The organism is Cedecea sp. Ae19-4 (genome assembly GCF_059801165.1).
On sequence record NZ_JBCHWG010000002.1, the window covers coordinates 285,933 to 343,603 of the forward strand.

At 53.5% G+C, this 57,671-nt stretch carries 49 protein-coding genes, 1 tRNA gene and 3 rRNA genes (2 of these 53 cut by a window edge); 29 read left to right on the forward strand and 24 right to left on the reverse strand.

What is annotated here, in order from left to right; all coding sequences use genetic code 11:
• From mnmG to asnC, 3 genes are all read right to left on the reverse strand, one after another.
• On the reverse strand, positions 1 to 331 hold the start of the coding sequence (gene mnmG / locus AAIE02_RS14115) for a tRNA uridine-5-carboxymethylaminomethyl(34) synthesis enzyme MnmG (RefSeq protein ID WP_498532799.1). Its footprint begins 1,559 nt before the window's first position; the window shows 331 of its 1,890 coding nt (coding positions 1–331); the start codon lies at positions 329 to 331; its stop codon lies off the left edge, out of view.
• A gap of 370 nt (positions 332 to 701) precedes the next feature.
• Positions 702 to 1,151, reverse strand: coding sequence for an FMN-binding protein MioC (gene mioC / locus AAIE02_RS14120; protein ID WP_008457762.1), 450 nt, complete (start codon positions 1,149 to 1,151; stop codon positions 702 to 704).
• Between the two features lie 89 nt (positions 1,152 to 1,240).
• Positions 1,241 to 1,699, reverse strand: coding sequence for a transcriptional regulator AsnC (asnC, locus tag AAIE02_RS14125; protein WP_008457765.1), 459 nt, complete (start codon positions 1,697 to 1,699; stop codon positions 1,241 to 1,243).
• A gap of 155 nt (positions 1,700 to 1,854) precedes the next feature.
• Between asnC and asnA the strand changes: the two genes are divergently transcribed.
• Positions 1,855 to 2,847: an aspartate--ammonia ligase gene (gene asnA, locus AAIE02_RS14130; protein WP_336983687.1), complete on the forward strand. Its 993-nt coding sequence runs from the start codon at positions 1,855 to 1,857 to the stop codon at positions 2,845 to 2,847.
• A gap of 3 nt (positions 2,848 to 2,850) precedes the next feature.
• On the opposite strand, the gene viaA is transcribed toward asnA, so the two are convergent.
• Together viaA and ravA are read right to left on the reverse strand one after the other, a co-directional pair.
• Positions 2,851 to 4,302 carry an ATPase RavA stimulator ViaA gene (gene viaA, locus AAIE02_RS14135; RefSeq protein ID WP_166994947.1) on the reverse strand — a complete coding sequence of 484 codons (1,452 nt, stop codon included), beginning with the start codon at positions 4,300 to 4,302 and terminating at the stop codon, positions 2,851 to 2,853.
• Positions 4,299 to 5,792 (reverse strand): ATPase RavA, encoded by a 1,494-nt coding sequence (gene ravA / locus AAIE02_RS14140; RefSeq protein ID WP_498532800.1) that lies wholly within the window; start codon positions 5,790 to 5,792, stop codon positions 4,299 to 4,301. Before ravA ends, viaA begins: the two co-directional genes overlap by 4 nt.
• A gap of 224 nt (positions 5,793 to 6,016) precedes the next feature.
• Between ravA and kup the strand changes: the two genes are divergently transcribed.
• The 7 genes from kup (at position 6,017) to rbsR (ending at position 13,912) form a co-directional block, all read left to right on the forward strand.
• Positions 6,017 to 7,885, forward strand: coding sequence for a low affinity potassium transporter Kup (kup, locus tag AAIE02_RS14145; RefSeq protein WP_008457772.1), 1,869 nt, complete (start codon positions 6,017 to 6,019; stop codon positions 7,883 to 7,885).
• Between the two features lie 214 nt (positions 7,886 to 8,099).
• Positions 8,100 to 8,519, forward strand: a complete 420-nt coding sequence (gene rbsD, locus AAIE02_RS14150; protein WP_008457773.1) for a D-ribose pyranase — start codon at positions 8,100 to 8,102, stop codon at positions 8,517 to 8,519.
• A 10-nt stretch (positions 8,520 to 8,529) separates the two neighbouring features.
• Positions 8,530 to 10,044 (forward strand): ribose ABC transporter ATP-binding protein RbsA, encoded by a 1,515-nt coding sequence (rbsA, locus tag AAIE02_RS14155; RefSeq protein WP_166994953.1) that lies wholly within the window; start codon positions 8,530 to 8,532, stop codon positions 10,042 to 10,044.
• Entirely contained in the window at positions 10,041 to 11,006 is a 966-nt protein-coding gene (rbsC, locus tag AAIE02_RS14160; protein ID WP_008457775.1) for a ribose ABC transporter permease, read from the forward strand. The genes rbsA and rbsC overlap by 4 nt, the downstream gene beginning before the upstream one ends.
• A 27-nt stretch (positions 11,007 to 11,033) precedes the next feature.
• Positions 11,034 to 11,921 (forward strand): ribose ABC transporter substrate-binding protein RbsB, encoded by an 888-nt coding sequence (gene rbsB, locus AAIE02_RS14165; RefSeq protein ID WP_008457776.1) that lies wholly within the window; start codon positions 11,034 to 11,036, stop codon positions 11,919 to 11,921.
• A gap of 68 nt (positions 11,922 to 11,989) precedes the next feature.
• Positions 11,990 to 12,916, forward strand: coding sequence for a ribokinase (gene rbsK / locus AAIE02_RS14170; RefSeq protein WP_336983685.1), 927 nt, complete (start codon positions 11,990 to 11,992; stop codon positions 12,914 to 12,916).
• 3 nt (positions 12,917 to 12,919) lie between these two features.
• Entirely contained in the window at positions 12,920 to 13,912 is a 993-nt protein-coding gene (gene rbsR / locus AAIE02_RS14175) for a ribose operon transcriptional repressor RbsR (protein WP_498532801.1), read from the forward strand.
• Here the strand turns inward: rbsR and mdtD are convergent.
• Positions 13,909 to 15,303, reverse strand: a complete 1,395-nt coding sequence (gene mdtD / locus AAIE02_RS14180; RefSeq protein WP_498532802.1) for a multidrug transporter subunit MdtD — start codon at positions 15,301 to 15,303, stop codon at positions 13,909 to 13,911. The two genes, rbsR and mdtD, sit on opposite strands and share 4 nt — an antisense overlap.
• 30 nt (positions 15,304 to 15,333) lie before the next feature.
• On the reverse strand, positions 15,334 to 16,032 hold the full coding sequence (locus tag AAIE02_RS14185) for a FadR/GntR family transcriptional regulator (protein WP_008457780.1): 699 nt from the start codon (positions 16,030 to 16,032) through the stop codon (positions 15,334 to 15,336).
• A gap of 473 nt (positions 16,033 to 16,505) precedes the next feature.
• On the opposite strand from AAIE02_RS14185, the gene AAIE02_RS14190 reads away from it, so the two are divergent.
• From AAIE02_RS14190 to rrf, 4 genes are all read left to right on the forward strand, one after another.
• Positions 16,506 to 18,045, forward strand: a 16S ribosomal RNA gene (locus tag AAIE02_RS14190).
• An 85-nt stretch (positions 18,046 to 18,130) separates the two neighbouring features.
• A tRNA-Glu gene (locus AAIE02_RS14195) sits at positions 18,131 to 18,206 on the forward strand.
• 221 nt (positions 18,207 to 18,427) lie between these two features.
• A 23S ribosomal RNA gene (locus tag AAIE02_RS14200) occupies positions 18,428 to 21,334 on the forward strand.
• 98 nt (positions 21,335 to 21,432) lie between these two features.
• Positions 21,433 to 21,548 (forward strand): 5S ribosomal RNA (rrf, locus tag AAIE02_RS14205).
• Together the 16S, 23S and 5S rRNA genes with 1 tRNA gene alongside form the textbook arrangement of a ribosomal RNA operon.
• A gap of 89 nt (positions 21,549 to 21,637) precedes the next feature.
• Here the strand turns inward: rrf and mobB are convergent.
• Both mobB and mobA read right to left on the reverse strand, forming a co-directional pair.
• Positions 21,638 to 22,162 (reverse strand): molybdopterin-guanine dinucleotide biosynthesis protein MobB, encoded by a 525-nt coding sequence (gene mobB, locus AAIE02_RS14210; protein ID WP_336709084.1) that lies wholly within the window; start codon positions 22,160 to 22,162, stop codon positions 21,638 to 21,640.
• The gene (gene mobA, locus AAIE02_RS14215) at positions 22,144 to 22,728 is read right to left on the reverse strand and encodes a molybdenum cofactor guanylyltransferase MobA (RefSeq protein ID WP_336983454.1); all 585 of its coding nucleotides are present in this window, start codon (positions 22,726 to 22,728) and stop codon (positions 22,144 to 22,146) included. Before mobA ends, mobB begins: the two co-directional genes overlap by 19 nt.
• 73 nt (positions 22,729 to 22,801) lie before the next feature.
• Between mobA and AAIE02_RS14220 the strand changes: the two genes are divergently transcribed.
• The 3 genes from AAIE02_RS14220 to dsbA all read left to right on the forward strand — a co-directional run bounded on the left by AAIE02_RS14220 (position 22,802) and on the right by dsbA (position 24,793).
• Entirely contained in the window at positions 22,802 to 23,071 is a 270-nt protein-coding gene (locus tag AAIE02_RS14220; RefSeq protein WP_008457378.1) for a YihD family protein, read from the forward strand.
• A gap of 84 nt (positions 23,072 to 23,155) precedes the next feature.
• Positions 23,156 to 24,142, forward strand: coding sequence for a serine/threonine protein kinase (locus AAIE02_RS14225; RefSeq protein WP_336983455.1), 987 nt, complete (start codon positions 23,156 to 23,158; stop codon positions 24,140 to 24,142).
• 27 nt (positions 24,143 to 24,169) lie between these two features.
• Positions 24,170 to 24,793, forward strand: a complete 624-nt coding sequence (dsbA, locus tag AAIE02_RS14230) for a thiol:disulfide interchange protein DsbA (protein WP_166995823.1) — start codon at positions 24,170 to 24,172, stop codon at positions 24,791 to 24,793.
• 15 nt (positions 24,794 to 24,808) lie between these two features.
• Here dsbA and yihG read toward each other — a convergent pair whose 3' ends face one another.
• Complete coding sequence (gene yihG / locus AAIE02_RS14235) at positions 24,809 to 25,717, reverse strand: 1-acylglycerol-3-phosphate O-acyltransferase, YihG family (RefSeq protein WP_166879432.1); 909 nt, start codon at positions 25,715 to 25,717, stop codon at positions 24,809 to 24,811.
• 446 nt (positions 25,718 to 26,163) lie between these two features.
• On the opposite strand from yihG, the gene polA reads away from it, so the two are divergent.
• Complete coding sequence (gene polA / locus AAIE02_RS14240) at positions 26,164 to 28,950, forward strand: DNA polymerase I (RefSeq protein WP_498532803.1); 2,787 nt, start codon at positions 26,164 to 26,166, stop codon at positions 28,948 to 28,950.
• Positions 28,951 to 29,115: 165 nt separating this feature from the next.
• Complete coding sequence (spfP, locus tag AAIE02_RS14245) at positions 29,116 to 29,163, forward strand: small protein SpfP (protein ID WP_071892919.1); 48 nt, start codon at positions 29,116 to 29,118, stop codon at positions 29,161 to 29,163.
• 120 nt (positions 29,164 to 29,283) lie between these two features.
• On the opposite strand, the gene yihA is transcribed toward spfP, so the two are convergent.
• Positions 29,284 to 29,919, reverse strand: coding sequence for a ribosome biogenesis GTP-binding protein YihA/YsxC (yihA, locus tag AAIE02_RS14250; protein WP_008457383.1), 636 nt, complete (start codon positions 29,917 to 29,919; stop codon positions 29,284 to 29,286).
• Between the two features lie 449 nt (positions 29,920 to 30,368).
• Between yihA and yihI the strand changes: the two genes are divergently transcribed.
• Positions 30,369 to 30,884: a Der GTPase-activating protein YihI gene (yihI, locus tag AAIE02_RS14255; RefSeq protein ID WP_008457385.1), complete on the forward strand. Its 516-nt coding sequence runs from the start codon at positions 30,369 to 30,371 to the stop codon at positions 30,882 to 30,884.
• Positions 30,885 to 31,074: 190 nt separating this feature from the next.
• Positions 31,075 to 32,448, forward strand: a complete 1,374-nt coding sequence (gene hemN, locus AAIE02_RS14260) for an oxygen-independent coproporphyrinogen III oxidase (RefSeq protein WP_498532804.1) — start codon at positions 31,075 to 31,077, stop codon at positions 32,446 to 32,448.
• A 28-nt stretch (positions 32,449 to 32,476) separates the two neighbouring features.
• Here the strand turns inward: hemN and AAIE02_RS14265 are convergent, their stop codons facing one another.
• The 4 genes from AAIE02_RS14265 to glnA form a co-directional block, all read right to left on the reverse strand.
• Positions 32,477 to 32,599 carry a YshB family small membrane protein gene (locus AAIE02_RS14265; RefSeq protein WP_008457389.1) on the reverse strand — a complete coding sequence of 41 codons (123 nt, stop codon included), beginning with the start codon at positions 32,597 to 32,599 and terminating at the stop codon, positions 32,477 to 32,479.
• Between the two features lie 112 nt (positions 32,600 to 32,711).
• A complete protein-coding gene (glnG, locus tag AAIE02_RS14270) occupies positions 32,712 to 34,127 on the reverse strand; it encodes a nitrogen regulation protein NR(I) (protein WP_008457391.1) in 1,416 nt (471 codons plus the stop codon).
• A gap of 8 nt (positions 34,128 to 34,135) precedes the next feature.
• The gene (gene glnL / locus AAIE02_RS14275; RefSeq protein ID WP_008457392.1) at positions 34,136 to 35,185 is read right to left on the reverse strand and encodes a nitrogen regulation protein NR(II); all 1,050 of its coding nucleotides are present in this window, start codon (positions 35,183 to 35,185) and stop codon (positions 34,136 to 34,138) included.
• 137 nt (positions 35,186 to 35,322) lie between these two features.
• On the reverse strand, positions 35,323 to 36,732 hold the full coding sequence (glnA, locus tag AAIE02_RS14280) for a glutamate--ammonia ligase (protein WP_008457394.1): 1,410 nt from the start codon (positions 36,730 to 36,732) through the stop codon (positions 35,323 to 35,325).
• A 376-nt stretch (positions 36,733 to 37,108) separates the two neighbouring features.
• Here glnA and typA point away from each other — a divergent pair, with 376 nt between their 5' ends.
• From typA to fabY, 5 genes are all read left to right on the forward strand, one after another.
• A complete protein-coding gene (gene typA / locus AAIE02_RS14285; protein WP_336983459.1) occupies positions 37,109 to 38,932 on the forward strand; it encodes a ribosome-dependent GTPase TypA in 1,824 nt (607 codons plus the stop codon).
• A gap of 148 nt (positions 38,933 to 39,080) precedes the next feature.
• The gene (yihX, locus tag AAIE02_RS14290) at positions 39,081 to 39,677 is read left to right on the forward strand and encodes a glucose-1-phosphatase (RefSeq protein WP_166995819.1); all 597 of its coding nucleotides are present in this window, start codon (positions 39,081 to 39,083) and stop codon (positions 39,675 to 39,677) included.
• Positions 39,674 to 40,546, forward strand: a complete 873-nt coding sequence (locus tag AAIE02_RS14295) for a virulence factor BrkB family protein (RefSeq protein ID WP_008457398.1) — start codon at positions 39,674 to 39,676, stop codon at positions 40,544 to 40,546. The genes yihX and AAIE02_RS14295 overlap by 4 nt, the downstream gene beginning before the upstream one ends.
• Positions 40,543 to 40,980 (forward strand): D-aminoacyl-tRNA deacylase, encoded by a 438-nt coding sequence (dtd, locus tag AAIE02_RS14300; RefSeq protein ID WP_336983460.1) that lies wholly within the window; start codon positions 40,543 to 40,545, stop codon positions 40,978 to 40,980. Before AAIE02_RS14295 ends, dtd begins: the two co-directional genes overlap by 4 nt.
• Before the next feature lie 37 nt (positions 40,981 to 41,017).
• Positions 41,018 to 41,959 (forward strand): fatty acid biosynthesis protein FabY, encoded by a 942-nt coding sequence (fabY, locus tag AAIE02_RS14305; protein WP_008457400.1) that lies wholly within the window; start codon positions 41,018 to 41,020, stop codon positions 41,957 to 41,959.
• Between the two features lie 13 nt (positions 41,960 to 41,972).
• Here the strand turns inward: fabY and AAIE02_RS14310 are convergent, their stop codons facing one another.
• Complete coding sequence (locus AAIE02_RS14310; RefSeq protein WP_498532805.1) at positions 41,973 to 43,655, reverse strand: AsmA family protein; 1,683 nt, start codon at positions 43,653 to 43,655, stop codon at positions 41,973 to 41,975.
• A 122-nt stretch (positions 43,656 to 43,777) separates the two neighbouring features.
• Entirely contained in the window at positions 43,778 to 45,169 is a 1,392-nt protein-coding gene (locus AAIE02_RS14315; RefSeq protein ID WP_008457403.1) for a nucleobase:cation symporter-2 family protein, read from the reverse strand.
• Positions 45,170 to 45,397: 228 nt separating this feature from the next.
• On the opposite strand from AAIE02_RS14315, the gene gltS reads away from it, so the two are divergent.
• Positions 45,398 to 46,600: a sodium/glutamate symporter gene (gltS, locus tag AAIE02_RS14320; RefSeq protein ID WP_213716157.1), complete on the forward strand. Its 1,203-nt coding sequence runs from the start codon at positions 45,398 to 45,400 to the stop codon at positions 46,598 to 46,600.
• On the opposite strand, the gene recG is transcribed toward gltS, so the two are convergent.
• From recG to gmk, 5 genes are read right to left on the reverse strand one after another with little or no spacing between them, the layout of a single operon-like run.
• Entirely contained in the window at positions 46,597 to 48,678 is a 2,082-nt protein-coding gene (recG, locus tag AAIE02_RS14325) for an ATP-dependent DNA helicase RecG (protein ID WP_498532806.1), read from the reverse strand. The two genes, gltS and recG, sit on opposite strands and share 4 nt — an antisense overlap.
• A gap of 3 nt (positions 48,679 to 48,681) precedes the next feature.
• Positions 48,682 to 49,371, reverse strand: coding sequence for a tRNA (guanosine(18)-2'-O)-methyltransferase TrmH (gene trmH / locus AAIE02_RS14330; protein WP_008457409.1), 690 nt, complete (start codon positions 49,369 to 49,371; stop codon positions 48,682 to 48,684).
• 4 nt (positions 49,372 to 49,375) lie between these two features.
• On the reverse strand, positions 49,376 to 51,496 hold the full coding sequence (spoT, locus tag AAIE02_RS14335; RefSeq protein ID WP_166995804.1) for a bifunctional GTP diphosphokinase/guanosine-3',5'-bis pyrophosphate 3'-pyrophosphohydrolase: 2,121 nt from the start codon (positions 51,494 to 51,496) through the stop codon (positions 49,376 to 49,378).
• An 18-nt stretch (positions 51,497 to 51,514) separates the two neighbouring features.
• Complete coding sequence (rpoZ, locus tag AAIE02_RS14340; protein ID WP_008457417.1) at positions 51,515 to 51,790, reverse strand: DNA-directed RNA polymerase subunit omega; 276 nt, start codon at positions 51,788 to 51,790, stop codon at positions 51,515 to 51,517.
• Positions 51,791 to 51,844: 54 nt separating this feature from the next.
• Positions 51,845 to 52,468, reverse strand: coding sequence for a guanylate kinase (gene gmk / locus AAIE02_RS14345; RefSeq protein WP_008457418.1), 624 nt, complete (start codon positions 52,466 to 52,468; stop codon positions 51,845 to 51,847).
• A 257-nt stretch (positions 52,469 to 52,725) separates the two neighbouring features.
• Here gmk and ligB point away from each other — a divergent pair, with 257 nt between their 5' ends.
• Positions 52,726 to 54,417 carry an NAD-dependent DNA ligase LigB gene (gene ligB, locus AAIE02_RS14350; protein ID WP_498532807.1) on the forward strand — a complete coding sequence of 564 codons (1,692 nt, stop codon included), beginning with the start codon at positions 52,726 to 52,728 and terminating at the stop codon, positions 54,415 to 54,417.
• On the opposite strand, the gene AAIE02_RS14355 is transcribed toward ligB, so the two are convergent.
• Complete coding sequence (locus AAIE02_RS14355; protein ID WP_008457422.1) at positions 54,411 to 55,028, reverse strand: trimeric intracellular cation channel family protein; 618 nt, start codon at positions 55,026 to 55,028, stop codon at positions 54,411 to 54,413. The two genes, ligB and AAIE02_RS14355, sit on opposite strands and share 7 nt — an antisense overlap.
• A 186-nt stretch (positions 55,029 to 55,214) precedes the next feature.
• Here AAIE02_RS14355 and AAIE02_RS14360 point away from each other — a divergent pair, with 186 nt between their 5' ends.
• Positions 55,215 to 55,604, forward strand: coding sequence for a hypothetical protein (locus AAIE02_RS14360; RefSeq protein WP_498532808.1), 390 nt, complete (start codon positions 55,215 to 55,217; stop codon positions 55,602 to 55,604).
• 45 nt (positions 55,605 to 55,649) lie between these two features.
• On the opposite strand, the gene AAIE02_RS14365 is transcribed toward AAIE02_RS14360, so the two are convergent.
• On the reverse strand, positions 55,650 to 56,513 hold the full coding sequence (locus AAIE02_RS14365) for a YicC/YloC family endoribonuclease (protein WP_498532809.1): 864 nt from the start codon (positions 56,511 to 56,513) through the stop codon (positions 55,650 to 55,652).
• 125 nt (positions 56,514 to 56,638) lie between these two features.
• Between AAIE02_RS14365 and rph the strand changes: the two genes are divergently transcribed.
• Together rph and pyrE are read left to right on the forward strand one after the other, a co-directional pair.
• The gene (gene rph / locus AAIE02_RS14370) at positions 56,639 to 57,355 is read left to right on the forward strand and encodes a ribonuclease PH (RefSeq protein WP_008457427.1); all 717 of its coding nucleotides are present in this window, start codon (positions 56,639 to 56,641) and stop codon (positions 57,353 to 57,355) included.
• A gap of 65 nt (positions 57,356 to 57,420) precedes the next feature.
• Positions 57,421 to 57,671, forward strand: the beginning of a protein-coding gene (gene pyrE, locus AAIE02_RS14375) for an orotate phosphoribosyltransferase (protein ID WP_008457428.1). The gene runs 391 nt beyond the window's last position; 251 of the gene's 642 nt are visible here — the first part of the coding sequence; it begins with the start codon at positions 57,421 to 57,423; its stop codon lies beyond the right edge, outside the window.

Genomic DNA, 57,671 nt, shown 5'->3' on the forward strand with positions numbered 1-57,671 from the left:
CGGTGCGCACGGCCTGACGGTAAAGCACGCGGTCTGCCTGAGCGCGAGTGGCGCGGACTGCCGGGCCTTTGCTGGCGTTTAGTATTCTAAACTGAATGCCTGCATGATCGATCGCGGTAGCCATCAGGCCACCGAGAGCATCCACTTCCTTAACCAAATGTCCCTTGCCAATACCGCCAATAGCCGGGTTACAGGACATCTGTCCCAGCGTGTCGATATTGTGTGTCAGAAGCAGGGTCTGCTGACCCATACGAGCTGCGGCCATTGCCGCCTCTGTGCCTGCATGACCCCCGCCGATGATAATGACGTCAAAAGGATCTGGATAAAACATGGTAACTGCCTCGGTTTCGCGAATGAGGGTTTGTGACTTCCCGGGCTGGGGATTCTACTCAACTTTAGTCTTTCGAGAAAGCATCGGGATCTTCGGTTATTAAAAGAAGATCTTTTTTATTTAAAGATCTCTTTATTGTGATCTCTTATTAGGATCGACCACCTCTGTGGATAAGCCATTTATCCATTTTAGGATCAACAACCTGGAAAGGATCTTTTGCTGTGTACTACCGGTGATCCCAGACCGTATAAGCTGGGATCAGAATTGAGGTTTATGCACAACTCAAAAAGTGAACAGCGGTTGTTATTGGGATAACTACGGGTTAATCCAAGCTTTTAACCAGAGTTATCCACATCTGATCGCGCAATCTTTACACTTCAGGGAGTAAATTAATCCAGGAACCAACCCAAATTTCGGCTGGATCCTCAGGAATGTCGTGATCGAGGATGTTAATTTTGAGCAAGGATCCTATGCGGGTTGCACCGCATTCGGTCAGAAGCAGATCGATCTTCTCTATAGCACCGCAAAACGTGTCGTATTCACGGCTGCCGATCCCGATCGCGCCATAGCTTACGTCGCTCAGATCCGGGCGCTGTTCATTTATAGCGTCATAGAAAGGCTGCAGGTTGTCCGGCAGATCGCCAGCACCATGTGTGGAAGAGACCACCAGCCAGATACCGCTGGCTTTAAGATCTTCTAAAAGAGGGCCATGCAGCATTTCAGTGCCGTGTCCCGCTTCTTCAAGCTTCTCTGCCAGATGTTCTGCTACATATTCGGCACTACCCAGAGTACTGCCGCTAATCAGAGTGATATCAGCCATTGTGTCCCGCCTTTTCAAATCGTCGCGTATTGTACGCTGTGAAAGAGCGGGGATCTACCTGTGGATAATATGGGTATTAAAATTAACGATCAGGGCCGGATAGTGCGCATGATCGGGTTCTGCAGCGAGATCAGCGTTTCAGTGGACTGAATTTCATCGATTGTTTGGATCTTGTTGATAAGTACCTGCTGGAGGGCATCAATGGATCGGCACATCACCTTAATAAAGATGCTGTAGTGGCCGGTGGTGTAGTAAGCCTCAGTGACCTCATCCAGGTTTTCCAGCTTGGTCAGGGCGGAGGGATAATCTTTGGCGCTTTTCAGAATGATGCCAATAAAGCAGCAGACATCGTAGCCGAGCTGCTTCGGGCTGATGTCGATACGCGCCCCGGTAATGATCCCCGCCTGCTTCATCTTTTCGACGCGGACGTGAATGGTGCCCGGGCTGACGCCAAACTGTTTGGCCAGTTCTGCATATGCGGTGCGGGCATTGGCCATTAATGCTTCGAGTATGCCGCGATCGAGATTGTCGATCTGATAATTATCCATCACTTTTTCCTATGATAAATGCCGATTTTCCATTTTTTATAGCCTTAAATTCGTTGATTAAAAAGAGGCTGGCCTTTTTTATTGTTGATTATTGAATACGGTGACGTTTCTGTTGCTTAATCGATGACAGAAACACCACAACAAAGAGAAAAGCCATGAAAACCGCCTGGATTGCTAAACAACGTCAGATCAGTTTTGTGAAAACCCATTTTTCCCGTCAGCTGGAAGAGAAGCTGGGCCTGATAGAAGTACAGGCACCGATCCTCAGCCGCGTAGGGGATGGCACACAGGACAACCTTTCTGGCAGCGAGAAAGCAGTGCAGGTGAAGGTGAAAACCTTGCCGCAGGCGCAGTTTGAAGTGGTGCATTCGCTGGCCAAATGGAAAAGAAAAACGCTCGGCCAGCACGACTTCAGCGCGGGCGAAGGGCTTTACACGCACATGAAAGCTCTTCGCCCCGATGAAGACCGTTTATCCCCGATTCACTCGGTCTATGTCGATCAGTGGGACTGGGAACGCGTGATGGGTGACGGCGAACGCCACACCGGCACGCTAAAACAAACCGTAGAGAGCATCTGGGCGGCAATTAAGGCTACCGAGGCTGAAGTGAGTGAACGGTTTGGCCTGGCTGCCTTGCTGCCGGAGAAAATCCATTTTGTTCACAGCGAAACGTTATTGCAGCGCTTCCCTGGTCTGGACGCAAAAGGCCGCGAGCGGGCTATCGCTAAAGAACTTGGCGCGGTCTTCTTAATCGGTATCGGGGGCAAGCTGTCGGACGGGAAACGTCACGACGTCCGCGCCCCGGATTATGATGACTGGTCAACCGGCGGGGAAGCGGGTTTACCGGGGCTGAACGGCGATATCCTGGTCTGGAACCCGGTGCTGGAAGATGCGCTGGAGCTTTCTTCTATGGGGATCCGCGTGGATGCGGACACCCTGAAGCGCCAGCTGGCGATCACCGGAGATGAAGACAGGCTCCAGCTCGAATGGCACCAGTCGTTGGTGAAAGGTGAAATGCCGCAAACCATCGGCGGCGGCATTGGCCAGTCTCGTCTGACGATGCTGCTGCTTCAGCTGCCGCATATTGGCCAGGTTCAGTGCGGCGTCTGGTCGCCAGAAGTGCAGGCTAAGGTTAGCGACCTGCTGTGAGTCTTAGCGCCGCCAGCGACGCAGCAGGCGGCTTCTCATCCCGGTGTCAAAGCGCCAGATATGGTCAAAGATGCGCATGATGCCGGGTTTTCCATGCCCCGACATGGCGACCGCGTGAAAGCGGTTCTGATACTGCCGCTGCAGTGCCTTCACGCTGCTGACGACATCGTCCGGTAGCCGCTGGGCGATAAAATCTGAGATCACCACCGCATCGGCATCGTGCCAGTCTCCGGTTTGCATTTTTTCCAGGATCGAGCGGAAACAGCTGGCAAGATCCGTCCCGCCGCTGAAGTGCTGGCTTAAAAAACGGATCGCCTGATCGATGCCGTCCCGCCCGCTGACCTCATAGCGCACCACTTCGCTGGAAAACAGCATAATAAAGCAGCGCCGGTTGTCGGCGAGGGCAATGCGCATCAGCGCCAGGCAAAAAGCCTTTGCGCATTGCTCGTTGAACCCGCCCATGGAGCCGGAAGTGTCCACGCAGACAATAAATGGCCCGCGAGGTTGTTCGTCAAAATCCTGATGGGCGACCGGGCGTTCGATGATTTTTTCACGCCATGCGTCACCGTGCAGACGGTAAGTGAGCAGTTGCTTCTCCACCAGGCGGCGGTAGAACTCAAATTCCAGTTCGGTAATCCCAAGGGTTGCCAGTTCGGGCGGCAGCAGGCGCAGGATATCGTCGCTGCGCTGTAGGCCGTCAACCTGTTCGGGCACGGTGGCAGGTTCCCGAACCAGCATACGCCAGGGCTCCGTGGGGGAATCTTTCCGCGGGACCGATTTTGCCTCGCGGGAGCGGCCCAGCTGTTCGGCAAGCTGCATCAGCTCGGGCTGGCCGGTGAGAAACTCGCCGTATTGCACAATCAGCTGATAGTCCCCGCGCTTGAGCGTGCCGCCGCTCATGTCCCACAGCTTGCCCGCTGCTTTATCGTTTTCGGCAAGTGCGGGGTCCAGTTGCCCGCTAAGTGCCAGCCGCTCCTGAATCTCCGCCAGCAGCTTGTCGCGCTCGTCTTCTAACAGCTGCTGGTTAAGCGACGTGGCCTGTACAACCAGGCTCAACCGCCAGCGCTGCAGAAACAGCGTATGCTGCGCCGGGGTGAAGTGCGGGTTATCAGCCACCAGCGTTTTGGCCTGTTCATAGAACGGCGAGCCGAGCTTATGCAGCAGCTGAATAATTTCCGGCAGCCGCATGATGAGCTGCCCGGTGGTGAGTAACTGACTCTGCTGGTAGCAAAGGACTTCCTGCGCCAGCTCATCCGGGACGTGTCCGTCCTTCAGTCGGCCTTTGAGCTGGTCTCGCCAGCGAGGTAAGTCTTCACTAACTGCTTTTTTCAAACGCGGGAATTTTTCGAAAAACACCGCCAGCTGCGGGGCAGCCAGCAGGGTAATAATGATCTCTTCTATCAGTTCGCCTTCACCAATAGTCAGGATCATATCCAGCGTTTCAACGCTTATCATTGCCGGGCCTGTTTCAGCTGTGCCGCAACGTCCTGCAGGCTGGCTTCAATTTTTCCCAGCCAGTCGCTTTCAATAAACAGGCATTTTTGCTGATCGTTAAAGCGCTCGTGCTGCTGGTATAACGCGGCGTCGAGATCGTCAAACTGCTTTTTGATCTCATCCGGTACGCCCTGTTGCTGGTGGCCCGGCAGCGCCAGCCGTGTGGCCTGGAGGCTAACATCGCGAATGGTCAGGTGCAGGCTGTTGTCCACTTCAAGGTTAAGCAACTGCGCAAAACCAATGCCGTTCAACTTGCCGCGGACCTCGCCTCCTTTATTAAGCCACTGCGCCAGCGCCTCACGCGCCAGGGTGATATGAATCACTTCGATATCGTGCAGTTTCAGCGGCTTTTGCAGTAAAAGCGTTAGCGTTTCGCCGGTTATCTCATCCGGGAGCTGGTACTGCGGCTTGCGGCTGAACATACCGGTCTGCTTGAGCACGGTGAAAGCGTCCCGATCGCTGCTTTGCTGCTGAAGCTGGAGGCGGCGCTGGACGATGCCGCTGAGCTTGCTCAGAATGGCCTGCTGCTGCCACGCGTGGCCGGTCATCAAAACTTCAATCTGCTGCTGCATCAAATTCATTGTTGCCGTGTCGTGCCACAGACAGTCTTTGAGCAGGATAAGATCGATAGGCGCCACGGCATCGCGGCCGTTAAAGAAGGCGCTGGCCTGCAGCAGACGAATGGCTTTTTTCCAGCGGCGATCGGATACATAAGGTGCCCCCGGCGTGGCCTCAAGCAGCTGCCTCAGGGTGAAGATCAGTTCAAAAACGTCGTCCGGCAGCGCGACGCCGCCAATTTGCTGTTGCCAGGTGAAATATTCTTCATCGGTAACCTGCAGGTTTTCGGTGACCGGATTAAAGTTTTCGTCGTGCTGGCTGATGAGCATTGAGCGGAAATTCGCTTTGTCCTGTACTTTGTCGAGCCACAGGCGGATTAGCATGCGGTCATACAGCGCTTCCAGGCTGCTGTCCGCTTCGGGCAATTCGTTGGAGGCGGCCACCAGCAGGCGCATGGGGATTTTGTCTTCGCTGGCGCCATTGCGGAAGCGGCGTTCGTTAATGGCGGTCAGCAGGGTGTTTAGAATTGCCGGGCCGGCTTTCCAGATCTCATCCAGAAACACGATTTCGGCTTCCGGCAGGTAGCCGGCGGTCAGGCGCTCATAGCGGCCTTCATCTTTCAGCGCCTGAATAGAAAGCGGGCCAAAAACTTCTTCTGGCGTTGAGAAGCGAGTCATTAGATATTCAAAGGCGCGCGCTTCGCGAAAGGCGAATTTCAGGCGGCGGGCGATCAGGCTTTTTGCAATGCCTGGCGGACCAAGTAAAAAGACGCTTTCGCCGCTCAGCGCCGCCAGCAAACAGAGACGAACGGCGTGCTGACGTTCAAAAAGTCCCTTTTCCAGCGCCTGGCTGAGACGAGAAATTCTTTCAGCCAGCAAATGTGATTGAGCCATAATTAGCTTTGCATCCTTACGCGGTTAACCCTGTGGAGAAACGCGAGTATAGCGTTTATTTTTAGCCAGTTAATGTGCTGATTATGCCGCATGCAACGTTTGAGCTGAGATAAGTCAAATGCATTTAGGAGTACGATTTACACAATTATCGTGCATACTGTGCGCCGTTTTGTGGGCCAAGGGACTAAGCACACGTTTTCGGGATTCCAACAAAAGATTAGTCTATGAGCGCAGATAATAAACAATCGTTGCCGGCCGTTACGCTGGCTGCTATCGGGGTTGTGTACGGTGATATAGGTACCAGCCCGCTTTATACCCTTCGTGAATGCCTGTCCGGGCAGTTTGGGTTTGGCGTTGAACGCGACGCCGTGTTTGGCTTTTTGTCGTTAATTTTTTGGCTGTTGGTACTGGTCGTCTCCATCAAATATCTCACCTTCGTGATGCGGGCGGATAACGCCGGGGAAGGCGGGATCTTAACGCTAATGTCGCTTGCCGGGCGTAATACGACGGCGCGAATGACCTCTGTACTGGTGATCATGGGGTTGATTGGCGGCAGCTTCTTCTACGGCGAGGTGGTTATCACACCGGCGATATCGGTGATGTCGGCCATAGAGGGTCTTGAGATAGCCGCGCCGCAGCTCGATCAGTACATTGTTCCCCTTTCTATTATTGTTCTGACGCTGCTGTTTATGATTCAGAAGCACGGCACCGGGATGGTGGGCAAGCTGTTTGCTCCGGTGATGCTGCTGTGGTTCCTGACGCTCGCTGTTCTGGGCGCGCGCAGTATCATCGGCAACCCGGAAGTTCTGCAGGCGCTTAACCCGGCCTGGGCGGTGAATTTCTTCGTGCAGTACAAAGCCGTGTCGTTCGTTGCTCTCGGCGCTGTTGTGCTGGCTATAACCGGGGTTGAAGCGCTATATGCAGATATGGGGCACTTTGGTAAGCTCCCGATTCGCATCGCGTGGTTTATCGCGGTTCTGCCTTCATTAGTTCTGAACTATTTTGGCCAGGGCGCGCTGCTGTTAAAGAACCCGGAAGCGATTAAAAACCCGTTCTTCCTGCTGGCACCTGACTGGGCGCTGATCCCTTTATTGGTCCTGGCGACGCTGGCAACGGTTATTGCCTCTCAGGCCGTGATTTCCGGCGTATTCTCGCTGACTCGTCAGGCGGTTCGCCTGGGTTACCTCTCGCCAATGCGTATCATCCATACCTCGGAAATGGAGTCCGGGCAGATTTACATTCCAGCGATTAACTGGATTCTGTATATCGCCGTGGTGATCGTCATCGTTAGCTTCGAACATTCAAGTAACCTGGCGGCGGCATACGGGATCGCAGTAACCGGCACGATGGTGCTGACCTCGATTCTCTGCTGTACCGTCGCGCGCAAAAACTGGCACTGGAATAAAATTGCCGTGCTCCTGATGTGCGTGGGCTTCCTGTTTATCGACGTGCCGCTGTTCTCTGCTAACCTCGAGAAAATCGTCTCTGGCGGCTGGCTGCCGCTCACGCTGGGGCTTGTCATGTTTACCATCATGACGACGTGGAAGAGCGAGCGTTTCCGCCTGCTGCGCCGTATGCACGAGCACGGTAACTCGCTGGAAGCGATGATTGCGTCCCTTGAGAAGTCTCCGCCGGTTCGCGTACCGGGCACCGCGGTTTATATGTCCCGCGCGTTGAACGTGATCCCGTTTGCCATGCTGCACAACCTGAAGCACAACAAAGTGCTGCATGAGCGAGTCGTACTGCTGACGCTGCGCACCGAAGATGCCCCATACGTTCACAACGTTAAACGCGTTTCTATTGAGCAGCTGTCACCCACCTTCTGGCGCGTGGTGGCCAGTTACGGCTGGCGTGAAACGCCGAACGTGGAAGAGATTTTCCACCGCTGTGGTTTGGAAGGCTTAAGCTGTCGGATGATGGAAACCTCGTTCTTCATGTCGCATGAGTCGCTGATTATCGGCAAGCGTCCGTGGTATCTCCGCCTGCGTGGCAAGCTGTTCCTCGCCCTGCAGCGAAATGCCCTGCGCGCGCCTGACCAGTTTGAGATCCCGCCGAACAGGGTTATCGAGCTGGGCACCCAGGTCGAGATTTAAGTCAGCCAGTCTTTACTGGCCTGATGCCCTCACCCCAATCCTCTCCCACAAGGAGAGGGCGCAAAGACTAAAAAACGGTACTCAGGTACCGTTTTGCATTTATTAGCGAAACGTTTCGATGTTGATCACACTTCTTTAACCTGGTGGTTGTTTAACCGCCACCTCTTTTCCTACACTCATTATCAGCGAAACGTTTCGCTAGTGGAGCAGGAAAATGAAGAAAGGTACCGTTCTTAACGCTGATATTTCGGCCGTTATCTCCCGTCTGGGGCACACCGATTCACTGGTGATTGCCGATGCCGGGCTGCCAATTCCGCGCCATACACAGCGCATTGATTTGGCATTAACTCACGGCGTTCCGGGCTTTATGCAGGTCGTGGATGTGGTAACGCAGGAAATGCAGGTTGAGGCGGCAATCATTGCTTCTGAAATCAAACAATATAATCCCGCGCTTCACGAAACGTTGCTCAGCCATATTGAGCAACTGCAAAAACACCAGGGAAACACCATAACTATTCGTTACATCAGCCATGAGCAGTTCAAGCAGCACACCGCGGATGCACATGCGGTTATTCGCAGCGGGGAGTGTTCCCCGTATGCGAATATCATTCTCTGTGCCGGCGTAACCTTCTGAGGAGGTCAGCATGGAACCCTTACTGCAACTTAAAGGGATCGATAAATCGTTCCCAGGGGTGAAAGCCCTGTCTGGTGCGGCGTTGAACGTTTACCCGGGCCGCGCAATGGCGCTGGTGGGTGAGAACGGCGCCGGCAAATCCACGATGATGAAAGTCCTGACCGGGATCTACACCAAAGATGCCGGTTCGCTGCTGTGGCTGGGAAAAGAAACTGCCTTTAGCGGGCCAAAAGCGTCTCAGGAAGCCGGTATCGGGATTATCCACCAGGAACTCAACCTGATCCCGCAGCTCAGCATTGCGGAGAACATCTTCCTTGGCCGCGAGTTTGTCGGGCATTTTGGCAACATTGACTGGAAGAAGATGTACCGTGAAGCCGACAAGCTGCTGGCGAAGCTGAATTTACGCTACACCAGTGAGCGTCTGGTGGGCGAGCTGTCGATTGGCGATCAGCAAATGGTTGAGATTGCCAAGGTGCTGAGCTTTGAATCCAAAGTCATCATCATGGATGAACCGACCGATGCGCTGACCGACACGGAAACCGAGTCGCTGTTCCGCGTTATCCGTGAGCTGAAGGCTCAGGGCTGCGGCATCGTTTATATCTCCCACCGCATGAAAGAGATTTTTGAGGTGTGCGACGACGTGACAGTGCTGCGTGATGGGCAGTTTATTGCCGAGCGCGAAGTCTCCACGCTTACCGAAGATACCCTGATCGAAATGATGGTTGGCCGCAAGCTGGAAGACCAGTATCCGCATCTGGACAAACAGCCCGGCGATATTCGCCTGCGGGTCGATAACGTATCTGGCCCCGGCGTGAAGGCGGTTTCTTTCACACTGCGTAAAGGCGAAATCCTCGGCGTTGCCGGGCTGATGGGTGCCGGGCGTACCGAATTGATGAAAGTGCTTTATGGCGCGCTGCCGAGAAGCGGTGGCTATGTGGCGCTGGATGGCCGTGAAGTAGTGACTCGTTCTCCGCAGGATGGGTTGGCTAATGGCATCGTTTATATCTCTGAAGACCGCAAGCGCGATGGGCTGGTTCTGGGGATGTCGGTGAAGGAGAACATGTCGTTGACCGCGCTGCGTTATTTCAGTCGCGGGGCTGGCAGCCTGAAGCATAAAGATGAGCAGCAGGCGGTGCAGGACTTTATTCGCCTGTTCAACGTCAAAACGCCTTCCATGGAACAGCCAATTGGCCTGCTGTCCGGCGGTAACCAACAGAAAGTTGCCATCGCGCGTGGCCTGATGACCCGTCCGAAAGTGCTGATCCTCGACGAGCCAACTCGTGGCGTCGACGTTGGGGCGAAAAAAGAAATTTATCAGTTAATTAACCAGTTTAAAGCCGAAGGGTTGAGCATCATCCTTGTGTCGTCCGAGATGCCGGAAGTGCTGGGCATGAGCGACCGCATTATGGTTATTCACGAAGGGCGACTGAGCGGGGAGTTCTCCCGTGAAGAAGCCACCCAGGAGGCGCTGATGGCCGCGGCCGTTGGTAAGCTTAATCGAGTGAATCAGGAGTTAGATAAATGAGTACCCAGACCGTGTCCACCCGTCGCTGGTTCACCAAAGCGTGGCTGATGGAGCAAAAATCGCTGATCGCTCTGCTGGTGCTGATTGCGATTGTCTCGGCCCTGAGCCCGAACTTCTTTACCGTGAATAACCTGTTCAACATCCTGCAGCAAACGTCGGTGAACGCCATTATGGCGGTGGGGATGACGCTGGTCATTCTGACCTCCGGGATCGACCTGTCCGTCGGTTCTCTTCTGGCATTGACCGGGGCGGTGGCGGCCTCGATTGTGGGCTTTGAGGTCAATGCGCTGGTGGCCGTTGCCGCTGCGCTGGCTCTTGGGGCTGCCATTGGTGCCGTAACGGGTGTGATTGTAGCGAAAGGGCGGGTTCAGGCCTTTATTGCCACCCTGGTGATGATGCTGCTGCTGCGCGGGGTGACGCTGGTTTACACCAACGGCAGCCCGATGAATACCGGCTTCTCGGACAATGCTGATCTGTTTGGCTGGTTCGGTATTGGCCGCCCGCTGGGGATCCCAACGCCGGTCTGGATCATGGCGATTGTCTTCCTGGCCGCGTGGTACATGTTGCACCATACTCGCCTGGGGCGTTACATCTATGCGCTCGGCGGTAACGAAGCGGCAACGCGCCTGTCAGGCATTAGCGTCAACAAAGTGAAAATCATCGTCTACTCTCTGTGTGGTCTGCTGGCGTCGCTGGCCGGGATCATCGAAGTAGCACGTCTTTCCTCTGCGCAGCCAACGGCGGGTGCGGGATATGAACTGGATGCTATTGCGGCGGTTGTGCTGGGCGGTACCAGCCTGGCGGGCGGCAAAGGCCGGATTGTCGGCACGCTGATCGGGGCATTGATCCTCGGCTTCCTGAACAACGGTCTGAATTTATTAGGTGTTTCTTCTTATTACCAGATGATCGTCAAAGCGGTGGTAATTTTGCTGGCGGTGCTGGTGGACAATAAAAAGCAGTAAAACCATAACCCTACAGGACATCTGACTATGAACATGAAAAAACTGGCTACCCTGGTTTCCGCTGTCGCCCTGAGCGCCACCGTAAGCGCAAACGCCATGGCAAAAGACACCATCGCGCTGGTGGTGTCTACCCTGAATAACCCGTTCTTCGTGTCGCTGAAAGATGGCGCGCAGAAAGAAGCCGACAAGCTGGGCTACAACCTGGTGGTGCTGGATTCACAAAACAACCCGGCAAAAGAGCTGGCCAACGTGCAGGACTTAACGGTTCGCGGCACCAAATTAATGCTGATTAACCCAACGGATTCCGACGCGGTGGGCAATGCCGTTAAGATGGCAAACCAGGCTAAAATCCCGGTGATCACTCTCGACCGTATGGCAAACCAGGGGACCGTGGTGAGCCACATTGCTTCTGATAACGTTGCTGGCGGCAAAATGGCCGGTGATTACATCGCTAAGAAACTGGGCGACGGCGCGAAAGTCATTGAACTGCAGGGTATTGCTGGTGCTTCCGCAGCCCGTGAACGTGGTGAAGGTTTCAAACAGGCTGTTGCGGCACATAAATTTGACGTGCTGGCCAGCCAGCCCGCTGACTTCGACCGTACTAAAGGTCTGAACGTTATGCAGAACCTGCTGACTGCACACCCTAACGTTCAGGCTGTGTTTGCTCAGAACGATGAAATGGCACTGGGTGCCCTGCGTGCGCTGCAAACCGCGGGTAAATCTGATGTGCTGGTCGTCGGTTTCGATGGTACGGCTGACGGCGTGAAAGCGGTCGAAGGCGGTAAACTGGGCGCAACAGTGGCTCAGATGGCTGACCAGATCGGCGTTATCGGTGTGGAAACCGCTGATAAAGTGCTGAAAGGCGAGAAAGTGGATGCGAAAATCCCGGTTGATTTGAAACTGATCACCAAATAAGAACCAAAGAAAAGCAGGGCAACGCGCCGCTCAGGTATGAGCGGCGCACTCAAACTGGATATTAAGATATGAAAAGCACAGGCAAACTCGTCGTTCTTGGCAGCATCAATGCTGACCATATCCTCAACCTCGAACATTTCCCAACGCCGGGTGAAACCGTCACCGGGCAGGGGTATCAGGTGGCGTTCGGCGGTAAAGGTGCGAACCAGGCCGTTGCGGCAGGGCGCAGTGGAGCAGACATTGCGTTTATTGCCTGTGTGGGCGATGACGACACCGGCGGTCGCGTGTGTAAGCAGCTTGCCAGCGATAATATTGATACTTCGCCAATCAGCACGATTAAAGATGAAGCGACCGGCGTGGCACTGATTTTTGTCAACGGCGCAGGTGAAAACGTGATCGGCATTCACGCTGGCGCGAATGCCGCTTTGACTCCCGAACTGGTGGCAGCGCAACAGCAGAAAATTGCTGATGCTTCGGCGTTATTAATGCAGCTGGAATCCCCGCTTGAAAGCGTGCTGGCCGCGGCGAAAATTGCCCATCAGCACCAGACCAAAGTGATTCTGAATCCGGCCCCGGCCTGTGAACTCTCTGATGAACTTCTTTCTCTGTTAGATATGATCACCCCGAACGAAACTGAGGCAGAAAAGCTGACCGGCGTACGCGTTGAGAACGATGCAGATGCCGCCAAAGCTGCAGAAGTGCTGCACGGTAAAGGTATCGACACGGTGATTATCACGCTAGGTAGCCGTGGCGTATGGCTAAGCGAAAAAGGTCACGGCAAACGAGTGCCGGGCTTTAAGGTAAAAGCTGTCGATACTATCGCTGCTGGCGACACTTTTAACGGTGCGCTGGTGACTGCGCTGCTGGAAGAAAAACCGATGGAAGACGCCGTACGATTTGCTCACGCTGCCGCTGCAATTGCCGTGACGCGAAAAGGTGCTCAGCCGTCCGTGCCGTGGCGCAAGGAAATAGATGAGTTCCTGCAGCAGAGGTAAGCCATGGCTACCATGAAAGACGTCGCCCGCCTGGCGGGCGTTTCGACTTCTACCGTTTCTCACGTCATTAATAACGATCGCTTTGTTAGCGATGCCATTCGCCAGAAGGTTGAGGCCGCGGTAAAAACGCTGAACTATGCGCCTTCTGCGTTGGCCCGTAGCCTCAAGCTGAATCAAACGCATACCATTGGCATGCTGATCACCGCGAGTAGCAACCCCTTCTATTCCGAACTGGTTCGCGGCGTGGAGCGCAGCTGCTTTGAGCGCGGCTACAGCCTGGTGCTGTGTAACACCGAAGGCGATGAGCACCGCATGAACCGAAATCTGGAAACGCTGCTGCAAAAGCGCGTCGATGGATTACTGTTGTTGTGCACCGAAACGCATCAGCCTTCGCCTGAAATCATCAACCGCTACCCGACTATCCCGACAGTAATGATGGACTGGGCTCCGTTTGAGGGGCAGAGCGATGTGATTCAGGATAACTCGCTGCTCGGCGGAGAAATGGCGACACAGCACCTGATCGACAATGGCTATACCCGTATTGCCTGCATCGCCGGGCCGCAGGATAAAACGCCTGCCAGACTGCGCCTTGAAGGCTACCGCAAAGCTATGGCTCAGGCCGGGCTGGCTATTCATCCGGGCTATGAAATTATTGGCGACTTCGAGTTTCAGGGCGGGTTTAGCGCCATGAGCGAACTGCTTACCCTGGCGGACAGGCCGGACGCTGTATTCATGGGGAATGACGCTATGGCCGTTGGGGCCTACCATGCTTTATATCAGGCTGGTCTTAGCATTCCGCAGGATATGGCGGTGATTGGCTACGATGATATTGAACTTGCACGCTACATGGCGCCGCCGCTGACGACGATTCACCAGCCCAAAGATGAGCTCGGCGAATTGGCCGTGGATGTGCTGATCCACCGAATGAGGCAACCCGATCTGGCGCAGCAACGGTTACTGCTGACGCCAGAGCTGGTGGAGCGAAGCTCCGTTTAAGGTTTGTGACGTTCTTTTATTAAGTTGCGCCCGTCTTTGGAGCGCAGTAGCAAAAATACCGCCGATGAGACCAGCGTTATCGCGCCCATCGTCAACAGGGTGTAGTGGAATTGCTCGATGGTATTGACGCTGTCTATGCCTTCCCATGCTCTAAGCACCGCGGCACTAACGGCAACCCCAAGGCTAATTGAAAGCTGCTGAGTTACGGCCAGCACGCTGTTGCCGCTGCTGGCGTTTTCATCCGTCAGGTCCGCAAGGGTGATGGTGTTCATGGCCGTAAACTGCGTCGACATTGCCATCCCTAATATAAAGAGGGGCAGGATCAGCAGCCAGACTTCCATGCCCGGTGACTGCAGCGAGAACTGGGCAATCAGCAGGCCGATGACCAAAGTGATCCCGACCAGCGTTTTACGATAGCCCAGCCAGCGCAGCACCTGCGTGACGGTCGATTTAGCCAGTAGCGAACCGACCGCCGTAGGTGCCATCATGCAGCCAGCCAATAATGCTGAATAGCCAAATCCCACCTGCAGCATAAGTGGCATTAAAAAAGGCACGCAACCGGTGCCGAGGCGTGAGGCTATATTGCCGACGATGCCAACGGAGAAGGTACGCGTCTTAAAGAGAGGCAGGGGAATAAGCGGCGTTGGAACGCGGCGGGCATGCCAGACATAAGTCAGCAGCAGTAAAATCCCGCCCAGAATCACTAACATGCCTATATAGCTGGCGACAATCCGCTCGCCAAACAGCTCAACCCCGCTGGATATCAGCACCAGGCCCGCGCCAAATAGCAAGAAGCCGCTCATATCAAACCCGCGCTTCGGCGTGGTGAAGTTGGGCATGTACTTGCGGGCATACAGCAGGCCCAGAATGCCAATCGGAATATTGATTAAAAATATCCAGTGCCAGCTTGCCCAGGTGACCAGAACGCCGCCGAGCAGTGGGCCAATAATGGGGCCGACCAGACCGGGCATGGTGACAAAGTTAAGTACAGGCAACAGCTCGCTGCGTGGGTAAGCCCGAAGTAATGCCAGACGGGCAACCGGCATCATCATCGCGCCGCCAATTCCCTGAATCACGCGAAAGATGACCAGCTCGGTTAAAGACCCAGACATGGCGCAGGCAAAAGAGCCGAGAGTGAACAGGCTAACGGCCAGCATAAATACGAGGCGTGTGCCGAAGCGGTCCGCTAACCAACCGCTTACCGGGATAAGCATGGCGACGGTTAAGGTGTAGCTAATAATGGCAGCCTGCATGGCCAGCGGGGAGCGATTCAGGCTATGGGCTATTGCCGGTAGCGCGGTGTTAAGGATGGTGGCATCCAAAGCCTGCATAAAGAAAGCCATTGCGGCTATCCAAGGCAGGCCGGCCATGCTGCGTGCTGTTTTCGTCATTATTATCCTGAAGGTTATGTGCGCTTTAGACTACCGATGAGTGACGGGTTCCTTTAATAGCGCCAGGCAGGCGTTAAAAGCGGCCTGTCCCTCTCCCTTAGCAATGGCATCCACAATCGCCTGATGCAAATCGAGCTTAATGACTTCGTTATCGGTAATCGCGGTGAAGTAATTGTAATAAATCGATCTGAATAAGTTCGCGAAAGATGTCATGAAAGGGTTACCACTCATTTCATAGATGAGTTCGTGGTAGGCCATATCCACTTCAATCCACCGCTGACGGTCAAAGGCCGTCTGCAGTTCTGTCATTTGCGCCATCAGTTGAGTAAGCCTGGTTCGCTGCTGCTCATTACTATTAATAGCGGCTAATGCGCAGGCCTGTGGCTCCAGGCTATTACGCATAATCAAAAACTCTTCTACTACATGGCTGAAGTTATCTTTGGTCATCCACCAGGCTATCAGTTCTTTATCAAGGAAGTTCCAGTGGCTGCGGGGCATGACGCGAGTGCCAATCCTTGGGCGAGGCAACAGCATGCCTTTAGCGGCTAGCGTCTTGACGGCTTCACGAACGGCAGTCCGGCTGACGCCAAAGAGATCACCCAGTTCCATCTCGCCCGGAAGAATGCTGCCTGCCGCATATTCACCCTTGAGAATTCGCTGGGCAATTTTCTCTGCCAGCACATAAGAAAGGTTTTTTTGGGCGGCGAGTTGTTGAGTGGATAAAGACATGACGCAATTCCTTTAGCTGTATTTCTTACCCTAGTATGCCACCGGCGGTGATTTTGCGGTGATTTATGCAGCAAATATCCCTGATTTGCTGGCTTTCTGCGCGCCATTGGTGAAAAAGAATGCGGTCAGAAAGTTTTTTCAAATTAGGGGTTGTCAGGCTCTGAGAACTCCCTATAATGCGCCTCCACTGACACGGCGAAGCGGCTTCGAAAGCGGCTTCACAACCCGGTAGTCAGTCAGACGAAAGCGAAAATAAACGCTTGACTCTGAAAGAGGAAAGCGTATTATACGCCACCTCGAGTTAGCAAGCGAAAGCGACTGACTCACTGCTCTTTAACAATTTATCAGACAATCTGTGTGGGCACTCGCAGGATTGATATCTCAGCATCTTCGGATGCAAACAAATATCAAGTCTTGAAGAGTGACTACTGATTTTATAAACAGTTTTAATTCTTTGAGCATCAAACACTTTTAAATTGAAGAGTTTGATCATGGCTCAGATTGAACGCTGGCGGCAGGCCTAACACATGCAAGTCGAGCGGTAGCACGGGGAGCTTGCTCCTGGGTGACGAGCGGCGGACGGGTGAGTAATGTCTGGGGATCTGCCTGATGGAGGGGGATAACTACTGGAAACGGTAGCTAATACCGCATAACGTCGCAAGACCAAAGAGGGGGACCTTCGGGCCTCTTGCCATCAGATGAACCCAGATGGGATTAGCTAGTAGGTGGGGTAATGGCTCACCTAGGCGACGATCCCTAGCTGGTCTGAGAGGATGACCAGCCACACTGGAACTGAGACACGGTCCAGACTCCTACGGGAGGCAGCAGTGGGGAATATTGCACAATGGGCGCAAGCCTGATGCAGCCATGCCGCGTGTATGAAGAAGGCCTTCGGGTTGTAAAGTACTTTCAGCGAGGAGGAAGGCATTAAGGTTAATAACCTTGGTGATTGACGTTACTCGCAGAAGAAGCACCGGCTAACTCCGTGCCAGCAGCCGCGGTAATACGGAGGGTGCAAGCGTTAATCGGAATTACTGGGCGTAAAGCGCACGCAGGCGGTTTGTTAAGTCGGATGTGAAATCCCCGGGCTCAACCTGGGAACTGCATTCGAAACTGGCAAGCTTGAGTCTTGTAGAGGGGGGTAGAATTCCAGGTGTAGCGGTGAAATGCGTAGAGATCTGGAGGAATACCGGTGGCGAAGGCGGCCCCCTGGACAAAGACTGACGCTCAGGTGCGAAAGCGTGGGGAGCAAACAGGATTAGATACCCTGGTAGTCCACGCCGTAAACGATGTCGACTTGGAGGTTGTGCCCTTGAGGCGTGGCTTCCGGAGCTAACGCGTTAAGTCGACCGCCTGGGGAGTACGGCCGCAAGGTTAAAACTCAAATGAATTGACGGGGGCCCGCACAAGCGGTGGAGCATGTGGTTTAATTCGATGCAACGCGAAGAACCTTACCTACTCTTGACATCCAGAGAACTTTCCAGAGATGGATTGGTGCCTTCGGGAACTCTGAGACAGGTGCTGCATGGCTGTCGTCAGCTCGTGTTGTGAAATGTTGGGTTAAGTCCCGCAACGAGCGCAACCCTTATCCTTTGTTGCCAGCGGTTCGGCCGGGAACTCAAAGGAGACTGCCAGTGATAAACTGGAGGAAGGTGGGGATGACGTCAAGTCATCATGGCCCTTACGAGTAGGGCTACACACGTGCTACAATGGCGCATACAAAGAGAAGCGACCTCGCGAGAGCAAGCGGACCTCATAAAGTGCGTCGTAGTCCGGATTGGAGTCTGCAACTCGACTCCATGAAGTCGGAATCGCTAGTAATCGTAGATCAGAATGCTACGGTGAATACGTTCCCGGGCCTTGTACACACCGCCCGTCACACCATGGGAGTGGGTTGCAAAAGAAGTAGGTAGCTTAACCTTCGGGAGGGCGCTTACCACTTTGTGATTCATGACTGGGGTGAAGTCGTAACAAGGTAACCGTAGGGGAACCTGCGGTTGGATCACCTCCTTACCTAAAAGATACAACCCGCGTAGTGCTCACACAGATTGTCTGATAGATGTAGAGAAGCAAGGCGTCTTGCGATTGAGACTTCAGTGTCCCCTTCGTCTAGAGGCCCAGGACACCGCCCTTTCACGGCGGTAACAGGGGTTCGAATCCCCTAGGGGACGCCACTTGCTGGTATGTAAGTGAAAGTTGCGTGCCGAACTATCTCAAAGCTGACTTGAAAGAGTCATGTTTGAGATATTTGCTCTTTAACAATCCGGAACAAGCTGAAAATTGAAACGACATGTCGTCTTATTCTTCCGTAATAAAGAATGAGGTTAAGACATGTTCGAGTCTCTCAAATTTTCACAATATCGATTGTGTCTTACGAGACACCTTCGGGTTGTGAGGTTAAGCGACTAAGCGTACACGGTGGATGCCCTGGCAGTCAGAGGCGATGAAGGACGTGCTAATCTGCGATAAGCGTCGGTAAGGTGATATGAACCGTTATAGCCGGCGATTTCCGAATGGGGAAACCCAGTGTGATTCGTCACACTATCATTGCGTGAATACATAGCGTAATGAAGCGAACCGGGGGAACTGAAACATCTAAGTACCCCGAGGAAAAGAAATCAACCGAGATTCCCCCAGTAGCGGCGAGCGAACGGGGAGCAGCCCAGAACCTGAATCAGTTTGTGTGTTAGTGGAAGCGTCTGGAAAGTCGCAGGGTACAGGGTGATACTCCCGTACACTAAAATGCACATACTGTGAGTTCGAAGAGTAGGGCGGGACACGTGGTATCCTGTCTGAATATGGGGGGACCATCCTCCAAGGCTAAATACTCCTGACTGACCGATAGTGAACCAGTACCGTGAGGGAAAGGCGAAAAGAACCCCGGCGAGGGGAGTGAAAAAGAACCTGAAACCGTGTACGTACAAGCAGTGGGAGCCTCATTTATGGGGTGACTGCGTACCTTTTGTATAATGGGTCAGCGACTTATATTCTGTAGCAAGGTTAACCGTATAGGGGAGCCGCAGGGAAACCGAGTCTTAACTGGGCGTTAAGTTGCAGGGTATAGACCCGAAACCCGGTGATCTAGCCATGGGCAGGTTGAAGGTTGGGTAACACTAACTGGAGGACCGAACCGACTAATGTTGAAAAATTAGCGGATGACTTGTGGCTGGGGGTGAAAGGCCAATCAAACCGGGAGATAGCTGGTTCTCCCCGAAAGCTATTTAGGTAGCGCCTCGTGAACTCATCTTCGGGGGTAGAGCACTGTTTCGGCTAGGGGGCCATCCCGGCTTACCAACCCGATGCAAACTACGAATACCGAAGAATGTTATCACGGGAGACACACGGCGGGTGCTAACGTCCGTCGTGAAGAGGGAAACAACCCAGACCGCCAGCTAAGGTCCCAAAGTCATGGTTAAGTGGGAAACGATGTGGGAAGGCACAGACAGCCAGGATGTTGGCTTAGAAGCAGCCATCATTTAAAGAAAGCGTAATAGCTCACTGGTCGAGTCGGCCTGCGCGGAAGATGTAACGGGGCTAAACCATGCACCGAAGCTGCGGCAGCGACACTATGTGTTGTTGGGTAGGGGAGCGTTCTGTAAGCCGTCGAAGGTGAACTGTGAGGTTTGCTGGAGGTATCAGAAGTGCGAATGCTGACATAAGTAACGATAAAGCGGGTGAAAAGCCCGCTCGCCGGAAGACCAAGGGTTCCTGTCCAACGTTAATCGGGGCAGGGTGAGTCGACCCCTAAGGCGAGGCCGAAAGGCGTAGTCGATGGGAAACAGGTTAATATTCCTGTACTCGGTGTTACTGCGAAGGGGGGACGGAGAAGGCTATGTTAGCCGGGCGACGGTTGTCCCGGTTTAAGCATGTAGGCGGAGCGTTTAGGTAAATCCGGACGCTTATTAACGCTGAGGTGTGATGACGAGGCACTACGGTGCTGAAGTAACAAATGCCCTGCTTCCAGGAAAAGCCTCTAAGCATCAGGTAACATTGAATCGTACCCCAAACCGACACAGGTGGTCAGGTAGAGAATACCAAGGCGCTTGAGAGAACTCGGGTGAAGGAACTAGGCAAAATGGTGCCGTAACTTCGGGAGAAGGCACGCTGTCGGTAAGTGAAACCCCTCGCGGGTGGAGCTGAAGGCAGTCGAAGATACCAGCTGGCTGCAACTGTTTATTAAAAACACAGCACTGTGCAAACACGAAAGTGGACGTATACGGTGTGACGCCTGCCCGGTGCCGGAAGGTTAATTGATGGGGTTATCCGCAAGGAGAAGCTCTTGATCGAAGCCCCGGTAAACGGCGGCCGTAACTATAACGGTCCTAAGGTAGCGAAATTCCTTGTCGGGTAAGTTCCGACCTGCACGAATGGCGTAATGATGGCCAGGCTGTCTCCACCCGAGACTCAGTGAAATTGAAATCGCTGTGAAGATGCAGTGTACCCGCGGCAAGACGGAAAGACCCCGTGAACCTTTACTATAGCTTGACACTGAACATTGAGCCTTGATGTGTAGGATAGGTGGGAGGCTTTGAAGCGTGGACGCCAGTCTGCGTGGAGCCAACCTTGAAATACCACCCTTTAATGTTTGATGTTCTAACGTAGACCCGTGATCCGGGTTGCGGACAGTGTCTGGTGGGTAGTTTGACTGGGGCGGTCTCCTCCTAAAGCGTAACGGAGGAGCACGAAGGTTAGCTAATCACGGTCGGACATCGTGAGGTTAGTGCAAAGGCATAAGCTAGCTTGACTGCGAGAGTGACGGCTCGAGCAGGTGCGAAAGCAGGTCTTAGTGATCCGGTGGTTCTGAATGGAAGGGCCATCGCTCAACGGATAAAAGGTACTCCGGGGATAACAGGCTGATACCGCCCAAGAGTTCATATCGACGGCGGTGTTTGGCACCTCGATGTCGGCTCATCACATCCTGGGGCTGAAGTAGGTCCCAAGGGTATGGCTGTTCGCCATTTAAAGTGGTACGCGAGCTGGGTTTAGAACGTCGTGAGACAGTTCGGTCCCTATCTGCCGTGGGCGCTGGAGAATTGAGGGGGGCTGCTCCTAGTACGAGAGGACCGGAGTGGACGCATCACTGGTGTTCGGGTTGTCATGCCAATGGCATTGCCCGGTAGCTAAATGCGGAAAAGATAAGCGCTGAAAGCATCTAAGCGCGAAACTTGCCCCGAGATGAGTTCTCCCTGACCCTTTAAGGGTCCTGAAGGAACGTTGAAGACGACGACGTTGATAGGCTGGGTGTGTAAGCGTAGCGATACGTTGAGCTAACCAGTACTAATGATCCGTGAGGCTTAACCTTACAACACCGAAGGTGTTTTCAGAGACGAAAGATTTTCAGCTTAGTTCAGGATTAGATTGATGGTTATATAGAGATATAACGGTCAATAACAGAATTTGCCTGGCGGCCGTAGCGCGGTGGTCCCACCTGACCCCATGCCGAACTCAGAAGTGAAACGCCGTAGCGCCGATGGTAGTGTGGGGTCTCCCCATGCGAGAGTAGGGAACTGCCAGGCATCAAATCAGCATTAACCCCGACCGAAAGGCCGGGGTTTTTTGCTTTTTAAAGATTAAAACAGACCATAAGCCGCATATTTTCTCCGTATTACTGCAGTTCTACCCATTCATAGATAAAATCAGCGATCTCCTCTGCATTATTAAGATCCAATACAGGGACAGAAGCGGTGAGCGGCACATCGCTGGCTATAGCAATGACATGCCGATCGATCTCTAATGCTTCAGCTTTATGGCCAGTTTCCTGCCTGAATAAAAGGATCTTAGCCACGGCTTCGTGTTTGAAACCTTCGACCAGAATTAAATCCAGTTTGCGGTTATCCATTCTTGAGGCGAGATAATGTAAATCCAGATTAGGCTCTTCGGGGGTTTCAGTCATTAGTGCCCAGCGCTTCTGGCTGGCAACAATGGTCTGCGCGGCGCCAGCTTTACGGAGTTCATAGCTATCCTTCCCGGGTTTGTCCACATCCATATCATGATGCGTGTGCTTAATGAGTCCGGGCCTGATGCCTTTATCCAATAGCAGTGGGATTAGCTGCTTCAGTAATGTGGTTTTTCCTGTTCCGCTCCAGGCTGAAATAGCCAGTAAAGGCGGCGTTATCCTTTTTTCTGCCATTGTGAAAGCTCATCGAGAGTATTTATATTGGTAAAACAAGCAGCCTGGCCATCAAAAGAGACTGAATGTCCTCCTGCGCTCAGTAAGAAATGCATCACTCGCCTTTCGCCAGCGAGCAGATATTCTCTCAATGGCAAACAAAGCGAATGATGAAGCAAAGCTACGCCGGGGTGATCCCGTAGCCCATCATTTGCCCATATTGCCAACGCGCTCCCACGCGCTTGCCAAAGCCTGAGTGCAACATCGGCAGGAATATTGGGGGTATCGCAAGGGCAGAATAGCAGCCACTCACTTTCAGTTTGTTCCATCACGGCTAACATACCGGCCAATGGTCCCTGGTAACCACTCATTGAGTCCTGAATAACCGAAATCCCGCTTTGCTGATAGATCTCAAGGTTTCTGTTGGCACTGATGACAACATCGCCTACCTGTGGTTTTAATACATTGAGGACGTGCTGGAAAAGTGGCTGGCCGTTAAGCAGGGCTAATCCCTTATCATTGCCGCCCATTCTGCTTCCCCTGCCACCGGCTAGCACAACGCCGGTGACTTCTGTTAATCGCTGCACGAATATCGCCTCTTTTAATGTGGGTTTGAGCCTGCTAACGTGTTGTCTTTCACATGTGATAAGGGACACCAACATGAAATGTAAGCGCCTTAACGAACTTCTTGAGCTGCTTCAGCCTGCATGGCAAAAAGAGCCAGATCTGAACCTGATACAATTCTTGCAGAAATTGGCCGCTGAGTCAGGCTATCGCGGTGAACTGGCTGAGCTCACTGACGATGTACTGATCTATCACCTGAAAATGCGTGATTCTGCAAAAGATGATGCGATCCCTGGCCTTAAAAAAGATTATGAAGAAGACTTCAAAACGGCACTGCTGCGCGCTCGCGGTGTCATTAAGGAATAAAAGAGTAAAAGCTTGTAAGTCGAAACACTTAAGCGGTTTTGAAATGTTATCCTGAAGCATTCGTATTTACTTCCGGTTGCCGGGATGACAGACAACGCATTTAATTTCCAGACCCTACATCCGGATACAATCCTCGATGCTCTTTTTGAACAAGGCATTCGGGTGGATTCGGGACTGACACCGTTAAACAGTTTTGAAAACCGCGTTTATCAATTCCAGGATGAAGAACGCCAGCGTTTTGTGGTCAAGTTTTATCGCCCACATCGCTGGTCCGCGGCGCAAATTGAAGAAGAACATCACTTTGCGCTGGAACTGCTAGCCGATGAAGTGCCTATGGCTGCACCTCTTTGTTTTGCTGGAAACACTCTTCTGCAGCATCAGGGCTTTATGTTTGCCGTGTTCCCAAGCCTGGGAGGGCGGCAATATGAAACTGATAACATCGACCAGATGGAATGGGTGGGCCGCTATCTTGGCCGCATTCATCAAACGGGTCGTCGGCAGCTCTTTCAGCATCGTCCAACCTTTGGTCTGGATGAATATCTCTTCCAGCCGCGCGAGCTATTTGAAAATAGCGAGCTCATTCCCCGCGCTCTTAAGAAAGATTTTCTGACTGCAACGGATGCGTTGATAGAGGAAGTTAAACGCACCTGGCACACTGATTTTGAACCACTGCGCCTGCACGGCGATTGCCATCCTGGCAATATCCTCTGGCGCGACGGACCGCTGTTTGTTGACCTTGATGATGCTCGTAATGGCCCAGCGGTGCAGGATATCTGGATGCTGCTTAATGGAGATAAAGCCGAACAGCGGATGCAGTTAGAAACCATTATTGAAGCTTACGAAGAGTTTTCGTCATTTGATACCAGCGAGCTAACCCTGATTGAACCGTTGCGCGCTATGCGCATCGTCTATTATCTCGCGTGGCTAATGCGACGCTGGGATGACCCCGCATTCCCCCGAAATTTCCCGTGGTTTAGTGAAGAAGATTTCTGGAGAAGACAGACTGTAAGCTTTACAGAGCAGGTCCGGGTTCTACGAGAACCTCCATTACAATTAACGCCAATGTATTAATCAGTAAAATTCAGGAGAGAGTTGATTATGAAGAAGATTTGGCTGGCGCTGGCAGGCATGATCCTGGCATTTAGCGCCTCTGCGGCACAGTTTACCGACGGTAAGCAGTACATCACCCTGGATAAACCGGTGGCTGGTGAACCACAGGTATTAGAATTTTTCTCATTCTACTGCCCACACTGCTACCAGTTTGAACAGGTTCTTCATGTGTCTGATAACGTGAAGAAAAAACTGCCTGAAGGCACCAAAATGACCAAGTATCACGTTGAGTTCCTTGGCCCATTAGGTAAAGATCTGACTCAGGCCTGGGCTGTTGCTATGGCGCTGGGCGTAGAAGATAAAATAACCTCCCCAATGTTTGAAGCCGTTCAGAAAACTCAAACCGTGCAGAATGATGCCGACATCCGCAAAGTGTTCATCGACGCGGGTGTGAAACCGGAAGAGTACGATGCGGCCTGGAACAGCTTTGTGGTGAAATCTCTGGTTGCTCAGCAAGAAAAAGCGGCAGCCGATCTCCAACTGCAGGGCGTCCCGGCTATGTATGTTAACGGCAAATATCAGCTGAATATGCAGGGCATGGACACCAGCAGCATGGATATCTTCGTGCAGCAGTATGCTGACACCGTGAAATACCTGGTTGAGAAGAAATAAGATTAAAAAAGCCGGTCATTGACCGGCTTTTTTATCCCCAGAGAGTAGCGTTTCCAGCTGCTTATCTTTCTCGCTCCACAGCATATTCAGCCAGAGCTGAAAACGGCGCTTAAAGCTTTTATCGTTAACATAATCTCCGTGAAGCTCTTCGGTAATCGGCACCAAAGAAACCCGCACAACGATTTTTGTCATTTTGCCTGAAAGCATATCGTAGAACGGCAGAAGACTATTGTCCGGGTAACACAGCGTAACGTTCAGCATCTTATCAAACTGTTTGCCCAGCACATTCATCGCCATCGCTATACCTGCCGCTTTCGGCGGTAACAGGTAGTTAAACGGTGAACGGGTCTGCTTCTTTTTCTCAGCAGTGAAGCGCGAGCCCTCAACGAAATTCACAATAGTGGTAGGGTGAGCACGAAACTTCATGCATGAACGACGGGTCGTTTCGACATCTTTACCCCTGCGTTCAGGATGACGCAGCAAATAAGCTCTTGAATAACGTTTCATAAACGGCATATCCAGCGCCCAGCAGGCCAGCCCCATAAAAGGAACCCAGGCAAGCTGCTGCTTAAGAAAATACTTGTTCATGGGGATATGTTTGCGGAATAACACGCAAAGGATCACGATATCTGCCCAGCTCTGATGGTTGCTGATTAACAGATACCAGTTCTTTTTATTCAGGCCTTCTAATCCCTCGACATCCCATTTCAAATAAGGATTGAGGCGCAGCAGCAATGCGAGCCCTTCGCACCAGCAGTACATCATGAAATCAGCGAATACCGAGATCGAGCGCCAGATAGACGGAACGGGCAGCATCAGCTTAACGATCCCGGCTAAAATGATAGGAACAGAGCAGGCAACCGTGACCAGAATAGTCAGTGCAATGCTTAACACCAATGTGATCGCGGCGAGTAATCTCGACATAGGTAATGTTTTTGCTGGTTAGGGTGTATGGAATGCTGATATTAGCGGCAATAAGGGGCGGATCTTACCAGAAAACCGATAATGGCGACTCGCCAAATGAACAGGATTTTCACCGATCGCATTTATGGGGAGAACAGTGGCCCGTTTTTCTTACTCGCCTGAGTATATATCCACATCAAACGATCGTTGGTTAATTCAGTAAGGCTAAACTCACATTCATTTAACTTACTGAAATTAAAATGTATTTAATAAAGGATCAATAAAAATAATGCCGTGAAATTAGTTAGTTAAAAAAATATACACAAAGTTATCCACAAAAACGATCTCACGCAGGATCCCCCAATCCTGGAATTCTTTTCAGCATATTGCGCCCAATAGTTCATGTTTTTGGCCAGGCTATGGCATCCTTTAGCAATACATTAATCACAGGCATGGAACGGAACATTATGGTCCAGATCGCAGACAACCCGCTTATCCTCGTTGATGGCTCTTCCTATCTTTATCGGGCATATCATGCCTTCCCACCGTTGACGAACAGCCGTGGCGAGCCAACAGGGGCGATGTACGGTGTGCTGAACATGCTGCGTAGCCTGATTTTGCAATACCAGCCGACGCACGCTGCCGTAGTGTTTGATGCCAAAGGCAAAACGTTCCGTGATGAGCTGTTTGAGGACTATAAATCGCACCGTCCCCCAATGCCGGACGATCTCAGAGCGCAGATTGAGCCGCTGCATGCGATGGTTAAAGCGATGGGCCTGCCTTTACTGGCCGTCTCAGGTGTTGAAGCTGATGATGTTATCGGTACGCTGGCGCTGGAGGCTGAAAAAGCCGGCCGCCCGGTATTGATCAGTACCGGTGATAAAGACATGGCGCAGCTTGTGACGCCGGGCGTGACGCTGATTAACACTATGACCAATACCATCCTTGGGCCGGAAGAGGTACTGACCAAATACGGCGTACCTCCGGAGCTGATTATCGACTTCCTGGCGCTGATGGGGGACTCTTCGGACAATATTCCTGGCGTACCGGGCGTGGGCGAGAAAACAGCGCAGGCGCTGCTTCAGGGGCTGGGTGGGCTGGATACGCTTTACGCCAATCCTGAAAAAATTGCCGAACTCACCTTCCGTGGCGCGAAAACGATGGCCGCTAAGCTGGAGCAAAGCAAAGAGCTGGCCTACCTCTCCTATAAGCTCGCCACCATTAAGACCGACGTTGAGCTGGAACTGGGCTGCGAGCAGCTTGAAGTCCAGCAGCCGGCGGCAGACGAACTGCTGACACTCTTCAAGCAGTATGAATTCAAACGCTGGATAACCGACGTAGAGGCCGGGAAATGGATGCAGGCCAAAGGGGCTAAGCCGGCCGCACAACCGCAGAAAGCCGGTGAGGTTGAAGCCGAACCTGAAGTGCCAGCCAGCCAGCTCTCTTATGACAACTACGTCACTATCCTGGACGAGCGCGTACTGCTTGAATGGATTGAGCGGCTGAAAAAAGCGCCGCTGTTTGCGTTTGATACCGAGACCGACAGCCTGGACAACGTCAGTGCCAATCTGGTCGGGCTTTCCTTTGCGACAGAACCGGGTGTGGCCTGCTATATCCCCGTTGCGCATGACTATCTCGATGCGCCGGAGCAAATTTCTCGCGAACGTGCGCTGGAACTACTTAAGCCGCTGCTGGAAGATGAGAAGGCGCTGAAAGTCGGGCAAAACCTGAAATACGACCGTGGCATCATGCAGAACTATGGCATTGAACTGCGGGGTATCGCTTTTGACACCATGCTGGAATCCTACACGCTGGACAGCGTCGCAGGCCGCCATGATATGGACAGCCTGGCCGATCGCTGGCTGAAGCACCAAACCATCTCGTTTGAAGAGATTGCCGGCAAAGGCAAAAAACAGCTGACCTTTAACCAGATCGATTTGGAAACTGCCGGGCGCTATGCGGCAGAAGATGCGGATGTCACCCTGCAGCTGCACCTGAAGATGTGGCCGAAACTCGAGAAGGTTGCAGGCCCATTAAGCATCTTTAAAAACGTTGAAATGCCGCTGGTGCCGGTAATTTCGCGCATTGAACGCAACGGCGTGAAAATCGATCCGGCTATTTTGCACGCGCATTCTGGTGAGCTGACTAAGCGCCTGGCCGAGCTTGAACGCAAAGCTCATGAAATCGCCGGAGAAGAATTTAATCTCTCTTCTACAAAGCAGCTGCAAACCATTCTCTTTGAAAAGCAGGGAATTAAGCCGCTGAAGAAAACGCCGGGCGGAGCGCCTTCTACGTCCGAAGAGGTGCTTGAAGAGCTGGCGCTGGACTATCCTCTGCCGAAAGTGATCCTGGAATACCGTGGCCTTGCGAAGCTGAAATCCACCTATACCGACAAGCTACCGCTGATGATTAGCCCGATAACCGGGCGCGTGCATACGTCTTATCACCAGGCAGTTACGGCCACCGGGCGTTTATCTTCTACCGATCCTAACCTGCAGAACATTCCTGTTCGCAACGAGGAAGGGCGCCGTATTCGTCAGGCCTTTATTGCGCCTGAGGACTACGTGATTCTTTCTGCGGACTACTCGCAAATTGAACTGCGTATCATGGCCCACCTCTCCCGCGATAAAGGCCTGTTAAGCGCCTTTGCCGAAGGCAAAGATATCCACCGCGCCACCGCTGCGGAAGTGTTTGGTCTGCCGCTAGAAAGCGTCACCGGCGAACAGCGTCGCAGTGCGAAGGCAATTAACTTTGGTCTGATCTATGGCATGAGCGCCTTTGGCCTTTCCCGCCAGCTCAATATTCCGCGGAAAGAGTCCCAGAAGTATATGGATCTCTACTTCGAGCGTTATCCGGGTGTGCTGGAGTATATGGAGCGTACGCGTGCTCAGGCGAAAGATCAGGGTTATGTTGAGACGCTGGATGGCCGCCGTCTCTATCTGCCGGACATCAACTCCAGCAACGGTGCTCGCCGCGCCGGTGCGGAACGTGCTGCGATTAACGCCCCTATGCAGGGTACTGCCGCCGATATTATCAAGCGCGCGATGATTGCAGTCGACGGCTGGCTGGAGACAGACAAGCCACGTGTGAAAATGATCATGCAGGTGCACGATGAACTGGTGTTCGAAGTGCACAAAGACGACGTGGAAGCGGTGTCTAAAAAGGTGCATGAGTTGATGGAAAGCAGCATGAAGCTCGACGTGCCGTTGCTGGTGGAAGTCGGCAGTGGCAAAAACTGGGATGAGGCGCATTAATCGACAATTGCTCAGGTCATGTTTTTGTAACTAAGCAACATAAGTCATAGCTTTTTGTGATGATGATTCAAGAATGTGATGCAAAAAGTGAAAAAAAACTACAAAAAATGCTTTTTTGAGCGATTAAAAAGGAGTAAAGTTATTCGCGTAGGGTACAGAGGTAAGATGTTCTATCTTTCAGACCTTTTACTTCACGTAATCGGATTTGGCTGAATATTTAGCCGCCCCAGTCAGAAATGACTGGGGCGTTTTTTATTGCGCGAAAGAAAAGAAAAACGCGGCCAGGGCCGCGTTGTGAACTGAGAGTGAGCAGACGATCCTTGAAGGGACGAATTACTCTTCAGCCGCTTCCTCTTCCACCGCCGGCGGAAGATCGTTGTACCAGCTATCCAGCTTCAGGCGCAGTTTATCAACGCCGGTTTTCTTCAGGGAAGAGAACGCCTCGACCTCGATATTTCCACCAAACGCCAGAATCGCTTCACGCACCATATTCAGCTGTGCTTTACGCGCGCCCGATGCGAGCTTATCGGCTTTGGTCAGCAGCAGCATGACTTCGATATTGCTGGCTACTGCCCACTCAATCATCTGCTGATCGAGATCTTTCAGTGGATGACGGATATCCATCAGCACGACCAGGCCTTTCAGACTGTTACGCTTTTGCAGGTATTCCCCCAGCGCGCGTTGCCATTTGTGTTTCACCTCTTCCGGGACTTCGGCATAGCCGTAGCCAGGTAAATCTACCAGGCGTTTGCCTTCGGCAACTTCAAACAGGTTGATGAGCTGCGTACGGCCAGGGGTTTTACTGGTACGCGCCAGGCTTTTCTGATTGGTCAGCGTGTTCAGCGAGCTGGATTTCCCCGCGTTAGAGCGGCCTGCGAAAGCAACCTCAATACCGGTATCAGAAGGCAGATGGCGAATGTCCGGTGCGCTGAGCACGAACTTAGTCAGTTGATAGTTCCAGTTTTTCAAAACGGTTGTCTCCGTCAGGTAAGCATTTGCCGGGGATTATACCTGAACGAGCGGAAAACGCCGTGTTTCTCGCCAGAAGCAGAAGGCTTACAGCGAAGTGGATTGATTTTGTAAGTCATTTGCTATGGTAAATGGCAGATATCCCGGTGAATATTGGCAACGATTTATTCAAGAGTGGTTTATTTTCAAATAATTAACTGATTAGTTCATTGTGGGGGAAGCCGTGAATGTGGGCGGCCACCTTGTTAATAACAAGCGTAGCGGTAAAGTGAGTGTGTCGGCGAAGGAAGGACAGGGTTGTCTCAAGCTAACATGGAATATTTGCTCCTTTACGGGGGCCAGAATAAGAAAAAGGCGACGGGTTAACCTGTCGCCTTTTTTCTTTGCTTGCTTTCTGCTAGATTCCGCCGCAATTCTATACTGAATAAAATGGCTTAAGACGACTTATCATGAAGCAACCAAACTCGGCACCACAAGGTAAAAAACCGGCAAAAGCACGCCGTAAATCACGCGAAGAGCTTGACCAGGAAGCGCGTGAGCGTAAGCGCCAGAAAAAACACAGCGGCCACGCAGCGGGGAGCCGCGCGAATGGTGGCAATCAGGCGAAAGGCGGCAAATCATCGGGTCAGGCGAAAGACCCTCGCATTGGCAGTAAAAAACCTATTCAACTGGGCGTAACCGATGCAGCACCGGTCGCTAAACAGCACAAACCGAAGAGCGAGAAACCTATGCTAACACCACAGGCTGAGCTGGATATGCTGGAAAACGATGAGCGCCTGGATGGGCTGCTGGAGCGTCTGGAAGCAGGCGAAACCCTTAGCAAGGAAGAGCAGTCCTGGGTGGATGCGAAGCTCGACCGCATCGATGCACTAATGGAACAGCTCGGCATCGCCTGGGAAGACGATGAAGAGGAAGAAGAAGAAAAAGCGGATGATTTGATGCGTCTGCTGAAGGGCGGTAACTGACGTTTACTCCTATGGGATTACCTGTTCTTATTATGGTTATTCCGCTGGTGTGTTATCTGCTGTGGTTATTCGTTAAACTACGGCGGCTGTCGCGGCTGCAGAATTCGCTGCGGCGAAGGGTTATGGCTCGTGGAATGAGCGGGCCAGCTTCGCCTCGTCGGCGCCGGCGACAACACCGCAAGGAGTGAGTATGTCTGAGCAGTTAATCGACTGGGATCTGGCTCTGATCCAGAAATATAATTATTCAGGGCCGCGTTACACCTCTTATCCAACCGCACTGGAATTTTCTGAAGCCTTTGGCGAACCGGCATTTTTGCAGGCGGTTGCCCGTTACCCGGAGCGGCCGCTGTCGCTTTATGTGCATATCCCGTTCTGCCACAAGCTTTGCTATTTCTGTGGCTGCAATAAAATTGTGACCCGCCAGCAGCACAAGGCCGACCAGTATCTCGATGCTCTGGAGCAGGAAATCATCCACCGCGCGCCGCTGTTTGCGGGCCGGCAGGTTAGCCAGCTGCACTGGGGCGGCGGGACGCCAACTTATCTGAGCAAAGCGCAAATAAGCCGCCTGATGGCGCTGCTGCGTGGCAATTTCCATTTTAATGATGACGCGGAACTGTCTATTGAAGTTGACCCGCGTGAAATTGAACTGGATGTGCTCGACCATCTTCGGCAGGAAGGCTTTACCCGCCTTAGTATGGGCGTTCAGGACTTCAATAAAGAAGTGCAGCGCCTCGTCAACCGCGAGCAGGACGAAGCGTTTATCTTCGCGCTGATCGAGCGTGCGCGGGCGTTGGGGTTTACTTCCACCAACATTGACCTGATTTACGGCCTGCCAAAGCAAACGCCGGAAAGCTTTGCCTTCACGCTCAAGCGCGTAGCCGAGCTAAGCCCGCATCGCCTTAGCGTTTTCAACTATGCGCACCTGCCGACGCTATTCGCCGCCCAGCGCAAGATTAAAGACGCTGATTTACCGAGCGCGCAGCAGAAGCTGGATATCCTGCAGGAAACCATCGGCTCGCTGACGGGGTCTGGTTACCAGTTTATTGGGATGGATCACTTTGCCCGCCCGGACGATGAACTGGCGATTGCCCAGCGGGAAGGCAAACTACACCGTAATTTCCAGGGGTATACCACTCAAGGGGATACCGATCTGCTGGGGCTTGGCGTGTCGGCAATTAGCATGATTGGCGACTGTTACGCGCAGAACCAGAAAGAGCTAAAGCGCTATTATCAGCAGGTGGATGAGCAGGGCAATGCGCTGTGGCGTGGCCTGGCGCTCACGCGGGACGATTGCATTCGCCGCGATGTTATCAAGGCGCTGATCTGCAACTTCCAGCTTAACTTCGCCGACATTGAGCAGGTATGGTCGCTGACGTTTGCGGATTACTTTGCCGAGGACTTAGGCCTGCTGGCGCCGCTGGCGAAAGATGGGCTGGTGAAGGTCAGTGAGCAGGGGATTCAGGTGACCGGCAAGGGACGCCTGCTGATTCGCAACATTTGCATGTGCTTTGATGCCTACCTGAGGCAAAAGGCGCGCCTGCAGCAGTTTTCCAGAGTGATATAAAAAAGGCGGGGTTTCCCCGCCTTCTCTTTTAGCTAAAGAAGCTCACCAGTAACGCGCACATCACCGCGGCTACTGCCGTCTGTGGCGAATGGCCAGCGGCTGCACCAGCTTCGGCGCCGCGCGTGACCATATGAATTACGGATTCCAACATAACTGACTCTCCTGCCTGAACGCGCCCGATCATACTTAACCCGGCGCGGCAGTAAAGTACAAAATAGCAGCAATTTGCGGGCTGATTTGCTTCTTTACAAAATGGCCGAACGTTACTCCATACCCAGCTCTTTTAGCTTACGAGTCAGCGTGTTTCGGCCCCATCCCAGCAGGCGAGCCGCTTCTTGTTTATGCCCCTGAGTATGTCTCAGCGCAGTGGTTAGCAGCGTGCGTTCCATTTCCGGCTGCGCCTCAGAAAGCAGATCCTGATGGCCGGAGCGCAACGCTCGTTCCGCCCACTGTGCCAACAGCATGGCCCAGCTGTCCGGGTTGGTCTGCGTGACCCCGCCGCTTTCGGTCACTGTCGTTTCAAACAGCTCGCTCGGGAGATCCTGAATAAGCACTTCCTGACCCGCTGCCATGACCGTCAACCAGCGACAGGTGTTTTCCAATTGGCGGACGTTGCCGGGCCAGGCGAGACGCGTTAAGGCGTTTTCCGTTTCCGGATGCAGCAGCTTTGCTTCCACGCCCAGTTCGCGCGCGGCCACTTGCAGGAAATGGCGTGCCAGACGCGGAATATCTTCCCGACGCTCGCGAAGCGGAGGCAGGTGCACGCGGATGACGTTCAGACGGTGGAACAAGTCCTCACGAAACTTGCCTTCCTGTACCCGCTGCTCAAGGTTCTGGTGGGTTGCCGCAATGATGCGGACATCCACTTTTACCGCCGCGTAGCCGCCCACGCGGTAAAACTGTCCGTCGGCCAGCACGCGCAGCAAACGAGTCTGAACGTCCAGCGGCATATCACCTATTTCGTCGAGAAACAGCGTGCCGCCGTCAGCCTGTTCGAAGCGCCCCTGGCGAATCTGGTTGGCGCCGGTGAAAGCCCCTTTTTCATGCCCGAACAGCTCTGACTCGATTAAATCTTTGGGAATAGCCGCCATATTGAGCGCGATAAACGGCGATTTAACCCGCGGGCTGTGGCGGTGCAGCGCGTGCGCCACAAGCTCTTTACCGGTCCCGGATTCGCCGTTAATCAGTACGCTGATGGAGGAGCGCGACAGACGGCCAATAATACGAAACACGTCCTGCATCGCCGGGGCTTCGCCGATGATGTCGGTCGTTGGCCCGTTATCCGGCGCATTTCGCGGCTGCTGCTGTTCCTGATAGTGGCTGATCGCGCGTTCAACCAGCGCTACCGCCTCGTCGATATCAAACGGTTTTGGCAGATAATCGAAAGCCCCTTGCTGATAGGCGCTAACGGCTGCGTCTAAATCCGAATGCGCGGTCATGATAATGACCGGCAGCATCGGGTGGCGCTGCTTAATCTGCTTTAACAGGGCAAGACCGTCCATGCCGGGCATACGAATGTCCGACAGCAACACGTCCGGGGTTTTGGTCGCCAGCGCGTCCAGCACCTCATTGCCACTCTCAAAGGTGGTGCAGCTTAATCCGGCTCCGGTTAACGCGCGCTCAAGGACCCAGCGGATGGAGCTATCGTCGTCAACGACCCAAACTATCCCTCGTTGCATAATGACCTCTACTTCCGAATAGGCAGGTAAACCGAAAATTCGGTATGACCAGGCCAACTGTTGAATTCGATTTTCCCCGAATGCTGGTCGATGAGGCTACGCGCGATGGAAAGACCCAGCCCGGTGCCGCCTTCTCGCCCACTGACCATCGGGTAGAACAACGTGTCCTGCAAATGTGCCGGGATACCCGGGCCGTTATCTTCAATATCTATGCGTGCCGCGAGGCGGTAGCGAGAACCGTGCAGCGTCAGCTGGAAAGCGGTACGGGTACGCAAGATAATCTCGCCCCCTTCGCTACCCAGCGCCTGCAGCGCATTGCGTACGATATTCAGTAAAACTTGCTCAATTTGGTCAGGGTCGTGCGCAAACTCCGGCAAACTCGGATCGTAATCCCGCACAAGAGTGACGTTATCCGGCAGCTCCATCGACACGAGTTTCACCACGCGTTCGGCAACTTTATGAATGCTTTCGGTGACGTGCATGCCCGGCTGCTGAGGCCCTAGCAGACGATCCACCAGATTACGTAGGCGGTCCGCCTGCTCAATAATGACTTTGGTGTACTCCGTCAGCGACGGGTCGGGGAGCGCTTTACTCAGCAGTTGCGCCGCGCCACGTAAGCCGCCTAACGGATTTTTAATCTCATGTGCAAGGCCACGAACTAAATCTCGGGCAGCAATCTGCTGCGCGTGTTGCAGCTGTTCCTGACTCAATCGACGCTGATTATCCATCGGCGCCATTTCCATCAGGATGTACCCTTCCGGCAGCTTTTGCGCCGTCAGAGAAAGAATGTGCGATCGGCCATCAATGACCAGCGTCACTTCGTTGTCGGTAAACCCCTGGCCTGCCATCAGGCTTTCCTGCATGACGCCAATATTCAACGAGAAATAACTCAATAGATCCGGCAAAGGTGTGCCGTACAGCTTGCGTGAACTCTGCGCCAGCAGCTGCTGAGCCGCAGGGTTGGCGTAGTGAACCGCCAGCTCGTCATCCACGAGCAGGATGCTGTTGATGAGAGAATTCAGAATCTGCCCAGCATCGGGCAGCGCGCCAGTTGCCATACAGCAGTCTCCGTGCACCGTTTTAGTGCATTATAGTCTTTGAGTGACAAAAAACAGCGTCACAGGAGGATCCGATGGAGAAAAAAGCCCATCCGAAGATGGGCCAAAGTTTCCACGGCAACAAAAAACAACTTCAATTAGACGCTGTAGTACAGCTCGAACTCTACCGGATGCGGAGTCATGCGCACGCGGTCGTTTTCTTCAGTGCGCAGAGCGATGTAAGCATCGATAGCGTCGTCGGTGAATACGCCGCCCGCAGTCAGGAACTCACGGTCTTCGCTCAGTGCATTCAGTGCTTCTTCCAGAGAGCCAGCAACCTGTGGGATCTCTTTCGCTTCTTCTGGCGGCAGGTCATACAGGTTTTTATCCATGGCTTCGCCTGGGTGGATCTTGTTCTTAATACCGTCCAGACCGGCCATCAGCAGCGCTGCGAAGCACAGGTATGGGTTAGCCGCTGGGTCCGGGAAGCGCACTTCGATACGACGTGCTTTCGGAGACGCAACCACCGGGATACGGATAGAAGCAGAACGGTTACGGGCAGAGTAAGCCAGCATAACTGGAGCTTCGTAGCCTGGGACCAGACGCTTGTAGGAGTTGGTGGTTGGGTTCGCCAGGGCGTTGATCGCTTTAGCGTGTTTGATAACACCCCCGATGTAGTACAGCGCTTGCTCAGACAGGCCAGCATATTTGTCACCGGAGAACAGGTTTACGCCGTTCTTGGACAGGGACATGTGGCAGTGCATGCCGGAACCGTTATCGCCAAACATTGGTTTTGGCATAAAGGTCGCGGTTTTGCCGTAAGCGTGAGCCACGTTGTGTACAACGTATTTGTAGATCTGAATTTCATCAGCTTTTTTGGTCATGGTGTTGAAGCGGGTTGCCACTTCGTTCTGACCAGCGGTCGCCACTTCGTGGTGATGAGCTTCAACAACCAGGCCCATCTGCTCCATGGTCAGACACATAGCAGAACGCAGGTCCTGAGAAGAGTCGACCGGTGGCACTGGGAAGTAACCGCCTTTCACCGCTGGACGGTGGCCTTTGTTACCGCCTTCGTATTTGGTGCCGGTGTTCCATGCGCCTTCGATATCATCGATAGCTACGTGGGAGCCGGAGATAGAGCTGCCGAAACGAATGTCGTCGAACAGGAAGAATTCTGGCTCTGGCCCGAACAGAACGGTGTCTGCGATGCCGGTAGAGCGCAGGTAGTCTTCAGCGCGTTTTGCAATAGAACGCGGGTCACGGTCGTAGCCCTGCATAGTGCCTGGCTCGAGAATGTCACAGCGGATAATCAGGGTAGAGTCCGCGAAGAACGGGTCGATTACCGCCGTCGTTGGGTCTGGCATCAGCACCATGTCGGATTCGTTGATACCTTTCCAGCCACCAATCGAGGAGCCGTCAAACATTTTGCCTTCTTCGAAGAAGTCAGCATTTACCTGATGAGCAGGAATAGTGACGTGCTGTTCTTTACCTTTAGTGTCGGTAAAGCGCAGATCAACAAACTTAACTTCATGCTCATTCAGCATCGTCAAAACGTGTTCAGCGGACATACTTAAACTCTCCCGGATTGGTGTAGTCGTCGTGGTAACGAGGTAATCAAACACTTCTTAATGTGGCTTTTCGCCATAAAATGTTTAAAGCGAAATCTGTGCCAACTTTTAAATCACCCTAAAAAGGCGCTATCATGCGCACCATAGTGCAAAAGGGCTGCACCAGGATGAATAATTTGCACCAATATAGTGCTTCAGTATGAAACCTGAGCACCATATTGGTGCAATTTACGTTATGGCTCCCTTTTTAGCTCCGTGAAAGCGATCACAAACCCTTACTTTCTGCATTGTTTGTAAAGGTTCTTTGTGATCCTGTTCTGTCCTTCGATTAATACGTGTACAATAACGCGCTATTTCTAATGCCTGAGGCAAAGTTGTGATCGAAAATCTGCGTAATATCGCCATCATCGCGCACGTTGACCACGGTAAAACTACCCTGGTTGATAAGCTGCTGCAGCAGTCTGGTACCTTCAGTGAGCGTGCTGAAACTACTGAACGCGTGATGGACTCCAATGACCTGGAGAAAGAGCGTGGGATTACCATCCTCGCTAAAAACACCGCTATCAAATGGAATGACTACCGTATCAACATCGTTGATACCCCAGGACACGCCGACTTCGGTGGTGAAGTTGAGCGCGTAATGTCAATGGTTGACTCCGTTCTGCTGGTGGTTGACGCAATGGATGGCCCAATGCCGCAGACGCGCTTCGTAACCAAGAAGGCGTTTGCCCATGGTTTGAAGCCGATCGTGGTTATCAACAAAGTTGACCGCCCTGGCGCGCGTCCTGACTGGGTTGTGGATCAGGTCTTCGACCTGTTCGTTAACCTTGATGCGACCGACGAACAGCTCGACTTCCCAATCATCTATGCATCCGCACTGAACGGCATCGCGGGTATGGATCACAATGATATGGCGGCGGATATGACGCCACTGTACCAGGCCATTGTCGATCGCGTACCGGCACCAAGCGTTGACCTCGATGGTCCACTGCAGATGCAAATTTCCCAGCTGGACTACAACAACTACGTTGGCGTAATCGGCATCGGCCGCATCAAACGCGGTAAAGTGAAGCCAAACCAGCAGATCACTATCATTGATAGCGAAGGGAAAACCCGTAACGGTAAAGTCGGTAAAGTACTGACTCACCTGGGTCTGGAGCGTATCGAGTCTACCGAAGCTGAAGCTGGCGACATCATCGCTATCACCGGCCTGGGCGAACTGAACATCTCCGACACCATTTGCGATCCGCAAAATGTTGAAGCGCTGCCAGCGCTGTCCGTAGATGAACCAACCGTTTCCATGTTCTTCAACGTCAACACCTCTCCGTTCTGCGGTAAAGAAGGTAAGTTCGTGACCTCTCGTCAGATTCTGGATCGTCTGAACAAAGAGCTGGTTCACAACGTTGCGCTGCGCGTTGAAGAAACCGAAGATGCGGACGCATTCCGCGTTTCCGGTCGTGGTGAACTGCACCTGTCTGTTCTTATCGAAAACATGCGTCGTGAAGGTTTCGAGCTGGCGGTATCCCGTCCGAAAGTTATCTTCCGCGAAATCGACGGCCGTAAACAAGAGCCGTTCGAGAACGTGACTCTGGACGTTGAAGAGCAGCATCAGGGTGCCGTGATGCAGGCGCTCGGTGAGCGTAAAGGCGACCTGAAAAACATGAATCCAGACGGCAAAGGCCGCGTGCGTCTTGACTACGTTATCCCAAGCCGTGGTCTGATCGGCTTCCGTAACGAATTCATGACCATGACCTCCGGTACCGGTCTGCTGTACTCCACCTTCAGCCACTATGACGATATCCGTCAGGGCGAAGTGGGCCAGCGCCAGAACGGCGTACTGATCTCTAACGGTCAGGGTAAAGCGGTTGCGTTTGCGCTGTTCGGTCTGCAGGATCGCGGCAAGTTGTTCCTGGGCCACGGGGCTGAAGTTTACGAAGGCCAGATCATCGGTATTCACAGTCGTTCTAACGACCTGACCGTAAACTGCCTGACCGGTAAGAAGCTGACCAACATGCGTGCTTCCGGTACTGACGAAGCGACCACCCTGGTTCCTGCGCAGAAAATGACCCTGGAGCAAGCTCTGGAGTTCATCGATGATGACGAACTGGTAGAAGTGACTCCGCTGTCCGTGCGTATCCGTAAGCGCCACCTGACTGAAAACGACCGTAAACGTGCGGGTCGTGGTAGCAAAGAAGCTTAAGTTTCTTTTCTGCAGTCTGCTGAAGCCCTGCCTGTAAAGGCGGGGCTTTTTTATTTCTGCCTTAGAATGCGCAACCTCGCCTTCCTCTGATAGTCAAAGTCAGCCTTTCCCGCTACAGTTATTTCTCCATGTCGGAAAGGAGGTGCGCATGCTGTATATCTTTGATTTAGGTAACGTCATCGTTGATATCGACTTTAATCGCGTGCTCGGCGTCTGGAGCGATTACAGCCGGGTGCCGTTAGCCAACCTGCAGAAAAGTTTCGCGATGGGAGAAACCTTCCATCAGCATGAACGTGGGCAGATAACGGACGAAGTGTTTGCCGAACGCTTATGCCACGAGATGGACGTGGCGCTGAGCTACGAGCAGTTTGCCGCGGGCTGGCAGGCGATTTTCATTGGCCTGCGCAAAGAGACCATTGGCGTCATGCAGAAGCTGCGCGAGCAGGGGCATCGCGTGGTGGTGCTTTCCAACACCAACCGCCTGCATACGGGTTTCTGGCCTGATGAATACCCGGAAGTGGCGCAGTCGGCCGATAAAATCTACCTCTCCCAGGAAATGGGGATGCGCAAGCCGGACGCGGAAATCTACCTTAAGGTGCTAGAGGAAGAAGGCTTCTCTGCCGATCAGGCCGTATTCTTCGATGATAATGCCGACAATATTCACGGTGCACGAGCGTTGGGCATCACCAGCATTCAGGTGATCGACAAGCAGACTATCCCCGACTGGTTTGCTAAACAGGGATGATTAAAAGCGTGCCCCGTAAAACTGTGCATCGCCTCAGGCCTCTCTGGGCCTGGGGCAAACTGCTGTGGCAGCGTATCGACCAGGACAACATGACGACCCTGGCGGGTAACCTTGCCTATGTGTCATTGCTGTCTCTGGTGCCGCTGGTGGCGGTTGTCTTTGCGCTGTTTGCCGCCTTCCCGATGTTTGCCGATATCAGCGTTCAGCTGCGCCACTTCATTTTTGCCAATTTTATGCCCGCCACTGGCGATGTAATTCAGCGTTACATCGAACAGTTTGTCGCTAACTCCAACAGAATGACGGCGGTGGGGGCCATTGGTCTGATCGTCACCTCGCTGCTGCTGATGTATGCGGTAGATAGCGCGTTGAACACTATCTGGCGCAGTAAGCGCGCGAGGCCAAAGGTGTACTCCTTTGCCATTTACTGGATGATCCTGACGCTCGGGCCGCTGCTGGCCGGGGCCAGCCTGGCGATAAGCTCTTACCTCCTTTCTCTACGCTGGGCCTCAGAACTCAACAGCATGCTTGATGAAGTCCTGCGTATTTTTCCTCTGCTGCTGTCCTGGCTTGCGTTCTGGCTGCTCTACAGCCTGGTGCCGACGACCAGCGTGCGGGCAAAGGACGCCATGATAGGCTCGCTGGTTGCCGCGCTGCTGTTTGAACTGGGTAAGAAGGGATTTGCCCTCTATATCACCATGTTCCCCTCTTACCAGCTGATTTACGGCGTGCTGGCGGTGATCCCCATATTATTTGTCTGGGTCTACTGGACCTGGTGTATCGTGTTGCTGGGGGCGGAAATCACCGCTTCGTTGGGCGACTACCGTAAATTGCGACAGGCTGCAGAGCAGGAAGAACTGGAAGAACAATGATTGCATTAATTCAGCGCGTTACCCGTGCCAGCGTCACCGTGGAGGGTGAAGTGACGGGTGAAATTGGTCCCGGACTTTTGGTGTTGCTGGGTGTCGAAAAAGAAGATAACGAACAGAAAGCCAATCGCCTGTGCGAGCGTGTATTAGGGTATCGAATTTTCAGCGACGAGCAGGGCAAGATGAACCTGAACGTCCAGCAGGCGGGCGGCAGCCTGCTGGTAGTGTCTCAATTTACGCTGGCGGCGGACACGGAACGCGGGATGCGTCCGAGCTTCTCCGGTGGCGCAGCGCCACAGCAGGCTGAAACCCTTTATGAATATTTTGTCGAGCGCTGCAAACAACAAGGTATCGACGCCCCAACCGGGCGTTTCGCCGCCGATATGCAGGTTTCGCTAATTAATGACGGGCCGGTGACGTTCTGGCTGCAGGTGTAACCCTCGCCATCCGGCTCGCGCAACGAGAGAACAATGTATGTATCACCTTCGTGTGCCACAAACAGAAGAAGAACTAGATCGTTATTACCAGTTCCGCTGGGAAATGTTGCGCAAACCGCTGCATCAGCCAAAAGGTTCCGAGCGCGATGCCTGGGATGCAATGGCGCATCATCAGATGGTGGTCGATGAAGAGGGCAATACCGTTGCCGTGGGCCGCCTCTATATCAACGCCGATAACGAAGCCGCGATTCGCTTTATGGCGGTGCACCCGTCGGTTCAGGATAAAGGCTTAGGGACGCTGGTGGCGATGGCGCTGGAGTCCGTGGCGCGCCAGGAAGGCGTTAAGCGCGTGACCTGTAGCGCACGTGAAGATGCCGTTCCATTTTTTGCAAAGCTTGGCTTTGTGAATCAAGGGGAAATCACCACCCCGCAAACCACGCCGGTACGCCACTTCCTGATGATTAAGCCGGTCGCTACGCTTGATGACATCTTGCATCGGGGCGACTGGTGCGGACAGCTTCAACAGGCCTGGTACGAACATATTCCGCTGAGCGAGAAAATGGGCGTGCGTATTCAGCAGTACACTGGGCAAAAATTTATCACCACGATGCCGGAAACGGGCAACCAAAACCCGCACCACACGCTTTTTGCGGGGAGTTTGTTCTCGCTGGCCACGTTAACCGGCTGGGGGCTTATCTGGCTGATGCTGCGTGAGCGGCATCTCGGCGGGACGATTATTCTGGCCGATGCCCATATCCGTTATAGCAAACCGATCACCGGAAAACCGGGGGCTACGGCTGACCTGGGGTCGCTGAGTGGCGATCTCGACAGGCTGGCCCGGGGCCGCAAAGCTCGCGTAGCGCTTGAAGTCGAGCTTTACGGCAATGACACGCCCGGCGCGGTGTTTGAAGGCGTCTATCTGGTGCTGCCAGCTAAGCCGTTCGGCCCTCTGGAAGAGGGCGGAAACGAAGAGGAATAGGTTAGGATACAAGCTACGCGCCGGGCACATCTCCGTGGCGCATAGTCTGCTGAATCTGTTGCCCACTGGCGCTGGTGGCCTGCAAGGTGCCATTTACGGTGGGCTTCAGCGCAGTACCTGCGGCCACCTGCCCGGTCGCCGAAAGCTGCAGATTTCCGTTCCCCTCGAGCGGCAGAGCGGGCCAGCCCCAGGCGTGTAACACATTCACCGGCACGCTCTGGCCCTTCAGGCTAACGCTCACCGCACGCAGAGGCGTCTGGCTTACGTTTGCCCTGGCTTCCAGTAAGCCTTCACCCGCGAACGCACTTAGCTCCGTGATCGCGATCTGGCTCTGGTTCGCCGTCAGCGACAGCGACGGGCGCCGCACGTCAATGCGGTTAAAGGTGGCCGCCGCGGCATTAAACGAGGCATTGCCGGACCAAATACCCCACTGATGATCTCGTGCCAGCTGGATATTCGTGGCGGTGCCATCCAGCCCGGTGAGCTGGAATGGCCAGTTCGGGTCGATATCGATAACCAGATTACGGTTTGCCGAAAACTTTTTCACCGTAACGCTGTTCAACCAGTCAGGCAGTTTCTCCATCCACAGGGCCTTCCAGTTGGACGGGAGTGTGTATTCCAGCCCGCCTACGACCACTTCATCCATCACCGCTTGATTACCGTCGCGCAACCATTGCCCGGAAGCTCGAACCAGGCCGCCCTCCCAGCGCGAACTAAATTGCCGGAGCGTGGCACCTGCCGGGGCAAAATCGACGTTCACGATCGGATCCTGCAAATGCAGCGAACCGTTAATGAATTCGCTGGCGTTCATCGACAGCTGGCCGTCATCGCTTTGCCATCCCCCGTTCGCCAGCGACAGATTCCGCAGGCTAAGGGCAAGGTCGCTTACCGCCCACTCTTTCCCTTCCAGTCGTGCATCGGTTATTTCAAGGCGATCGATAGTTAACGAGGGAACAGATGTTACTGGCGCAAGAAAATCGGTGAGTGATTTTGCCGTTTGAAGGCGAATGTCATTGAGGCGCAGGCTGCCCACCTGCCATGAGCCGTCGGCGTTGCGGTGGGCATTACCCGTCAGCGAGCCGCGAGCAACGTCCGCCCCGATAGTGGTCAGCGTGACCTGTTCATTATCCAGCGTCCCTTGCAGCAGGACGTTGCTGGCGTTAATCCCGTTGAGCGTCAGAGAACCTGCGCTGAAAGCGATAGTGGCCTTGTTACCCAGCACTTTTCCGGCCTGCGGCAGCCAGGGGGCCACGCCGCCTTCAACGCGCTGGGCGCTGAGATTCCACTCGCTATCCGGGCTGTTAATCGCCATATCATGCAACTGCAGCTTATCTGCCTCAAGCGGGAGTGGAACCGCATTTGCGCTGAGATTTAACGTCCCTTGCTGGAGCAAAATAGTGTCGACATAGAGAGGCTGAGAAAACTGGCGCGTGCTCAGGCCAATATCCACGCTCTTCGCGACCAGAGTAGCGGGCTGGCCGGTGCGGCCAAAAGTAACGTTATGGAACACCAGATGGGTGGGCGAAGACCAGTCATGCGCCATCTCATTGAAAGAGAGGTGGTAGCTCGTTTTTTCATTCACCCAACTGCTGATTTGGCCCGCGCCCCAGCGGGTTTGCAGCAGGATGTAAAAGGCAACCAGCGCCAGTATCACAAGGCCCAACAGGATAAGAACCAGCTTTCCGAGGAATTTCATTGCCTTCCACCCCTTTCAGTTTCGCTAAGGGTGTTATGCCCGATTTACCGCTGTAGCTCAAGGAGGGGATTGTCAAAGGAGATTTCGCGCCGGCAAAAAATCATTGCCGGCGCGTGAGAGGATTATTCTTTTTCTGGCGGGAAAATCAGGTTCAGCACGATGGCCGTGATCCCACCGGCAGCAATGCCCGAAGAGAGTAGGGTTTTCAGCCAGTCAGGCGCGAACTGAAGGATCAGTGGCTGCTGGGATACGCCAAGGCCAACGGCGAGCGACAGGGCGATGATCATAATCGCGCGGCGGTTCAGCGGCTCGCGGGAGACGATACGCACCCCGGAAGCGGCAATGGTGCCGAACATCACAATCGTTGCGCCGCCGAGAACAGGTTCAGGAATATGCTGTACAAAGCCGCTTACTGCCGGGAACAGGCCCAGCACGATCAGCATCAGGGCGACAACAAAGCCCACATAGCGGCTGGCAACGCCGGTCAATTGAATAACCCCGTTGTTCTGACCAAAGCAGGAGTTAGGGAAAGTATTGAACACGGCAGAAACGCAGGAATTCAGACCATTAGCCAGCACGCCGCCCTTCAGGCGTTTCATGTACAGCGGGCCGGAAACAGGCTGTTCAGAGACGTCGGAGGTGGCGGTGATGTCGCCGATGGTTTCCAGCGAAGTCACCATAAACACCAGCATCAGCGGGATCAGCAGGCTCCAGTCGATGCCAAGTCCGTAATACAGTGGCGTAGGAACCATGATGAGGTCGGTGTTCGCGGCCTGAGTCGTGGCTGGCAGCATGTCCAGAGCCCAGGCGAGCAGATAGCCCACGGCCATCGCGATGACCAGGGATGCGACGCGCAGGTACGGATTACGCTGGCGGTTCAGCAGGATAATCACCAGCAGAACTGCGCCTGCCAGCAGCAGATTTTTCGGTGCGCCGAAAGTGTGATCGGCCATGGCGCCATAGCCACCGCCGATAGAGGTCAGCCCAACCTGAATCAGGGACAGACCGATAATCATGACCACCACGCCGGAAACCAGAGGAGTGATGATACGACGAGCAAGATGTAGCACTCGTGAAATCAGCATTTCCGTGCAGCTGGCAAGCATCAGCGTGCCAAAGAGTGCCGCCATCATCGTCGGCACGTCCGCACCGCCATTTTTCAGCGCCATGCCGCCCATAATCAGCGGAGAGACAAAGTTAAAGCTGGTGCCCTGAATCGACAGCAAACCTGAACCTACTGGCCCCCAGGCTTTGATTTGAATAATCGAAGCCACGCCAGAGGCAAACAAAGACATGCTGATAATGTGCTGTGTGTCCGATGCCGGTAACCCCAACGCCTGGCAAATTAACAATGCCGGTGTAATCACAGCCACAAACATCGCCAGCAGGTGTTGGCAGGCGGCAAAAAGGGTTTGTGGCAGCGGCGGGCGGTCTTCAAGGCGATAAATTAGTTCGCTCGGGCGAGTCTGCGCAACCGGTTGCGCATTATCTGACTCTACGGCATTCACGGACATCAGTGACGATCTCATGGCTGGAAAAGCGCTGATTTTAACGGACTGAACGGCAAAAGCAAACGATTGCTAGCCTGATGGGATAAGAGCGAAATGTCATAAATTGAGCATTAGTTATAACGAAGGCGCATTTTTTGGTTAAAATGCGCCGGCTGATTTCATCCATGAAGGAAATAACAGCGAAGGATAATTAAGCGCGAATGATGGATGCGCAATAAAAGGAGCCCTGCAATGTTTCATCTTGATACCCTTTCTACCCTGGTGGCCGCCACGTTAGTGCTGCTTCTGGGGCGTAAAATGGTCCACTCAGTCCCTTTCCTCAAAAAATACACTATTCCTGAACCCGTGGCCGGTGGGCTGCTGGTGGCGATAGCCCTGCTTGTCCTGAAAAAGAGCATGGGCTGGGAAATTGAGTTTGATATGAGCCTCAAAGATCCTTTGATGCTCGCTTTCTTCGCCACAATCGGCCTGAATGCGAATATCGCCAGTTTGCGCAAAGGCGGGAAAGTGGTGGGGATTTTCCTGTTTATCGTCGTTGGGCTACTGGTCATGCAGAACGCCATTGGCATCGGTATGGCCAGCATGTTGGGGCTCGATCCGCTGATGGGGCTGCTGGCAGGTTCGATAACGTTGTCCGGCGGGCACGGTACCGGTGCAGCCTGGGGCAAACTCTTTACCGAACGCTATGGTTTCCAGAATGCGACGGAAGTCGCTATGGCCTGTGCGACTTTTGGCCTGGTGCTGGGCGGTTTAATTGGTGGCCCGGTTGCCCGCTACCTGGTTAAACATTCGTCTACGCCGAATGGTGCGCCTGAAGACAACGAGATCCCCGGCGCGTTTGAAAAGCCAGATGTCGGGCGGGTCATTACCTCTTTGGTGATGATTGAAACCATCGCCCTGATTGCTATCTGCCTGACGGTGGGGCGTGTCGTTGCTGGGTTATTGCAGGGCACACCTTTTGAGCTGCCGACGTTTGTCTGCGTGCTGTTTATTGGCGTGATTCTCAGTAATTTGCTCGCGGCCGTGGGCTTCTATCGTGTCTTCGAACGGGCGGTTTCCGTACTGGGCAACGTCAGCCTTTCGCTGTTCCTGGCGATGGCGTTAATGAGCCTTAAACTTTGGGAACTGGCCTCTCTGGCGTTACCGATGCTGGCTATTCTGGCCGTACAAACGTTGTTTATGGCGCTGTACGCTATCTTTGTTACCTGGCGTTTGATGGGCAAAAACTACGATGCGGCGGTGCTGGCCGCCGGTCACTGTGGTTTTGGCATGGGCGCCACACCGACGGCGATAGCTAATATGCAGGCGATTACCGAGCGATTTGGTCCGTCGCATATGGCATTTTTGGTGGTGCCGATGGTGGGGGCGTTCTTTATCGACATCGTGAATGCGGTGGTGATCAAGCTGTTCCTGATGCTACCGCTGTTTGCTTAAGCGTTGGAGTAACGCTCGGTTTCCGGCATCCAGCGTTCTATAAGCGCCTTAGCCTGTTCAGGATAGCGTTCGTGGATATGGCGCGCCAGGCGCTGAACCTGCGGGATCATTCCCTGGTCCCGCAGCAGATCGGCCACTTTGAATTCTGCGTTACCCGTCTGGCGAGTTCCTAGCAGCTCGCCAGGCCCGCGGATCTCCAGGTCTTTTTGCGCAATCACAAAACCATCATTACTGTCTCTCAGCACCTGCAGGCGAAGCTGTGCCGTTTTGGATAGCGGGGATTTATACAGCAGCACGCAGTGAGAGGCTACGGCGCCACGGCCAACACGGCCGCGGAGCTGGTGGAGTTGCGCAAGCCCTAAACGCTCAGGATTTTCGATGATCATCAGGCTGGCGTTGGGCACATCCACGCCGACTTCAATCACCGTGGTGGCGACCAGAAGATGCAGTTCGCCCTGCTTGAAGGCCTGCATTACCGCCTGTTTTTCCTGTGGCTTCATGCGCCCGTGTACCAGACCAACGTTAAGCTCCGGGAGGGCGGTTTTTAGCTCTTCCCAGGTCACTTCCGCAGCCTGGGCTTCCAGCAGTTCAGACTCTTCAATCAGCGTACAAACCCAGTATGCCTGACGTTTTTCGTCGCGGCAGGCGTTGCGTACTCGCTCAATTATCTCGCTGCGGCGGGTGTCCGCTATTGCCACTGTAGTGACTGGCGTTCGTCCCGGCGGCAATTCATCGATGACTGAGGTATCGAGGTCAGCATAGGCAGTCATCGCCAGCGTGCGTGGAATCGGCGTTGCGGTCATGATCAGTTGATGAGGATGGAAGCCCTGAATCTGACCTTTTTCCCACAGCGCCAGGCGTTGATGCACGCCAAAACGGTGCTGCTCATCAATGATAACCAGCGCCAGCCCGGCAAACTGAACCTGCTCCTGGAAAATAGCGTGAGTGCCAACCACCATCGAAACCTGGCCGCTGGCAATGGCTTCCTGTTGCGCAATCCGGGCTTTGCCTTTTTGCTTCCCGGCCAGCCAGCCTACCTCGATACCTAATGGTTCAAACCACTGACGGAAGTTATTGGCGTGTTGCTCAGCCAGCAATTCTGTGGGGGCCATCAGGCCAACCTGCTTACCGTGTGCGATAGCACGAAGGGCTGCCAGGGCAGCAACCAGCGTTTTACCGGAACCTACGTCGCCCTGCACCAGACGCATCATAGGTACGTCCAGCGCCATATCTCGTTCTATTTCTGCGACGACTCGTTCCTGAGCCCCGGTAGGACTAAAGGGCAGGGCAGCAAGTAACTGGTTTTTTAGTGCGTCGTGATTAACCAGCGGTAGCGCATGGTAGCGCTGTGCCCCGGCTCGTAGCGCCAGCATACTCAGATTATGGGCAAGTAGCTCTTCGAGGATTAATCTCTGCTGAGCCGGATGTTTACCGGTTTCCAGATCGGCCAGTTTCATGTCCGGCGGCGGCCTGTGCAAGGTGCGTAATGCCTCCGGCAGGCTCATCATGCCCTGACTCAGTTCTGCGGGCAGAAGTTCGGTAATTGCGCAGGTATCCAGCAGCTCGAGTGCCTGATCGGTCAACTTACGTAGCGTGGCCTGGCGGATTCCCTCGGTCGTCGGGTAAACCGGCGTGAGCGTTTCCTGCAGATCCGGCGTACTGAGGTCGCCCTGAATGCGGTATTCAGGGTGGAACATCTCGGCACCGTATTTGCCACGTTTGGCTTCACCGTAGGCGAGCACGCGCTTGCCGGCAGAAAGGCTGTTTTTCATCGCGGCGTTGAAATTGAAAAAACGCATCGTGAGAATGCCGGTGCCGTCGCTAATCTGGCAGGTCATCATCCGGCGTCCGCCGAAGGTGATATTGCTGTTCAGCACTTCGCCTTCCACCGTGGCGTACAGGCCCGCCTGAAGGTCGTTAATGGGGTAAAGATGGGTACGGTCTTCGTAGCGAAGCGGCAGGTGCAGCAGCAGATCCTGGATGGTATGCAGGCCTATTTTGGCCAGCTTTCCGCTCTGGCTGGCGCCTACTCCGGCAAGCGTGCTTAGCGGTATGGCATCCAGCAGGCGGCCTTTCATGGCTTATTTCGCCGACTGCATCGTGGCCCACCATGCGGCATCAGCTTCTATCTCACCCTGCTGATTCACATGTGGGTACGGTAAGCCTTTCCGGCGGGAAACGTTCGCCAGCACAGGATAGCCACCTTCAAACAGCAGTCTCTGCTGCTCAGCTTCCGGTAACGTACTGTTTTCACGCTGATACATGCCTGCGTTTTGGCGCTGGCGCTGGGCTTCGTACAAAATCAGCGCCGAGGCGACGGACACGTTCAGGGATTGCACCATACCGATCATAGGAATAATGATGTCCTGATCGGCAAGCGCGAGCGCCTCTTCGGTAATGCCGGTTTTTTCCTGACCCATCAGAATGCAGGTGGGGCGAGTGTAATCTATCTCACGGAAGTCGACGGCTTTATCGGAAAGATGAGTCGCCAGAATTTGCATGCCGCCGCTTTTGAGCTGCCGGACGGCTTCGCCGATAGTTTTGTGTGTTTTGACTTGAACCCAGGAATTACTTCCTGCGGCGGAAGACGCCATGGTGCGCATACGGCTTCCTGGCCAAACGGCGTGCACTTCATGCACGCCTACGGCGTCGGCGGTACGGATGATGGCGGAGACGTTATGGGGCTTGTGCACCTGCTCCATACAAACGGTCAGGTCCGGCTGGCGTCTGGCGAGCATCTCGCAAATACGCGCATAACGTTGAGGATTCATAACTCTAGTTTCTGTTGCGGGTCACTTTAATCACATCCGGCATCACGCGAATCTTGCGCATGATGTTCGCCAGATGGACGCGATCCCGGGCTGTCAGGCGAATGAAGGCGCTGTATACGCGGCCGTCTTTCTCTTCGGTGTTCAGGCTCTGGATGTTAGAGCCCGCAGTGTTTATTGCCGCGGTCAGGTTTGCCAGCGCACCCTGGTGGTTAAACATGTCCACCTTGATCTCGGTGATAAACTCTTGCTCGATCTCTTTATCCCATTCCACGGCCATAAACTTCTCGGGCTCTTTCTGGTAGCCACGAATGTTTCGACAAGACTCATGGTGGATAACCAGCCCTTTACCTGGGCTGACGTGAGCGACGATAGGATCTCCCGGAATTGGGCGGCAGCACTTGGCAAAGGTAATCAGAACGCCGTCTGCACCTTTGATTGGCAAGTTGCTGTGATTTGCTGAAGGCGCTGTGCCTGACTGAGCAGCAACCGGTGATTCCCCTTGCAGGTTTTTCGCCACGACGACGCTCATTGCGTTCCCGAGGCCAATTTCGGCCAGCAGGTCGTCAAGTGACGCAAGCTTCATGCGGTCCAGTTCACGCTGGAGATTTTCGGCAGGAATTTCAGCCAGTTTACGGCTGCCACCGAGCGCATGGTTGAGCAGGCGACGCCCTAAACTGACGGAATCATCACGCTTCAGATTTTTCAGCATTTGGCGAATTTTGGCGCGAGCTTTGGAACTGACAACAAAATTAAGCCATGCGGCGTTTGGACGCGCCCCGGGTGCGGTGATGATTTCGATAGTCTGCCCGCTGGTCAACGACTGTGAAAGCGGGTAAGGCTGGCGATCGACGCGAGCGCCTACGCAGGCGTGACCGATATCGGTATGTACCGCGTAGGCGAAGTCCACCGGCGTTGCGCCTGCGGGCAGCTCTACAATGCGGCCTTCCGGGGTGAAAACGTAAATCTCATCCGGGAACAGATCGGATTTTACGCTCTCGATGAATTCAAATGAACTACCGGCACTTTGCTGCAGCTCCAGCAGGCTTTGCATCCAGCGCTGAGCGCGGATTTGTGCCGTCGTGCTGCTTTCGCCTTGCTCTTTATAAGCCCAGTGCGCAGCAACCCCCATTTCCGCCATCTGATCCATGTCTTCAGTACGGATTTGCACTTCAACCGGGACGCCGTGCGGCCCAATCATTGAGGTGTGCAGGGACTGATAGCCGTTCGCTTTCGGGATGGCGATATAGTCTTTCACCCGCCCTGGACGAGGTTTATAGAGGCTGTGCATCTGCCCGAGGACGCGATAGCAGGTATCCATGTCATGGACAATGACGCGAAACGCGTAGATATCCATGATCGAATGGAAACGCTGTTCTTTGAGCGTCATCTTGCAGTAAATGGAGTAAAGGTGCTTTTCGCGACCGCTAACGCGGCAGGCAATGCCTGCCTCCTGAAGACGCCCGTCGATTTCAGAGAGGATTTTTTGAATCATCTCTTTGCGGTTACCTCGCGCCGCTTTAACCACTTCTTTAATGACGCGGTAGCGGTTCGGATAAAGCGCTTCAAAGCCAAGCTCTTCCAGTTCGGTTTTCAGGTGATGAATACCGAGGCGGTGAGCGAGTGGGCTATAAATTTCGAGGGTTTCACGGGCAATACGGCGGCGTTTATCTGGGCGCAATGACCCAAGTGTGCGCATATTGTGCGTGCGGTCGGCAAGCTTGATCAAAATGACGCGAATATCCTGCACCATCGCCATGATCATTTTGCGGAAGTTTTCGGCCTGAGCCTCTTTCTTATCGCGGAACTTCAGTTTATCTAGCTTAGAAACCCCTTCCACCAGTTCGGCAACGCTTTTGCCAAACAGCTGTTCCATATCCTGGTAGGTGGCCGGGGTGTCTTCAATCACGTCATGCAGAAGCGCTGCCATTAGCGTTTCATGGTCGAGTTTCATCTCGGCCAGGATACAGGCAACGGCGACGGGATGGGTGATATAGGGTTCACCACTTGAACGTGTTTGTCCCTCGTGAGCATCACGTGCGACAAGGTATGCCTGCCGGAGGCGCTTAATTTGCTCCTCTGGCAGATAGTTTTGAATCAGCTGATTCAGGCTTTCAAACAGATACAAGGGCTACCCGCAGGCTAATTAACGACGACCTTCAGCAATAGCAGTCACGGCCTGCAGTTCTGCGGCTTCCTGCTCTTGCTGTTCCTGGCGCTCACGAACATCGAGAATCTGGTTGGTGATCAACCCTTCTTCGATTTCACGCAGTGCGATAACGGTCGTTTTATCGTTTTCTTCCGGTACCAGCGGATCTTTACCGCCAACCTGCATCTGACGAGCGCGACGCGCGGCCACAAGTACCAGGTCAAAACGGTTACCAATTTTCTCTACAGCGTCCTGAACGGTTACGCGTGCCATAATTAAAATGCTCCACAGGTGAAGAAATGACTGGGCATGATACTGAAACTGGTGTCAGTCTGCCAATAGTTTGCTGATTAAAGCGTCATGTCGCATCTTTTGGCGACCCATTCGTAGACGCTCGGCACGAATGATTATCTTTAAATCAGACAGGGCAGTGTCGAAGTCATCATTAACGATAAGGTAATCATACTCCGCATAGTGACTCATTTCTGCAACGGCTTGCGCCATGCGTTTTGCAATCACCTCTTCGCTATCCTGACCGCGACCACGCAGGCGCCGGTCCAGCTCGTCTTTTGACGGCGGCAGAATAAAGATACTGCGGGATTGCGGCATTTTCTTACGAATTTGCTCTGCACCCTGCCAGTCGATATCTAAAAACACATCTACGCCGGTCGCCAGCACATTTTCGATCGCCTGGCGGGATGTACCGTAGTAGTTACCAAATACTTCCGCGTGCTCAAGAAAAGCGTCTTCAGCGATCATCTGCTGGAATTCGTCTTTGCTGACAAAGAAGTAATGTTCCCCGTGATTTTCACCTGGGCGTTCACCGCGAGTGGTGTGCGAGATGGAAACCTGGGTGTCATACAGCGGTTGCGTCTTTAACAAAGCCTGGATGAGGCTGGATTTACCCGCGCCACTTGGAGCGGAAACAATATAAAGCGTGCCTTGAGCCATGAGTTCTAACTTAATCGGTATGCATAAAGGGAAGAGCGTCTACCGGCATATTATACACACCGCTGCCCCAGTACGTAGGTTTTGTCATTGCCAGGTGCGTTTTTTCTCGTGTTTTACGCGATGTTTTCCACCTTTTTGTCATTCTCGATGCAACGAGATTAGTTTTTAGGGACGTATCTCGTACGCAGGATCTTTCATGCTCGCGATTGATGCTGGACACGGTTATACCTCCCCGGAGAAAGGAAATGGAGGGTGGTATGAAAGGGGTCGCGTTAGCAGTTTTTGTCATTTTACTGGGGGTTTCATCAACGGTAATGGCATCGTGTCCAGCATGGTCTGATGTCAGAACACAGAAGGAGATTGAACGCCTTACGCACCAGCTATCCCTCTGGGATGACGCCTATTACCAGCGGGGAAAAAGTTTGGTGAGCGATGCCGTTTACGATGACTTAAAGGAGACACTGTCTGTCTGGAGGCGCTGCATTAAACAGGGGCAAGAGGCAGAGTCTGCAAGGATGGGAGCAGCAGGAAACTCGTCTCATCCTGTTGCGCATACAGGGCTGAAAAAGTTACCGGATAAACGTGCAGTCGAGCTATGGGCTGCAGGCCGACAGAACTTATGGGTACAGCCCAAAGTAGATGGGGTGGCTATCACACTGGTCTATCAACAAGGGCGGCTGGTGAAAATGCTAAGCCGTGGCAATGGCATTAAAGGAGAGGACTGGACGCATAAAGCTGCCGGTATTGATGCCATACCCCTTCATCTTGCCGGACCTCTTGCGAACAGCGTGCTGCAAGGCGAGCTTTTCCTGAAACGGGAAGGCCATATTCAAAGCCTGGCTGGAGGTGTGAATGCGAGATCTAAAGTTGCCGGGGAAATGCTTCGTACCGGGGCGGTTAGCGATCCAGACGCGCTGGGCATTTTTATCTGGGCATGGCCAGATGGCCCCAAAAGCCATGCTGAAAAAGGCAGTATATTGCGTGATGCCGGGTTTTCTCTGACGGCTCTATGGTCCCGGCCTGTAACAAACATTGATGAAATTGCCCGCTTACGTGAGGGGTGGTTTCGCCAGTCTCTTCCCTTTGTCACGGATGGCATTGTGATTCGTCAGGAACGTGAACCCGAGGCTAAATTCTGGCAGCCGGGGCAGGGGGAGTGGGCCATCGCGTGGAAATATCCTCCTGCTGAGCAAATCGCCGTGGTCCATAACGTTGATTTTGCCGTAGGGCGAACGGGTAAGGTGTCCGTCGTGCTTGAATTGGAAGAGGTTCAGCTCGACGATAAACGTGTTCGACGAGTGAATATCGGTTCACTAAAGCGCTGGCAGGAATGGGATGTTGTGGCCGGTGATAAAGTAAAAATAAGTCTGGCGGGACAGGGAATACCTCGGATGGACGAAGTCGTCTGGCGCGTCAGTCAGCGAGACACATCCATACCGGAAATGGTGGCTTTTACACCGGTGACTTGCCTTTATGCTTCATCTGAATGCGCAGAACAATTCATTGCCCGTCTGACGGAGATGAGCCAAAAGCAAGTTCTGGATTTGGATGGCGTTAGTCAAAGCACCTGGCGCCATCTACACATGACGTCACGCTTTCAGCACGTTTTTTCATGGCTGGATTTGAACAAGACAATTCTGTCTGGTTTACCGGGAATTTCAGTGAAAAAAGCCGAACTGTTATGGCATCAGTTTTCTCTGTCCCGAAAACAGCCGTTTATCCGCTGGGTATTGGCCTTAGGGATGCCGCTGCCGCGAAGTTCGCATGCCGTTCTTAAAGACAAGCACTGGCAGCAGCTTGGCGACTGGGATCAATCCCGATGGCAAACTTTACCCGGAGTGGGGGCTAAGCGGGCAAGCCAGTTAGTCGATTTTATGAAGCATCCACAGGTGATTGCCCTGGCCGCCTTCCTTGGCCAGCATAACATCCCGGGTTTTGGTCATCAGTGATCGGCGTGTTTGTAATGGAATACAGGTAGACCAAGCCGCAGGCGCAGTGCCAGTAGCCGAGAGCTAAAGCCGAATAATAAGGTTGCTATAACCACGACGTCATGGCTGCTGACGTAGTGCTGCAGCGCGATATACAGCACGGCTGAAGCAAAGGCGATACCAGCGTACAGTTCTTTCTGGAACACGAGGGGAATTCGTTTGCAGAACATATCTCTTAGCACACCGCCAAAGACGCCGGTGACAACGGCGGCAATGGTCGCAATGATTGGGCCTTCGCCCATATCCAAAGCAACCTGCGCACCGATAATAGAAAAGACAACGAGACCCAGCGCATCCAGTACCAAAAAGAGTTTGCGTAGGTGCGGCATTACGGGAGCCATGATGGTTGTGAGTACTGCCGCAACGGCAACAATCACTACGTACTCAGGGTGTTTCACCCAGCCGAGGGGATAGTGGCCCAGTAGAATATCGCGGACAGAACCACCGCCCAGCGCCGTGGCAGTGGCGATAATAATGACGCCAAACGTATCCATGCGACGACGCCCGGCTGCCAGTGCCCCGGTCATGGCTTCCGCCGTAATACCAATCAAATAAAGAATGTGTAGCAGCATAGTTGTCCCCTCAGAATACCGGCAGAGGGTAACGTTTTGTGCACTATGTCACGATTGAGATTTTCTAAGCTGAATGAATATAGATTAGTTTTATTTATCCAAAATATAAAATTTTTCCTTTATATTTGGGTGTTGTCAGGTTCTTTTCAAATTAAATGGATTAGTAGAAGTATTTAAGGAGGCGCAATGAAAATATCGGCGATGTTAAAAGCGCTAGCAAATGGCGTCAATCCAGAAACTGGAGAGGTGCTTGGCGCTAAATCAACAGCCAATAAGCCGGAAGCGATAAGAGCGCTGTTTGCCCTGGCTGAGGAGCTGTCGGTGAGCCCGGAAAAACAGAAAAAGCCCAGGCTAACCCCTGAGGAGAGACAGCAGCGTAACCTTGCCGAAGGACGTCCGGCTAAGTCTCACTTTCCCTGGGCCGAAGAAGAGAAACTGATTCTTGCAGAGCGATTTGAGCAAACTGGCGCTATCGAAACCCTGGGGGATGAGTTTGAACGTTCTCCGAGAGCGGTAGCTATTCAGCTTGAAAAGATGGGGCTTATCACTGCGGAGCAGCTATTGGCGTATACCTAGTACGCATCAAAAGAAAAAGCCTGCTGAACGCAGGCTTATGTCACGCTATTCGATATTCTGAATCTGTTCGCGCATCTGCTCGATCAGGACTTTCAGCTCGATAGCTGAATTGGTCACGTCGGCATTGATAGACTTGGAGGCCAGAGTATTCGACTCGCGGTTAAACTCCTGCATCATAAAGTCGAGGCGACGACCAACGGCTTCTTTCTTTTTCAGGATGTTGTAGGTCTCTTTGACGTGGGCTTCCAGACGGTCCAGCTCTTCCGCGACGTCAATGCGCTGTGCCATCAGCACCAGTTCTTGTTCAAGGCGGTTGTTCTCAAGCTGAACTTCGGCCTCTTCCAGCTTGTTAACCAGGCGCTCGCGCTGCCATTTCACTACTTCTGGCATTTGAGCACGGACTTTAACCACTTCGGCGCTGACGCCTTCCAGGCGTTGTTCAATCATCCCTTTCAGGGCCTGACCTTCGGTTTCACGGGCAACAATAAAGTCGTCCAGGGCGCCATCAAGAGCGGAAAGGATTTCAGCGGTAATCGCATCAAGATCCTGCTCCTGAGCGGCCATCACGCCTGGCCAGCGTAGAATATCAACCGGGTTGATTTCACCTTCATCGCTTTGCATTTTGACCCAGTTAGCGGCCTCAACCAGCTGCTTAGCCAGCTTTTCATTAAGAATCAGCGATCCTTGTGAACGGGCATCGGGCTCAAAGCGCAGGTTGCACTCAATTTTGCCGCGGGTGAGGCGGTTGCGAATGCGCTCACGAGCAACAGGCTCAAGACTGCGGAACTGTTCCGGCATGCGGATATACGTTTCGAGATAGCGCTGGTTTACCGAGCGTAATTCCCAGGAGGCGGAGCCCCATTCACCTTTTACTTCACGCCGGGCGTAGGCGGTCATACTGCGGATCATAGTACGTACCCGTTTTCAGCTAATGTATGGGGGGATTATAGCCATCAGGGGTCTTGCAGGATAGGAATAAGCGCCTGAAGTCCGTATAATGCGCAGCCACATTCGTTTTAGCCGGAGAAAAGCCCATGCGTCCATCAGGTCGTAGCGCCGAACAAGTGCGCCCAGTTACCCTGACCCGTCATTACACTAAACACGCTGAAGGTTCCGTGCTTGTCGAGTTCGGTGATACCAAAGTGTTGTGCACCGCGACCCTTGAAGAAGGCGTGCCTCGCTTTCTGAAAGGCCAGGGTCAGGGCTGGATCACCGCTGAATACGGCATGCTGCCGCGTGCAACCCATAGCCGTAATGCCCGTGAAGCGGCAAAAGGCAAACAAGGTGGCCGTACTCTCGAGATTCAACGTCTCATCGCCCGTTCACTACGCGCAGCGGTGGACCTAAAAGCATTGGGTGAATTCACCATCACCCTGGACTGCGACGTTCTGCAGGCCGACGGCGGCACTCGCACCGCGTCCATCACCGGTGCCTGTGTAGCGCTGGCCGATGCGTTAAACGGTCTGGTCGCTTCTGGCAAACTGAAAACTAATCCTATGAAAGGGATGGTTGCGGCGGTTTCCGTTGGTATCGTCAACGGTGAAGCTCTCTGCGATCTGGAATATGTCGAAGACTCGGCAGCCGAAACCGACATGAATGTTGTCATGATGGAAGACGGGCGCATGATTGAGGTGCAGGGTACTGCGGAAGGTGAGCCGTTCTCCCACGAAGAGTTACTGGCGCTACTGGCGTTGGCTCGAGGGGGCATTGATTCCATCATCGCGTCGCAGAAGGCGGCGTTAGAAAATTAATTTTTTAAAAGCGACTGAGAAGTCGCTTTTTTTATGTCTGTGTCACAATGCTAAGGAGCAAATCCATGAAACCGTATCAGCGCCAGTTTATTGAGTTTGCGCTTAACAAACAGGTACTCAAGTTTGGCGAATTCACGCTGAAATCCGGGCGCACTAGCCCCTATTTCTTCAACGCCGGGCTGTTTAATACCGGGCGCGATCTGGCGTTATTAGGGCGTTTCTATGCTGCCGCTCTGATGGACTCCGGCATCGATTTTGATCTGCTCTTTGGCCCGGCCTATAAAGGCATTCCTATCGCGACAACGACCGCGGTGGC

Excerpts from the sequence above, each read along its gene's own strand:
- mioC (WP_008457762.1), bottom strand. The coding sequence starts at position 1,151 with ATGGCTGATATCACTCTGATTAGCGGCAGTACTCTGGGTAGTGCCGAA.
- asnC (WP_008457765.1), bottom strand. The coding sequence starts at position 1,699 with ATGGATAATTATCAGATCGACAATCTCGATCGCGGCATACTCGAAGCA.
- asnA (WP_336983687.1), top strand. The coding sequence starts at position 1,855 with ATGAAAACCGCCTGGATTGCTAAACAACGTCAGATCAGTTTTGTGAAA.
- viaA (WP_166994947.1), bottom strand. The coding sequence starts at position 4,302 with ATGATAAGCGTTGAAACGCTGGATATGATCCTGACTATTGGTGAAGGC.
- ravA (WP_498532800.1), bottom strand. The coding sequence starts at position 5,792 with ATGGCTCAATCACATTTGCTGGCTGAAAGAATTTCTCGTCTCAGCCAG.
- kup (WP_008457772.1), top strand. The coding sequence starts at position 6,017 with ATGAGCGCAGATAATAAACAATCGTTGCCGGCCGTTACGCTGGCTGCT.
- rbsD (WP_008457773.1), top strand. The coding sequence starts at position 8,100 with ATGAAGAAAGGTACCGTTCTTAACGCTGATATTTCGGCCGTTATCTCC.
- rbsA (WP_166994953.1), top strand. The coding sequence starts at position 8,530 with ATGGAACCCTTACTGCAACTTAAAGGGATCGATAAATCGTTCCCAGGG.
- rbsC (WP_008457775.1), top strand. The coding sequence starts at position 10,041 with ATGAGTACCCAGACCGTGTCCACCCGTCGCTGGTTCACCAAAGCGTGG.
- rbsB (WP_008457776.1), top strand. The coding sequence starts at position 11,034 with ATGAACATGAAAAAACTGGCTACCCTGGTTTCCGCTGTCGCCCTGAGC.
- rbsK (WP_336983685.1), top strand. The coding sequence starts at position 11,990 with ATGAAAAGCACAGGCAAACTCGTCGTTCTTGGCAGCATCAATGCTGAC.
- rbsR (WP_498532801.1), top strand. The coding sequence starts at position 12,920 with ATGGCTACCATGAAAGACGTCGCCCGCCTGGCGGGCGTTTCGACTTCT.
- mdtD (WP_498532802.1), bottom strand. The coding sequence starts at position 15,303 with ATGACGAAAACAGCACGCAGCATGGCCGGCCTGCCTTGGATAGCCGCA.
- AAIE02_RS14185 (WP_008457780.1), bottom strand. The coding sequence starts at position 16,032 with ATGTCTTTATCCACTCAACAACTCGCCGCCCAAAAAAACCTTTCTTAT.
- mobB (WP_336709084.1), bottom strand. The coding sequence starts at position 22,162 with ATGGCAGAAAAAAGGATAACGCCGCCTTTACTGGCTATTTCAGCCTGG.
- AAIE02_RS14220 (WP_008457378.1), top strand. The coding sequence starts at position 22,802 with ATGAAATGTAAGCGCCTTAACGAACTTCTTGAGCTGCTTCAGCCTGCA.
- AAIE02_RS14225 (WP_336983455.1), top strand. The coding sequence starts at position 23,156 with ATGACAGACAACGCATTTAATTTCCAGACCCTACATCCGGATACAATC.
- dsbA (WP_166995823.1), top strand. The coding sequence starts at position 24,170 with ATGAAGAAGATTTGGCTGGCGCTGGCAGGCATGATCCTGGCATTTAGC.
- yihG (WP_166879432.1), bottom strand. The coding sequence starts at position 25,717 with ATGTCGAGATTACTCGCCGCGATCACATTGGTGTTAAGCATTGCACTG.
- polA (WP_498532803.1), top strand. The coding sequence starts at position 26,164 with ATGGTCCAGATCGCAGACAACCCGCTTATCCTCGTTGATGGCTCTTCC.
- yihI (WP_008457385.1), top strand. The coding sequence starts at position 30,369 with ATGAAGCAACCAAACTCGGCACCACAAGGTAAAAAACCGGCAAAAGCA.
- hemN (WP_498532804.1), top strand. The coding sequence starts at position 31,075 with ATGTCTGAGCAGTTAATCGACTGGGATCTGGCTCTGATCCAGAAATAT.
- AAIE02_RS14265 (WP_008457389.1), bottom strand. The coding sequence starts at position 32,599 with ATGTTGGAATCCGTAATTCATATGGTCACGCGCGGCGCCGAAGCTGGT.
- glnG (WP_008457391.1), bottom strand. The coding sequence starts at position 34,127 with ATGCAACGAGGGATAGTTTGGGTCGTTGACGACGATAGCTCCATCCGC.
- glnL (WP_008457392.1), bottom strand. The coding sequence starts at position 35,185 with ATGGCAACTGGCGCGCTGCCCGATGCTGGGCAGATTCTGAATTCTCTC.
- glnA (WP_008457394.1), bottom strand. The coding sequence starts at position 36,732 with ATGTCCGCTGAACACGTTTTGACGATGCTGAATGAGCATGAAGTTAAG.
- yihX (WP_166995819.1), top strand. The coding sequence starts at position 39,081 with ATGCTGTATATCTTTGATTTAGGTAACGTCATCGTTGATATCGACTTT.
- AAIE02_RS14295 (WP_008457398.1), top strand. The coding sequence starts at position 39,674 with ATGATTAAAAGCGTGCCCCGTAAAACTGTGCATCGCCTCAGGCCTCTC.
- dtd (WP_336983460.1), top strand. The coding sequence starts at position 40,543 with ATGATTGCATTAATTCAGCGCGTTACCCGTGCCAGCGTCACCGTGGAG.
- fabY (WP_008457400.1), top strand. The coding sequence starts at position 41,018 with ATGTATCACCTTCGTGTGCCACAAACAGAAGAAGAACTAGATCGTTAT.
- AAIE02_RS14310 (WP_498532805.1), bottom strand. The coding sequence starts at position 43,655 with ATGAAATTCCTCGGAAAGCTGGTTCTTATCCTGTTGGGCCTTGTGATA.
- AAIE02_RS14315 (WP_008457403.1), bottom strand. The coding sequence starts at position 45,169 with ATGTCCGTGAATGCCGTAGAGTCAGATAATGCGCAACCGGTTGCGCAG.
- gltS (WP_213716157.1), top strand. The coding sequence starts at position 45,398 with ATGTTTCATCTTGATACCCTTTCTACCCTGGTGGCCGCCACGTTAGTG.
- recG (WP_498532806.1), bottom strand. The coding sequence starts at position 48,678 with ATGAAAGGCCGCCTGCTGGATGCCATACCGCTAAGCACGCTTGCCGGA.
- trmH (WP_008457409.1), bottom strand. The coding sequence starts at position 49,371 with ATGAATCCTCAACGTTATGCGCGTATTTGCGAGATGCTCGCCAGACGC.
- rpoZ (WP_008457417.1), bottom strand. The coding sequence starts at position 51,790 with ATGGCACGCGTAACCGTTCAGGACGCTGTAGAGAAAATTGGTAACCGT.
- gmk (WP_008457418.1), bottom strand. The coding sequence starts at position 52,468 with ATGGCTCAAGGCACGCTTTATATTGTTTCCGCTCCAAGTGGCGCGGGT.
- ligB (WP_498532807.1), top strand. The coding sequence starts at position 52,726 with ATGAAAGGGGTCGCGTTAGCAGTTTTTGTCATTTTACTGGGGGTTTCA.
- AAIE02_RS14355 (WP_008457422.1), bottom strand. The coding sequence starts at position 55,028 with ATGCTGCTACACATTCTTTATTTGATTGGTATTACGGCGGAAGCCATG.
- AAIE02_RS14360 (WP_498532808.1), top strand. The coding sequence starts at position 55,215 with ATGAAAATATCGGCGATGTTAAAAGCGCTAGCAAATGGCGTCAATCCA.
- AAIE02_RS14365 (WP_498532809.1), bottom strand. The coding sequence starts at position 56,513 with ATGATCCGCAGTATGACCGCCTACGCCCGGCGTGAAGTAAAAGGTGAA.
- rph (WP_008457427.1), top strand. The coding sequence starts at position 56,639 with ATGCGTCCATCAGGTCGTAGCGCCGAACAAGTGCGCCCAGTTACCCTG.